This is a genomic window from Achromobacter sp. DH1f (genome assembly GCF_000633435.1).
Taxonomy (GTDB): Bacteria; Pseudomonadota; Gammaproteobacteria; order Burkholderiales; family Burkholderiaceae_B; genus Achromobacter; species Achromobacter deleyi.
On record NZ_AYMF01000018.1, the window covers coordinates 112,391 to 168,776 of the forward strand.

Here is a 56,386-nt window from a genome sequence, read left to right on the forward strand (position 1 = left end):
CCGTTGGTGAAGGCGTTGCCTTTGGCGTTCATGGAGATTGGAAATGCCTGCGCCACTCCGGAGGCCGCACTCGCACCGGCGCTGGCGCCCCCGCCAAACAGGCCGGATATCCACGAGCCTGCTGCACCGATCCAGCCGCCCAATCCGCCCCCGTTCTTACCTGACATGAAGTCACCGCCCAGCAGGGTTTCCATCAGCTTGGCCGAGGCAGCCGAGGTCGCCATCTTGGCCACGTTGTTCAGGAACGAGAGCCCCATCTTGTCGAACTTGTCGGCGACAAAGTCGTACATCTTCGTGCCCAGCACGTCCTGAATTTTTCCCGCTCCGTCGCGCGCGGATTCGACGAGCTTTCCGTTCAGCTTGGACATGAAGTCTTCGTCGGGCTTTTTCTCCTCCAGGCCCTTCAACGACTGTGTGTACTGACCTTCCGTAATTTCGCCTGTGTTGCGCGCCTCTTCCAGCCAGTCACGCTTTTGCATGATCTGTGCGTCTTTCGCCGGGTCCTTTCCGGTAATCCCGTTGATGTATGCCTGTCGATCCTTGCCTTGCTGCTGCTGATCCAGTTCCCTGGCACGCCAAAGCAGCTCTTCCCGAGTCTTCTCGTCCTCCCCCGCGAACTTGCCGGAGCGAGTTTCATACTGCATCTTTCCTTCTTCGGTCTTTATGCCAAACAACTGCCAGGTCCGATCAAGATCTGCCAGTGTCTGCTCGACCGCAGCGGATCGACGCGTCTGTGCGCGCGCCTCTTCGTTCAGTCCTTTCGATACTTTGTCGCGCTCGGCGACAGACTTCTGCTGCACCGTCGTGTCGGCTTTCGCCGTCGCGGTCGACTGCGCCACGCTCTTGGAATACGCGTTGCAGGCGGCCGTCATGTTCTTATAGGCGGCCGTCTGCAGGTTGGTCGCGTTGACCAGCCGTGCCAGGTCGCTGGCGGAAAGCCCGCCGGAATTGCTTGTTGCCATGGTTTGCCTCTTTCAATGCGTCGCCTCCGGCCCGCTTGCGCGGGCCGGACACGTCGTCAAGACCCCTTCTTGACCTTCGACAGCAGGAACGCCTTCAACGCGTCCGCGCCGGCCTCGGCCGGTGGTTCCGCGTCGTCGGCGCCCCAGCGCACCAGCATGTCGGTGGCGCGCACCTTGGCGCCGGCAGCCTGCGCCACCGTGGCGGCCAGGCTGGCGGCGAGCAGGTCGGCCCGTTCGTCGCCCAGGGGAGACGTGCGGTCCAGTTCGCGCCACAGCGACAGTTCATGGGTGTCGATGGTCTGCATCAACTCGCCCAGCGTGCGCCCCAGCCGAAGCGCCAGGACCATCAGGAAACGGAGGTCTGGCGTTTCCTGGAGGGCTTTTTTGCGCGCTCTTGCGCCCCCTCCCCGAGGTTGCCCAGTTCGATCGCCTTGGCCACCAGCGTGGCGTGCGCCAGCCCGTAGGCCGCCGCGACGATATCCACGTCTTCGTCGCGAAAGACACGCTGCGGACCATTGGCGGTCTGCTCGAACAGCGTGCGCACCAGCAGGCTGGCCGAGGCGCGGGTGTAATCCACGCCCGGCGCATCCAGCTTGGCGCGCACGGTGTCGTTGTCTTCGCCCGCCACCACGCCCGCAGCCGCCCAGATGGCGCGGATGTGGAACAGGTGGTCGCCGGCGCTGGGCGCACGCACGATGACGCGCGCGTCCTGCCATTGCGGCACCGTGACGGCTTCGTGATGAAAGCCGGCCAGGGGGTCAGCGGCCAGGCCGCGCAGGCCCGGGCCGCGGCCCAGGGCATTGATCGACGTGTCCGTCATGGCGCTCAGCCCCCGTTGGCGGGTGCGTCGGTCAGCTTGACGGCGCCGGTGACGCGCACGTTGAACGTGGCGGACACGACGTTGTCCAGCTGGCCTTGCCACTGGTACTGCGTGACCAGGCCCAGGAACTCGAACTTGGCGCCGTCGGCGAAGGTCACGCGGAACGCGCGGGTCTTCTTGTCGCTGCGCGCGGCCACCAGCGCCTTCTGGGCGGGGTCGCCGGCCTTCCAGTTGCCGGCCATGCTGAAGGTGCCGCTGTCGTCCAGGCCCAGGGCGTATTCCTTGGCGGTGGACTTGAGCACGGTGACGTCGATCTCGGTGGTCTGGCCGCCCTGGAAGTTCGGGTCCTTGATGGTGATCGCCAGATCGGCGTAGGTCAGGCCAGCGGTGCCCAGGTCTTCGGTGGCCGTGGTGGACACTTCCAGCTGCGTGCCTTGGGTTTGAACGAATTGCGAAACAGTAGTACCTGCCATTGCAGACTCCAGAAAAAAGCCCGCCATGGGCGGGCAGCTGTGGCTACCCCGGGGTTCCGGCGCAACCATGAAAAAGGCCCCGTGGCGAATGCCACGAGGCCTGGTCAGCGTGTTGAGGATGAAATGTCGAAGCCGCGGCGCCCGCACGCTGCGCGATGCCGGCGCTGCACGGATGCTGAAAAGAAAAAACCCGCGGGCAAGCACGGGTTTCGTGTAGGCCAGCGGGTTTGTTTTCTTCGGGCGCAACTTGCCCCGACGACTGAATTATGCGCGGGCCTTGCAGGGGCTGCAAGCGTTTGCGCGATCAGCGTGTCGCACTTGCGGGGCGGTCACCAGCGAACGGCGGCGCAGCGCGGGCAACAGCGCAATCTTGGCCTCTTGGTAGGCGGCGTGCTGCTGTTCGGGTGTCATGCGCGGGTTGCTGAATACGCGTGCCCCCGCCGCCTTGTTGCCGGCGTGCACGCCGATGGCCGAGCGCTGCTGCCAGGGCAGTTCGTCGATGCACAGTTCGGTCTGCTCGCCGCGCGCGGCGGTCAGGCGTGCATCGATGTCTTCATCGTCGATGTAGGCGTCGTCCGGCATCATGCCGCGTGCAAAGGCCGATACTCGGCCCACGCCCAACTTGGGGCGGTAGCCGCGGCTCCAGTGGTACCACTCCATGATCAACGCTTCGACCTGGTCCGATTCTTCTCGCGTCATGCCCTGCCCCTTCTGAATGCTTGCGCGGACCGTGCCGTCCGCATTGCCCGCCGGCCGCGCGGCGATCGAGCGCACAATCGCGGCCCCCGCCTGCGATGCCGCCACTGCCCAGCCTTGCGGTGCCCGCAATGCCATGTTTGCTGCCTGATCCATATGCCGCTCCTTGCCGTTGAGTTCGTTGCCGGGGTGATTCGCCTGGGGGCTGTCCCGGGAGTGCGCCGCGCGGGCGCCTGGTGCGCGGACCGGCGGGATCGCCGATCGGAAAGGTTGTCGGGAGAAGTCTTCTGGTAGCGAAACGCTACCTACGCTTCCGTCTGATAACAGCACGCGTTTTGGGTAATTCATGCCTAGAATTCTACAAGTGTATAATCGCCTTTTCAACACTTGTTGTTGCACAACATTCCACAACTGTTTAGCGTCCGCACCATGGCTCTCGGAAAACAAATCAGGCGCTACCGCGCCGCGCTCGGTCTCACCCTGGAACAGCTGGAAGCCCGTACAGGCGTGGGCGTGGGCACTATCGCCGCGCTTGAAGGGCGCGATAGCGAACGCTCGAAATACGCGGCTCGGCTGGCCGCCGGATTGGGCTTGTCGCTGGAACAGCTGCTGGATGAAACCGCGCAGTACCCGCCCGACACCGTGCTGTCAGCGCCCGACGCGCGAGTGCGTCTGGACGACGGCATGGCCGACGACTTGCGCATCCCGCGTTTCGATACCGGTGGCGCCATGGGCGCCGGGGTCGAACTGCGCGACCAGCCCGGCGTCATCCAAAGCCTGCGCGTCAGCCAGGAATGGCTGCACAAGAACCTGCGGCATTACACGTCGGTGGGCAATCTGTGCGTGGTCACCGGTTTTGGCGACAGCATGCGGCCCATGTACAACCCCGGCGATCCGCTGCTGGTGGACCTGGGCGTGGCCAAGGCCGACATCGACGGCATCTATTTCTTTCGGGTGGGCAACGAAGGTTTTATCAAGCGGCTGCAACGCATTCCCAGCGCGCAGGGGTTGTTGATTCGCGCCAAATCCGAGAACACCAAGTACGACGCCTGGGACATCACCGAAGACATGGACCTGCAGATCTTCGGGCGCGTGCTGAAGGTGTGGCGCAGCGACGATTTCTGAGGTGCGTGATCGTCTGAGGCGCGTGATCGCATACGTGCGATCCGACGCCCGCCGGCCTGCTTGGCGCGGCCGGCGCTTCGCCAGCCGATTCGCCCGCTTGATTCACGGCAGCGCCGCACTCCCCCTACTGCGCGACCCGTTGCAGCGACGGGGTTTGCCACGAGCCATCCAGCAGCGCGGGCTTGGGCCAGTAATAGCGCATCGCCACCCTGAACGGCCCCGGCGGCGTGGGTAGCCAATTGGCCTCCTGGCCCTTGCCCGGCGATGTCGGTTGCAGGGTGAGCGTGACCCCGCCGTCGCGGTCGCGCTTGAGCGACGACAGCGTCGCCGCGTTGATCGTGTAGCGCTTGGCCGCGTTGGCCACCAGCGCTTGCCCGGGCAGTTGATACAGCGTCACCGACCAATAGGCATTGACCGGCGGCAAGCTTTTCGGCGCAAAGCGCAGGGTGTAGGCGCGCGCGCCATCCAGCGGTTGCCCGGCGCTGTCTTGGTCGATCGCCGGGGCCAGCGCTTCTTCGCGGCTGCTGCCGCCCAGGTCGACCTGGGCGCCCGTGGCCCGGGCCAGGTAGTCATTCTTGAAGGTACGGCGGTCGGCGAACAGCGTGTCGGTCTTGCCGGCCAGCGCCACGCGGCGCTTGTCGATATCGTTCTGGCCATCGTGCATGCCTTCTTGCATCATCTGCCGCAAGCGGGGGTTCATGCGATCAGTCACGACGGGTTCGCCCGGCCGGATGCGCAGGCTGTCCAGGCGCCGGCGCAGCGTTTTTTCGCTGTGTTCGACGGGCGCGAACTGCAGCAGGAAGGCCAGCTGGTTGTAGAACTCGAGCGAGCTGCGCATCTGCGCCGGGGCTTCGGGTGCGATCCACGCGACAGGGGCCGGCGCGGGCGGCGCGGCTTTTTTCAGGAAGGCCGACAAGGGCTGAAGCTTGTAGCCCGCCTGGATACGCTTGACGTTGGCCAGGTCGGATGCCGAATACATCAAGGTGCGCCCCGACAGCGTGACCAGTTCGGTCTCGGCGACGATGACCTTGGCCACGTGCTTGGGCGCCGTACCTTTCCAGCGCGGGCCGGCAATCAGGAAATGACCGCCGCCATTGCCTGTGGCGCGGCTGCCGATATAGGCAAAGTTCTGGCCGTACAGGTCTGTCAGTTGCAGCGCGAAATAACGCCGGGAGTCCATGGGCGGCACGCTGACCACGACCGGCTCGGCACGCAGGTCCAGCACGGCGGATGACGTGGCGACATCAAGATTGGGCGCCGCGATGCCGGCATCTTCGGGCGTGTACACCCGCGCAACAGCGTCAAGGGTATTGAAGGGACCGCGATACTGCGGGCTGGCGGAATCGATATTCGTGGCGTACAGGGCCTGGTAGCTGGCAACCATGGGGTAGCCGTACACATAGGCCTCTTTGGCGATGCGGCGCGCCTCGGGTGCCGAGACGCCATCGATGCCGACGAACTGCGACCCCGTGGCCGCGTCGGGCGATGTGAAGCTGCATCCTGCCAACGCGGCTACCAACGCCACACCGGCCATGCCGCGCAGGGTGGAAAAAAGGGCAGTGCCAACCAAGCGGTCGCGCATTCGATGCTCCAACATGGGCAGATGTTGGCAACGCCCAGATGGCGGCAGCGTCGCGGCAAGACGGAATAGTGGCCGAAATTCTGGCACACTTTTTGTGACCATAGTGAAACAATGCCCCGTCAGCCGCACTACCTGCCGTCTGATTCCTTGGCGCCAGGCGGCCTCAGCCGGGCATGGGCAGCCCTTCAAGCTGGGCCGGGGGAATCGGCGTGATGGCGCTTTCGGTGGCGGCCGCGTCGGTGGTCAGGTGCTGGATCAGGTCCACGGTGGTGGAGCGGCGCGTCAACATCAGGCAGGTGACTTCGGCGTCGGTCACGCGGGTGGCGTGCCAGCACCCGGGCCGCATGCACACGCCCTGCCCTTGGGGCACATGAAAGGCGGCCAATGTGGACAGGTCGGGGCTGCCGTCCGCCGCGCTGCGCGCCACGACCTGGATGATGTTGCCCGTCAGCGGCACGATGGCCTGCTGCGTCAGCAAGTGCTTTTCCAGGCTGGCGATGTCGGCCGAGGCGCTGCGGTAATTGACCCACAGCACTTCAGCATCGCCGCCCGCGCCGGTGTTGAACACGTGTTCTTGCCAGAAATCGGTGGCGTCGTTGCTGAACAGCGGGATGCCGTTGCCCTGCGGAATGGGCTTGCCCAGCATCCAGCCATAGGGTTTGAAGGCATCGTCGGTCAGGTCGTGTACGGGCAATGCGGCAGCGCGGGTCATGCGTCGTCCTTGGTGGAAGGGGTGGGCGGGGCGGAAGGGTCCGAGGGCGTGCGCAGACTGGACGCGGCGCGCCTGGGAAACTCGGCGTCGTAGTCGAAGTCGCCGCGGGCGATGGCGGCCAGGATCGCGGCACGCCGCTCGGCCGCGCGTTTCAGGTTGGCGGCGGTGGGCTTGACGCGGATGCGTTCCACGCAATGCCGGCCCTGGTAGACAAAGCCGATCTCGATGGACGACTCGGAAGCCGGCCGTACGCCGTCGAATCCTTGGTTCATGCCGATAATTGCTCCGATATGCGGTGGGCCACATCTTGCAGCGGCCCCAGATAGCGTTCAACCGCCTGCGCAGGCGTCAAGGCGGACGAAAACCACGTGACCCCGATGGAGGCCGCTACGAATTCGCGGGCCATGACAGGTACCGCAAGCGTACCGGAAACCGGGCGCAAGGCCGGGTCTCGCAGCGCGTAGCCACAGGCCCGGATATCGTCCAGCATGGCCTTGACGGCCACAGGATCATGCGCAAGCTGGTCTTCGGGGTGGCCACGCTGGCGCACGACTTCAAGCAGCATCTCCTGCTCGTCGGGCGAACAGAACGCCAGGTAGACGCGCCCCAACGCCCGGGAGATCAGGCTCAGGCGCATGTTGATGGACGAATGCAGCAGCGACAGCGGCGAATAGGGAATGGTGCTGCAACGAATGACGACTTCGTCGACGTCGAGCATTGCCACGGCGATCGGCCACTTGATGTCTTCGGTCAGTTCGCGCACCAGCGGCGAGGCGATCTCGACGACGCGCGGCACATGGTGGTAGCCGGAATTGAGCGCATTGACGCCATTGAGCAGGCGGTATTCGCCAGGGCGGGAACCGCGTGCGACCAGTTCCTGGTCGGCAAAGGTGCGCAGCAGCCGGATAAGCGTAGGCTTGGGCAGCGCGGTCAGCTGATGCAGCCCGTCCAGCGTGGAAATGGGCATCTGGTTCAAGGCGCGCAACAATGTAATCGCCCGCTCGACTGCCCGGATCGAAGACTCGCGCTCGCCCATCGTATCGCCTTGCCCTGTTGTCCGGGCCCGCTTCAGCCACCACGGCGCGGACCCGTCGAAAACGCGAATTATCGCAGTTTCGTCAGAGCATCAGGGATAGCGCGCCTTTGCGCAATAGCGATTGGTCCGAACCCACCACGAACCAGCTGGCGCCCATGCTTTCGAACTCCGCGCGCTCGGCAGCGTCGCCCAGCGCAACGCCCGCAATCTTGCCGGCTTGGCGGGCAATGGCAAGAATGTCCACCGTGGCCTGCATGACCTCGGGTGCGCGCGCGTCGGTCAGGCCCAGGGACAGGGCAAGATCGGCGCGGCCGACGAACAGCCCGGACACGCCGTCGACAGCGGCGATGTCGCGCGCGGCGTCACAGCCCGCGCGGCTTTCGATCTGGCACATGATGGCCGTGCCGTCGCCCGCCTGGACGGCCTTTGTCATGCCCAATGCGCCATAGCCTGCGAATCGCGGCGAACTGGAAAACCCCCGCTCGCCACCGATGAACCGGCTGCGGGCCACCACGACACGCGCCGCCTCTGCGGAATCCACATGGGGCACCAGCAGGCCGTCCACGCCCAGGTCCAACGCGGACTGGATGGTAGCCGGCGCCACGTCGGGAATGCGCACGAACAGCGGCAGACTGACCGACCGCGCGGCGATGACCAGGATGTCGAGGGTGGCGCGATCGAACGGTGCATGTTCGGCGTCGACAACGGCGAAATCCAGCCCGGCACCGCCCAGGATCTCGATGATTTGAGGGGCCCCCGTCTTGACAAAGGTACCGGTCTGGCGGGAAGCCGGAATGCGGGAGTCGATAGGCATGGCGATGAGCGGAAACAGGGATCAGGAAGCCAGCGGCGCCGGCTGACGGGTGGTGGTGGCGCGGATGATGAACGCGATGACGCCCACCAGCAGCAGGCAGAACGCGGGCAGCAGCATGGCATAGCTGGGATGGCCCAGCGTCTTGCCCAACCACGGCATGGCGTTCTGCGCCAGGAATCCGCCCAGGTTGCCAACGCAGCTGATGGCGGCCAGGCTGGCGGCGGCGCGCCGGCCGCTGAAATACTTGGACGGCAGCGACCAGAAGCACGGCAGCAGCAAGGACGTGCAGGGCGTACCCAGCACGATGGCGATGTAGCGCACCACCGGGTCGGCGACCAGCAGGCTGGTCAGGAATGCCAGCCCGCCGACCGCGCCGATGACGGCGGCAGCCAGTTGCACATGGCGTTCGCTCTTGAGCAGGCGCGGCACCGTCAAGAGCAGTGCGCCGGTGAACGCCCAAGGCACCATGGTCAACAGGCCATTCAGGCTGTTGGACACGCCAAAGCCCTTGATGACGGTGGGCAGCCAATAGATGATGCCGTACAGCGACGTCAGTAGCAGCGCGTAGGCGGCGCCCAGCACCAGTACCTTGCGGTCGCTCAACACCGCCCACACACTGCCTTCGTGGCGAGCGGCCGGGGCTTCGACGGCGACCATCTGCGCCAGCCTGTCGCGTTGTTGCGGCGCCAGGAACGCGGCCTTTTCGATATTGCGCGGCAAAAGCCACAGCACCACCGGCGCCAGCGCCAACGCCATCACGCCGGTCACCAGGAACACCCATTGCCAGCCCGCGTGGCCCCACAGGCCATCGAGCGACAGCAGCAGTCCGCCGAATGCCGAGCCCAGCATGTTGCCCAGGGCGCTGCCCAGCGTCAGCAGTGCCAGCGCGCGGATCTGGTAGCGGCGAGGAAACCACACCGACAGGTAATAGACCACGCCCGGATACAGGCCGGCCTCGGCCGCGCCGACCAGGAACCGCAGCGCAGCAAAGGCCGACCCCGAGGCCACGTAGGCGATGAGTACCGTGGCGATGCCCCAGCTGAGGATGATGCGGAAGAACCATTTGGGCGCGCCGTAGCGGTGCACCGCCAGCGCGCTGGGAATCTCGAACAGCAGATAGCCGATGAAGAACAGCGACGACGCCAGGCCATAGGCGGTTTCGGACAGGCCGATCTGGCTCACCATCTGCAGTTTGGCGAAGCTGACGTTGGCCTTGTCGATGATGGAAACCAGGTAGGTCACCAGGATGAGCGGCATGATGCGCCACCACACCTGCCGGATCAGGGCTTCGTCTTGCGCGCTGTACGCACTGGCCGCGGCGGCCGCTTTTGTTTCCATGTCTTCTCCGTTGCTGCGGGCTGGCCGGGCGCAGTGCCGGCCTTTATGTGATGGGTGCGAGGCAGGTGCAAGCCCACCACGGCGAGCCATCCTATGCCGCCCACACGCCCCTTTCCAAGCGCGAATCTTGAACATTTCGCGTGGCGGAATCGAGGCCTAGGATTGGTCTTATGCATGCATCGTCCACGCGTGATTTCGCCACGCGGAAAGTCTCGGAAACGTGCTTGGATGGCGGCTGGCCGCGTGGGAGGATTGGCGCCGTTGCATGGAGACAAACAATGCCCGCCCACCTGGAAAAACTCGATTCTTCGCCGCGTTCCGCCCAGCGGATCTTCGATTCGCATGCCCATCTGGTCGCCGACGACCAGACCCGCTATCCGCGCAATCCCATGAAGCGTTCGCCGCTGGCGCCGCCGCGCCCGCCCGGCGTGATCGGGCTGCCCGGCGGCAAGCATGGCGACCACCCGATCAACGAAATCCCGGACGTATCCCGCATGCTGCCCTGGATGCGCCAAGCCGGCGTCGAAGGCGCGGTAGCGGTGCAAAAGCGCATGGTCTACCGCTACGACAACCGCTACATCCTGGATTCGTCCGACGCGCATCCCGACACGTTTTCCGCCGTCGTCATTCTTGACGCCGAAGACGCCGGCACGCCAGACCTGATCCGGTCTTACATTGCGCGCCACGACCTGGTCGGCGTGCGTCTGTTCGGCGGCCGCGAGGCCGATGGCAGCATGCCGTGGCTGGATTCCCCCCGCGCGCTGCAGGCGTGGGCGGTGGCCGACGAACACGGCATCGTGATGGACATCGAAGTGCTGGCCGCGGGCGGCGGCGGCCCATCGGTGCCGGCCATCATCGCGCTGGCGCGGCGCCATCCGCGATTGCGGGTGGTGCTGGACCACATGCTGGAACCCGAAGCCGAAGACGCCAACTTCGGCCTGGACGAACGCTTCGAACCGCTCGCCGCCGAACCCAACATCTATTTCAAGTTCACCTCGATCAACCTGGACCTGTATCGCGAAGCCGGCCTGCCCGCCGACCAGGCGCTGCGCAGCGCCGTAGACCTGTTCGGCGCCGACCGCATCATGTGGGGGTCGGACATCGGTACGTCATCCGGTACTTACCAGGACATGGTGCAGCGCATGCTGGCGGCCACGGCCTTGCTGACCGACGCCGAGCGCGATGCCGTGCTGTACCAGACCGGCAAACGCGTCTTCGCCAAGCCCACTGCGCGCGGTTGACCGGAGACGCCACGATGTTCCTGGACCTCGCCGCCACCCCTGGCTTCAAACGCACGCTGTTCAACGCCATCGTGGCGCCGCGCCCCATCGGCTGGATCAGCACGGTCGATGCCCTGGGCCGCGTCAACCTGGCGCCCTTTTCCCATTTCAACCTGGTGTCCACCGCGCCGCCGGTCGTGATGTTCTCGTGCAATGCGCCGGCCGACCGCCCTGAAAAGGACACCATCGCGAACGTGCGTGAAACCGGCGAATTCGTCACCAACCTGGTGACCTGGTCGTTACGCCAGCCCATGAACACCAGCTCGTTCAATGCGCCACGCGGGGTCGACGAGTTCGACCTGGCCGGCCTGGACAAGGCGCCCAGCGTGCTGGTGAAGCCCCCGCGCGTGGCAGCGTCGCCGGCCAGCATGGAATGCCGGCTGCTGCGCATCATCGATATCGACCCCATCGCCCCGGGCGACACCCGCAGCAACGTCGTCTTTGGCCTGGTGGTAGGCGTACACCTGGACGACCGCTACGTCGATGCCGACGGCTATTTCGACACAGCCCGCACCGAACCCCTGACCCGCCTGGACGGCAACCGCTACGCGACGGTCGGCCCCCTGGACGTGCTGGGCCGACCCAGCCCGCGGCGCGACTGATGCGCGCGAGCCCCGACCGCATCCCTTCCTTTTCTACACACCACGGATTTCCCCCATGACTACGCTTTCCGACAATGGCGTCCGCGAGACTGCCGTCTATGGCCTGGCGCCTGGCGCCGTCGCACGCGGCCAGAATTTCTTCGTGCAGTGGCTGGAAGGCCGCGAAACGCCCTATCCCGCCCGCAGCGGCCACGAAATGCTGCTGTTGCTGCCCGATGACGGCGCACAGGTACGCGTGGGCGACGGTGACTGGCAAGCCGTGCCCGGCCGCAGCGTCTGTGTCTTGCCTGCCGGCGACGCGGCAGTGCAGCTCAAGCCCAACGTGTGCGCCGCCCTGCTCGCATCGTCACGGCCGGACCTGGCGCAGGACAGCATCGCCAACGCGGTCGACTATGCAGTGCCTGACCCTCGCATCATCGCCGGCGATAGCGGCTACCGGCGTACGCACGGTCATGGTGAATTGCAGGTGATTGCCATCGATGCGATTCGCCCACCGGCCGACAAACCGCGCTTGAAGATGCTGCAGACCGAAACCCTGAGCATCAACTGGGTCGAATACCAGGGCGCGCGCGACCGCAGCAGCCTCAGCCCGCACAGCCATGCCGATTTCGAACAAGGGTCACTGGCCATCGATGGGCACTTCATTCACCACCTGCGAGTGCAGTGGGGCCCGGACGCCGACCAGTGGCGCGACGACCAGCACCTGCAAGCCGGGCCCGCATCGATGATGACGATTCCGGTGCAGATGATCCACACCACCGAGGGCGTGGGGCCGGGGCGGCACCTGTTGATCGACGTATTCTCGCCGCCCCGCCAGGACTTCATCGGCAAAGGCTGGGTGGCCAATGCCGCCGACTACGGCCGCGCCTGACGCTCAGCCCGGTACGCCATGGTCTCCATACAAGCCCGCTTGCGCGGCCCGCAACCCGGCCAGCGCAAACACCGTCTTCAGCCAGGGCGCATCGAATTCCAGCCGCGCCGCGCATTCCAGCGGCGCGGCCAGGATGGCGTCCAGCTCGACCCATCGGCCGGCTTCCAGGTCTTGCAGCATCGAGGTCTTGATGGCGCCCAGCTCGCGCGTCTGGGCGATGCGCTGCTGGACATCGACATCCAACGTGAGGCCCGCGCGGCGGCCCAGCGCCAGGCATTCAGCCAGCAGGTTCTTGAACACGGCGCGGGTGCCGGGGTGGTCGACGATGCGGTCCGTGGTGGCCTGGGTGATCAGGCTGAGCGGGTTGGAACACGCGTTGCCCAGCAGCTTCATCCACAGGTCGCGGCGGATGTCCGTGCTGGCCGTGGTGGGCAAGCCGGCCGCCGTCAGCACCTGCGCCCAATCGCTGGCACGGTCGCTGGCGCCGCCCGCGGGTTCGCCGATGACGACCTTGCCGCCGCTATGGTGCCGCACCACACCGGGGGCCGGGCAACTGCACGACGCCATCACGCTGCCGCCCAGCACCTGCCCCAGCGGCAAGGCGCGCTCGATGCGACCGTCGGGGTCGACGCTGGCCAGGCGCAACCCGTGCAGCGGGTTGCCGGGCGTCAGGAAATACCACCAAGGCAGGCCATTGCCGACGGGCAGCACGACCGTTTCGGGACCGATAAGCGGCGCAAGCGAATCGACCACGCCCGGCAAGGCATGCGACTTGAGCGCGATGACCACCAGGTCTTGGGGGCCCATGGCGGCGCAGTCTGCATAGGCGTTCACGGGCACGGGGCGTTCAGGTTCGTCGGGTGCGGCGTAGCGCAGCCCCGACACCGTCAATGCCTGCAAGGTGGCGCCGCGCGCCAGCATCGACACACGATGTCCGGCCAGAGCCAGGCGCGCGGCGAAATGGCCGCCGATGGCGCCGGCCCCGATGATGGCAATGCGACGGGCAGAAATGGAAGTCTGATTCATGGAAGCGTCAGCAGCGGAAACAAGGTCTGCCCATTGTCCTCAAGCCGCTCTGGCCGTCCAGCATTTTCTGGCGGGATTTCTCCTGCCGAAATCTGGCCAGGGGGGAAAAACCGCACCCCAAACGCGGATGCCCGCCCTCGGGACCTGCCCTGCCATCCCGGGCTGCCCATTTTCTTTTCCGGAACCCGATATGCCCATCAGCAGCGCAACCATCAAGCGCGTCACGGCCCAGCTCTACGAACGTTCGCTCAAGACGATCCCGCGCGACACCCGCGCCTTTCTGCAGCGGGCGACCCGCACGGAAACCAGCCCTACCGGCCGCGCCACGCTGGCGATCATGCTGGAAAGCGCCGATGGCGCGCAGCGCGACGATGCCCTGGTGTGCACCGACGTCGGCATACCCACCTACAGCCTGAAGATCGGCACCCGCGTGCAGTTCGACGGCCCGGTGCGCGCCGCCATCCGCGACGGCTTCGCCGATCTGGCGGCCCACATCTCGCCGCCGATCCTGAAGATGGTCACCCACCCGCTGACCCACGAACGCAGCTATGCCGGCAAGGACATGCCGATCGTCAGCGTCGATCTGCTCGATGACGCCGACTACATGGATATCGTCTGTGCCCCCAAGGCGATGGGCACCGGCCGCTGGGAAGCCATCGATGCATTCGTCTACCCGACGCTGGAGCAGATCGAGCGCTTCGTGCTGGACACCATGCTGCGCGCCGGCTCGCAGCCTTGCCTGCCGCTGGTGATCGGGGTGGGCATCGGCGGCACCTTCGACTACGCCGCCCGGCTGGCCAAGGAACAGGTGCTGCGGCCCTTTGGCCAGACCAATCCGGAACCTGCGCTGGCCCGCATGGAGCAACGCCTGCGCGATGCCGTCAACGCCATGGGGTTCGGCCCCATGGGCACGGGCGGCGATACCTCGGTCATGGCGGTGCATGTGGACTACGCCGCCAGCCACGGCTTCGTGCCGGTGGCCGTGTGCATCAATTGCTGGATCAACCGGCGTACTGTGGCCCGCATCCACGGCGACGGCCGCGTCGAATTCCTCGAGGACTGACCATGCCCGCCATGCGAACCCTGCAACTGCCATTGGCGCCCGCGCAGGTGCTGGACTTGAAACTGGGCGACATGGTGTGCCTGTCGGGCCAGATCACCGTCAGCATCGGCCTGCCGACCCACCGCCGCCTGGCCGAGCTGGTCGCCCGAGGCGAGGCGCCCCCGATCGATCTGCAAGGCGGCGCGTTCTTTCACTTGAGCACCTATGTCGACGAGACCGACGATGGCCCGGTGCCGTTGTATCTCAACCCCAGCACCAGCACACGCTACAACCCCTGGATGCCAACGCTGATCCGCGGCCTGGGCCTGCGGCTGGTGGGGGGCAAGGGCGGGCTGGATGCGGCCAGCGCACAGGCGATGCGCGAATCCGGCTGCGCGTACCTGTCGTTCCTGGGAGGCGGGGTCAATCTGCTGTCGCGGTCATTGCGCCGGGTGGTGGCCATGCACTGGACCGAATACATTTCGCAATTCCGGCTGCTGACCCTGGAGGTCGAGAACCTGGGGCCGGCCACCGTCGCGATCGATGCGCACGGCAACAGCCTGTATGCCCAGCTGCACGAGCAGGCCTCAGCCCGCCTGCCGACGATCGTCAGCGCATTGGGACACCGTTGAGCCTGGCCTGCGCCTCGGCCAACTGCGCCTGCATGGCCAGCCGGCGCCAGTTGCGGCTGGCATAGGCATGGGCCTGGCGCAGGCCTGCCCACAGGCCCAGCCGCTTGGCCCAGCGCAAATTGCCCGCGGCTTCGAACTGGGTGGTGCGGCGCACTTCGGTACCCCGCCCGGGCACCTCGCGCAGTTCGAAGGTATCGACCAGCAAGCCGACCCAGTCCGCACACCATACGGTGCTTTTCTGCATCTGGTAGCGCAGGCGCTCGTCCGGCTGCAATATCAGGATGCGCTGGTCGATGGTGCCGCGGTCGGTGGTGCACTGGCGCGTGTTGCCCACGGCCGCCACGCCCTCCAGCACCTTGCAGCTGATGGGCTTGGGCACGCCCAGGCGAAACAGCAGCGGCCGGGTGTCGTCCATGCGGGCATGCAAGAAATGCGGCCAGATATGATGCGGCTCGCACGGAAATAGCCAACGGGATTCGATCTGCATGCGGGGCTCCTTGGCAGAACGGCCGCCGCCAGCGCGGCGCATGCCACCGTTATAGCGCGGATTCCCTTTGCGCCCTTTGCGCCCTGGGCGCGACGGCGGATCCACCGTTCAGCTGGCCATGGCCGCCCGCACGCGCGGCAGCTCGCGATCGTCGATGGGCCAGTGCAGCACGGCCGACAACACCCCCAGCGCCATCGCCCCCAGCCAGATCAGGTCGTAGGAATGGGTGGCTTCGAACACCACGCCGCCCAGCCACACGCCCAGGAATGACCCCACCTGATGGCCAAAGAAGACAAAGCCGAACAGCGTGGTGATGTAGCGCACGCCGAACACCTGCGCGATCAGGCCGTTGGTGAGCGGCACGGTGCCCAGCCACACGAACCCCATGACCGCCGCGAAGGCATAGACCGACCAGGTCGACAGCGGCAACAGGAAGAACAGCGCCATGGCGGCGGTGCGCAGCAGATAGATGCCAGCCAGCAGGTACTTGCGGCGATGATGCGCGCCCAGAATGCCGCAGACATAGGTGCCGATGACATTGGTCAGCGCGATGATGGCCAGGGCCGCGACGGCGTCGGCGGCGCGCAGGCCCTTGTCCATCAGGTAGGCCGGCAGGTGCGTGCCGATGAACGCCAGCTGGAAGCCGCAAGCCAGGAAACCCAGGTTCAACAGCCAGAAGCCGGGTTGGGCAAAGGCTTCGCGGATGGCGGCGCCCATGGGCATATCGGCCGGCCTGGCGGCCAGGCCGGTGGCGCCTGCGGCGGCCGGCGCCGCACGCCGGGCGCTTTCCTTGAGCGGCCAGGCCAGGGGCAGCACCACCGCCAGCACCACCGAAAAGGTCAGCAGCGCGCTGACCCAGCCCCAGCCGCCGATCAGCCATTGCGCGGCCGGCACCATGGTGAACTGCCCCAACCCGCCGATCGCCCCCGCCACTCCCAACGCCCAGCCCCGTTTTTCGGGCGGAACCAGGCGGCTGAGCACCCCATAGATGACGGCAAAGGCAGTGCCCGACAGCGCAATGCCGATGCAGACGCCAGCCGTCCACATGAAGGCTGCCGGGCTGGCGGCGTGCGCCATGCCGACCAGGCCCAGGGCATAGAACGCCAGGCCGCCCAGGATGACCTTGGCCGAACCATAGCGGTCGGCGATCATGCCGGTGAACGGCTGCGCGACACCCCAGGTCAGGTTCTGCAATGCCAGCGCCATGGCGAAGGTTTCGCGCGACCAGCCGCGGTCCATCGTGATGGGCAAGAGGAACAGACCCTGCACGTGCCGCACACCCAGCGCCAGGCCCATGACGATGCCGCCGGCCAATACCATGACCCATAGATTGCGCGAGGCGGGATGAGCGGGCGTGGCAAATGGCGCGGCAGGCATGGCGGACCTCTGATGGGAAACGTCAACGCCCGCACGCGCGGGCAGCTTGCGCTATTACAGGGCCGGCGCGGCCGGCGTTCAACTGATTATTTATCGCCCGCTGCATGCGCTGCGGGAATGCCAGGCGGCAGCCACAACGAGAACACCGAGCCCTTGCCCGGCACGGACCGCAGCGACACCTGGCCGTGCAGCAAGTCGGTCAACCGGCGCACGATGGCCAGCCCCAGGCCCAGCCCCTGGCCGGTCGGGGCCACGGCGGACGGCGCGTCGCCGCGCGTGAATTCCGCAAACACCGATTCCTGCAGGTCGGGTGCAATGCCCACGCCGGTATCCCACACCTGGATCAGCACGCCGCCCCGTCGCCTTCGGGCTGCCAACAGCACGCCGCCGGCTGGCGTATACGCCAGCGCATTGCCCAGCAGATTGTCGAGGATGCGGCGCAGCAAGGCGGGATCGGTATCCACCACTGCGGTGGTCGGCGTCACCGACAGCCGCAGGCCGCGCGTGCGCGCCTGCGGCTCGAAGTCCTGGCGCACGTCGTCGAACACGGCGTCCAGCGCCACCGCCTGGCGTTCCACCCGCAGCGCATGCGCGTCCATGCGCGACAGGTCCAGCAAGCCGTCGAGCAGGCGGTTCAGGCCGTCCAGCACCGTCTGTTGGCGACGGGCCACGTGCAGCGCGTCCTGCGGGGTGACGCTGCCCTGTTCGGCGCGGCTGGCCAGCACATCGGTGAACATGCCCAGCGCATGCACCGGCTGGCGCAGGTCGTGCCCCGCGGCGGCCAGGAAGCGGGTCTTGGCACGGTCGGCTGCCGCCACCCGGTCGCGCTCGCGCTCCAGGCGGTGGATCAAGGCGGTGTTCTCAAAGCGCAGCGCCACCGTAGTCTGCAGGCTGCGATACGTGACGGCGCTGTAGTACAGGTTCACGCCCAGGAGGCAGACGCCAAAGATCGCGTACACCCCGTGCAGGCCGTCGGCCGCCGCCAGGCAGGCGATGATGAAGGGCGCCACCATGCCCAGCGCCGACCCCGCGTACGCGGGCGGATAGGCCGACAGCGACGGCACGGCGCCGCTGCACATGCCGGCCAGCATGACGCAGCCGAAGGCCAGCAACATGTCCTGGCCCGACAGCACCGCGGCCACGCTCGCCAGCCCCCACAAGAGGCCCGACGTCCAGGACAGCAGGCAGAACCCCCAGACCCAGGGCCGCAGCGGCCCGGAACCGCGCCGGGGAAAACGATGGCTGACAGCCACCCGCAGCAAGGTCAGCAAATACAGAATGGCCGCCCACGACGCCAGCAGCCAGGCGGGCACGCTGTCGCGCATGACATAGGCCACGGGCACCACGATGGCGAAGTTGGCGAACAGCACGCCATGGGACTGCTTGTAGAGCAGCGTCGCCAGTTCGGCCGCGATGGCGTCGTCAACCGCCGGGGCGTCGAAGTCGGGCTTGCCTGGCAAGCGGGGCGGGGGCAGTGTGGAAGGGGCGGTCATGCGCGTTGATCGGTCCCTATAATGGTGCATCATTCTGACACAACCTTGCGGCGCCGCCCCGCGTCCGCCTGCCATGACCCTGACCTCTACGCCCCCCCTGCTGCGCGTCCTGCTGGCCGACGACCACGGCATCGTGCGCGAGGGCTTGAAGATGGTCATGCAGCAGGCGGTCGGCCTGATCGGGTCGGTGGATGAAGCGGCAACCGGCGAACAGGTGCTGGCCCTGCTGGCCGCCCATGGCGCCGACGTGCTGGTGCTGGACCTGGGCATGCCGGGCGTGGCGGGATCGGGCTGGGTGCGCGCCCTGCGCGAACGCCATCCGTCGCTGTACATCATGGTGCTGACCGCCAATACCGACGCGCGCAGCCGCCAGGCCATTCTGGAAGCCGGCGCCGATGAATACCTGGCCAAGACCGGCAGCTCGCGCGAGCTGATGGCAGCCATCCAGCGCCTGCACGATGGGCAGGCTCGCTTGCCGGCCCGCGCCCACTCCAACCACGTGCCCGCCCCCGCCGAGACCCTGACCCGCCGCGAGCAACAGGTGCTGGCCCTGGCCGCGCAAGGCGCCACCGCGGCGCAGATCGGCCAGGCGCTGCACATCAGTCCGCTGACGGCGCGCAAGCACCGCGAAAACCTGATGCGCAAACTGGCGCTGCACAGCACGGCCGAACTGGTGGCGTACGCGGTGCGGCTGGGCCTGCCCAGCGCGTGACCGTGGTGATGGCGTCCGCGCAAAGCGGGCCAAAAATACGGCGCTCGTCGTATTTGCTACCGAATCTTCCAAACGTAGACTGATTCCGCAGCGTCCTGCGTTCTCTTTCCGCAAGGGGCCATGGGAGATCACGGGCCTGCACTGAATTCCCCCCACGCCCATCCGAACGTGCGCGGACCGCTCCGGTTCCGTGCCGGGACGTTGCGCGCCCGCGCCAGGCGCCGGCCCCTGCCCGGCGTGCCGAGCATCCCGTCCATGTACAGCTGCACCGTCACCATGCACCCTGCTCTCCGTTACGCCGCCTCCCCCCAACCCGATCCGGTCAGCCAGCTGGTGCGCGAGGAATCCGAACGCTTGCGGCGCTTCGTGCTGCGCCACGTGGGCAACGGCTCGGACGCCGACGACATCACGCAGCAGGCGTTCGTCGAGATGTCCTGTTGCTACGACCAGTTCCGCGGCGAGAGCAAACCGTCGACCTGGCTGTTCGGCATCGCGCGCAATCTGATCCGCAACCACCTGTCGCGTTCGCCCGAACGGCGCTTCACTTTCGTGAGCGACACCGCGCTGACCGACGAGGCCGATCTGCAATCCGATCCGGCCAGCCGCGTCGAGCTGCTGCAGCTGATCCGCATCCTGGACCGCTCGCTGGCGGCAATGCCCCCCGACCTGGGCGAACTGCTGGTGCTGATCTGCGTGGACGAGCTGTCGTATGAAGAGGCCGCCATCCAATTGGGCCTGCCGGTGGGCACGGTACGCAGCCGCCTGTCGCGCGCCCGTGCACTGATACGGTCACGCATGCGCGCCCAGGATGCCTGGCTGGACGATTGAGATCCGTCGGCGCTCGGGCGACTTGTGCGACCGGCGGCGTACTGACCATGCCAGGAAATCCCGCGTAGTCCCCCGCCCTTTCTCCAGGTGTTAACGGTTCGTTTTCTATCGTTACATTTCTCGGTTTTTTGACTGCTACTGCTGGTTACAGTGCTGCCTTCCCCCCTTTTTTGGCAGGCAAACCGACCATGCGGCACGTCCGGCTTCGCTCATTCCGCCTGTTGGCGCTCGCTACGGCCCTCGCCGGCCTGTATGCGGCCCCCGCCAGCGCCCAATACGACAGAGACTGGCAGCGCGCGTGCATCGGCAGCACCTATGCCATCAACCCGGACACGCCCTGCAACCGCCCCTATACCGACGGGCTGGCGGCCGTGCAGGTCGGCAAGACGAGCGACCCGGCCGGCACCTGGGGCTACATCGACAAGCAAGGGCGCATGGCGATCGCGCCCGCCTTCCGGGAAGCCGAATCCTTCCAGAACGGGCTGGCCGCCGTGCAGCAGGGCGAGCTGTGGGGTTACATCGATACCCGCGGCGAGTGGGCGATCAAGCCGCGCTTCACGCGCGCCACCGGTTTCAATGCCGAAGGCACCGCGCTGGTCGAACTGGACGAGCGCGACGTACTGGTCAATCGCCAGGGCCAGATCGTCAAGACCTTCGAGCTGGGCATGCGTTCGTGGGGCTTCGAGCCCGGCCAGAAACTGGCCTCGATGGAAGTGCCGCAAGCGCCACGGCTGTTCGACACGACGACGGGACGCGCCCTGACGCTGCCCGGCGACGTCATGGCCCTGTCCAAGCCCACCGATGGTTACCTGCCCGCGCAGCGCCGCAGCGCCCGCTACGGCGGCGCCTGGGGGCTGCTGGACGCCGAAGGCCGCTGGGCCATCGCCCCCGATGTGCTGCGTTCGCACGAACCGCCGCGACGCGATGGCGACACGATCGCCGTGCGCCGCGACGAGACCTGGGTCTTCGTACGCCCCGACGGCACGCCGCTGTCCGACACCCGCTACAGCGACGTGCAGCAGGTTGCGCCCGGCCTGTGGCTGGTCAGGTCCAAGAACGACGGCCCGTCCCTGCTGCTCGACGGCAAGCTGGCCACGCTGCACACCTTCTCGGTCAACTACGCAGCCGTTGAAGAACGAAACGGCTGGAAGGTCCTGAGCGACGCCGATGCGGTGATGCTGGTCTTCCCCGACGGCAAGATGCGCAAGATTCCCGGCCACATGCCTCAGGTGACGATCAAGAATGGCCTGGCCTGGGTGTATGCCTTCGCCCCGACGCCGCCCGCCAATGGCGCCAGCGATGCCGCACGCCCGCCGCAAGTGACGGACGTCACGGCCGCGGCCGAGGCCACCGCTGCCGCCGACACGGTTCCCGCAGAGGCCACCGCCGCCGCGGACACGGCCACCATTGCCGATGGCGCGGTGAATGCCGCCGCGGACACCGCCACCGTCGCCGATGCCGCGGTGGATGCCGCCTCGGACCAGGCCGTCCCCGCCGCCACTGCCGCCGCCGACACCGCAACCGCGATCGACATCACCGGCAGCAGCACGCAGACCGAGGCCAGCCTGGTGCAGATCTACCGGCCCGACGGCACGACGCTGCTGGACGCCGACACCGCGGCGCGCCTGGCCCGCTACCGGGTGTCGGAATTCACGCCCCGGGCCGCAGCCGACGCCGCACCGGACGAGGCCCAGGCCGGCACGCAAGACAACGCCCAACTGCCCCTGGCGCTGCTGCGCCCCGACGACTACACGCAGCCTTCCGGCATCCTGACGCCATCCGGCAAGATCGTCACCAACCCGGATTGGGACGACATGAATACCTACAACGCCAGCGCGCCGCTGGTGGTCAAGACCCGCAAGCGCGGCGCAGGCCTGATCGACGCGGAAGGCAACTGGCTGCTGCCGCCCGACTACGAAGGCATCCGCGGTTTCGATGGCCCGTATTCCTGGGCCCGCACGGCCGACATGGACCGCCGCGCAGCCTTGCTGATCGACGCCCGCGGCCAGGTCCAGAAGCTGCCCGCCCGAGTGGAGGTCAACGGCGAGAAGATCGACGGCGACCTGCTCTATTACTACACGCAGGACGACAACCGCCGCCAGCGCTGGGGCCTGTGGAACATCCGCAGCGCGAGCGTGGCGGTAAAGCCGACGCTGGAACGCATCGAGGAATTCAAGGATGACTGGGCCAACGCCCAGGACAACGACCGCTGGGGCGTCATCGACCGCCAGGGCAAGTGGGTGGTGCCGGCCACGTACTCCGGCAGCTACGAACTCGAATACCTGGGCAACGGCTACCTGCTGGCGCGCGAGCCGCGGGCCAAGGGGGCATCCGGCAGCTATCGCGAAGGCTATCGCCTGATCAACCTGCGTACCGGCCAGCACAGCCCCGTGCTGCGCGAAAAGCCGCAGAACCTGCGCCAGGGGCGCTTCCTGGGGCAAGGGCAGGACGGCGCCACGCTGCTGTTCGACCGCCAGGGCGGCACGACCCGCCTGTGGGAAGGCAGCCCTGACCGCAAGGAACAGTATGGCGACTGGATCTACGTGCAGTACCGCTCGCGCAACGGCGCGATCGATGCGCGCGGCAACATGAAGATCGCCGCGGTGAACGGTGAATTCAACCCGTTCTTCGTGCAGCCCGAAGGCCTGGCCCGCGTCTATGATGGCCAGAGCTACCGGCTGATGGACGAAAACGGCAAGACGCTGCTTGCGCAGCGCGGCGACGGCACGCCGCTGGCGTCGATGAAACGCCTGGTGTTTGACGACGAAGAGACGTCCGAAGGCATCATCACCGACCTGCAGGGCCGCGAGATCACCCGCATCAAGGGCAAGTATTCGCTGGAGGAACGCAAGGCCAGCGAAGGGGTCGTGCCGTATCGCGGCCAGAACGACCGCTATGGCTTCATCAACGCCGACGGCAAGCGCATCGTCGGCCCCTACTTCGACAAGCTGGGCCCGCTGCGCAATGGGCGGGCGCTGGCCCAGCGCACCCAGCGCACCGGCGAACAATACGGCTACATCGACCTGACCGGCCGCTATGCGATCGCGCCGGACTTCGGCTGGGCTTCCGACTTCCAGGATGAACGCGCGCTGGTGCGCCGCGGCCGCCTGCTGGAATTCATCGACCCCCAGGGCAAGACCACCGCGCTGTTCGGCAAGCTGTGCGATGAAATCGTGGTGCTGGACGCGCAAGAGAACCAGACCTGGCCGCGCGAAAAGCTGACCTGCCCCGAAGCCGCCGAGATCGAACAGCCGCCCGTCCCCGCATCCGCCAAAGCAGAATGACCATGACCTCACGCGCGTTTCAAGCCACCCGCATCGCCTGCGCCGTCGCCGCGCTGGGCGTTTCCCTGTCCGCCCACGCCCAGTACCGCCAGGCGCGCAGCGTCTGCGTCGATGCGTCGGCCGTCAACACCATGGCCATGGTCGAAGACCGCGACGGCACCCGCAACGCAGACCTGGGCTGCATCCGCGCGCTGTCCGACAACCGCGCCGCCGTGCTGCTGCCGTCGGCGCTGGAAGAGATCGACCGCGTGCCGACCGATGAATCGCTGCGCCGGCACGCCTGGGGCTTTCTGGACGGCAACGGCAAGCTGGCCGTCAATCCGCAATTCGAAGCGGTAGGCGACTTTCACCATGGCCTGGCCGCCGTGCGCTGGAAGGGCAAGTGGGGCTACATCGACGCCAAGGGCAAGATGGCCGTGCCGCCGCGCTACAGCAGCGCGTCCGACTTCGTCGAAGCGGGGCTGGCCGTGGTGACGCTGGACGGCCAATACCAGGTGATCGACCGCAGCGGCAAGGCCGTGGGCGACGCGCTCGACGCCAGCGTGCAAAGCGTGCATCTGGGCGAAGGCAAGCCGGCGCAGGCGGCCATCACGTACCGCGAGGAATACCGGTCCAACACCGGCGAACGCCGCTACGCCACCGACGACATCCGCATCCTGTCCAGCTACGGCTCCGACCTGTTCATCGCGGCCGACGCGCGCGGCCGGTATGGCCTGCTCGACAGCGACTGGAACTGGCGCGTGAAACCGCAGTACCTCGACATTTCCCGGCGGTCCAAGGACACCCTGGCGCTGGCCATGGGCGAAGACGAAGTGGCGCTGATCGACACCGCCGGCAACGTCATCGGCCAGGGCAAGGACTATCGCCGCATCATCAAGGTGGGCGAGGCGTTCTGGAGCGCACAGCTGCCGCGCGGCGGCTATGCGCTGCTCGACGCCGCCGGCCAGCCGCTGGGCACCTTGACCGACGCCGAGGCGCAGTCGACGGTGCTGCACGGCGACACGCTGGTCTACACCACGGGCGACACGCTCAAGGCCTATGTGCCGGGCCGCGCCGAACCCGTGACCCTGGGCACGGGCATGACGGCCGCCGAGAATGAAGGCAACTACGTGCTGTTCCGCGACCCCGCGGGCCGCGTCGCCGGGCTGCTCACGCCCAAGGGCACGTGGCTGCATGGCGACACCGCGCCGCCATGGCTGGCGCAAGTCAGCCGACTTGCGTTGCGCCAGGGCAAGCTGTGGCTGTCCGGCGACGACGGTGAGCTGTTCAATGCCCTGGATGCCGAAGGCCGCGCGATACTGCAGCCCGAGGCCCTGGCGGCCGCGCAGGGTTCGCAACTGCGCGACATGCCGCTGGATGTGCCCGGCGGCCCGCTGGGCCTGCTGGGCCAGGGCTACTGCCAGTGCGGCGACAGCAGCGCCGGCCTGCTACTGGCCGATGGCAGCGTCGCCACCGACAAGACCTGGACCGCCGTCCTGCCGCTGGATGGCGCAGAAGACGAATACGCCCCGAAAGACGAGGCCGGCGACACGCCCGCCGCCGACCAGCTGCGCTACGCCGCGCAGACCGAAGACGGCATGCAGTTGCTGGATGCGCGCGGCAAACCGATGGACCTGCCTTTGCAGCAGCACATCGGCGCCTTCCGCCACGGCTACGCGCTGATCTACGCCAAGGGCGAAGCGCGCCTGATCGACCGGGCCGGCAAGACCTATGCGCTGCCCGACTATTTCGAAGCCGAGGTCGTGGCGCCCGGCCTGGTGCGCTACCTGAAGACCGCGGCCGAAGGTGATCCCTGGGGCCTGTACGACTTCATCGCCGGCAAGGAAGTGTCGGCGCCGGCGTTCCAGTTCATAGGCGTCTTCCAAAAGGGCCAGGCCGTGGCCGCGCTGGGCGCGGACAAGGTCGGTGTGATCGACCAGCAAGGCAAGTGGGTCGTGCCGCCCAGCCATCACGGCGCCACGCGCGTCAACGACAAGCTCTGGCTGGTATCGCAGGCCGGCTGGAAAGGCGAGGACTACCAACGGCCGCAAGCCGTCATCAACACCAGCGGCCGCGCGCTGACGACGTTCCAGTCCGGCATAGACGTCTCGCGCACCGACGACGGCGCCTACCTGGCCTACAGCCAGAAGCAGCGCTGGATGATCGCGCCCGATGCGTCCGATGCGCTGGACGTGCAGGACGCCAGCTACACCCCGATGGGCAACTGGATGTCCATCCGCCGTGCCGATCGCTACGGCTATCTGGACGGCGCCGGCCGCTGGCAGATCGCCCCCGGCCCGGTCGCGGGCACGCCCTTCCAGGGCAAGCCCGCCCGCGCGCTGCTCAGCGACGACGAAGGCGCACGCATCATCGACGAACACGGCAAGACCGTGGCCACGCTGCCTGCGGGCGAATGGAGCTGGCCGACAGGCTCGCCCTGGCTGGTGCGGCGCGACCAGCAGCAGGGCCAGCACATCACCCACTACGCGGACCTGACGGGCAAGACGCGCATGACGCTGGCCGGTTTCGGCTCGGGCTTTTCGGAAGGCCGCGCGGTCATGACGCTGCCCAACGGCACCGAGCGCGCCGTCAACGACAAGGCCGTGGCCGATGGTCCGGTGTTTGAACACCTGGGTTTGCGGCGCGACGGCCTGGCGCTGGCCCGCGTGGGCGGCCTGCTGGGCTATGCCGACGGCCAGGGCAAGCTGGCGATCGCGCCGGTGTACCAATACGCCACGCCGTTCTCGGGCCAACGCGCCGTGGTGTCCACGCGCGACATGTCGATGATCCTGGATCAGCAAGGCGCGATGGTGGCGCGGGTCGGCATGGAATGCGGCATCCGTACGCTGTACGGTGCGTACAACCAGCGGCTGTGGCCGCTGTCGATGCCGCAACGCTGCCAGCGGTAGCGCACCGCCGCAGCGGCGCAGTGATCGGGTGCGCTGCGGCTGCCGGATGCATTGCCGTGACCGGGCGTTCCACGCCCGGTCCACAGCGCGCCGTTACTGCGTATCCAGCGCCAGGTAGCGGCGCGTCTGCACGATCTCTTCGCGTTCCTTGAAGCTGGTCAGCCGGTCGGCCAGCGCGCTGCTGTCGCCCGTCTCGCGGATGGCGGCCAGCGTGGCCTGCATCGCGTGAATGGCGGCGCGCTGCAGGTCAGACGGAATGATCGCCAGGCGATAGCCCATGGCCGCCAGGTCGGGCAGCGGCACCAGCGGCGTCTTGCCGCCGTAGAACATGTTGATGAGCTTCAGCCCGGGCAGCCGGTCGGCGATGGCGCGGATCTGCTCCAGCGTTTCCGGCGCTTCGACGAACACCATGTCGGCGCCCGCCTTCACGTATTGCTCGGCGCGCGCGATGGCCGCGTCAAAGCCCTCCACCGCGATGGCGTCGGTGCGCGCGATCACCAGAGTGTCGGCGTCGGCCAGCGTCTGCCGCGCAATGTGCACCTTGCGGCACATTTCCTCGGCATCCACCAGGCTCTTGTCGTCCAGGTGGCCGCAGCGCTTGGGAAACGACTGGTCTTCGATATGAAAGGCGGCCACGCCGGCGCGCTCCATGATGCGCACGGTGCGCTCGACGTTGGCCGAACCGCCGAAACCCGTGTCCGCGTCGGCCACCACCGGCAGGCCGCTGGCGTCGACGATCTTCTCCACCCGGTCCATCACCTCGGTGAAGCTGAGCAGCCCGATGTCCGGGTAGCCGGCCGCACGGGCAATGGCGCCGCCGCTGGCGTACACCGCGTTGAAGCCGGCCGCCGCCACCAGGCGGGCCGACATGCCGTCGTAGGCGCCGGGGGCAACGACGATGTCCTGGGCCAGATGCTGGCGCAGCCGCGCGCCGGGTGTCAGAGAGGTAGCCATGTGCATTCCTTGAAAACGAAAGATCGATGCCTGCATGATCGTTCCGCTGCAATAGAATGTCCAATATATGGAAAATTGATAATCAGTACTTTTTAGGTATCGATATGGAACTGCGCCACCTGCGCTACTTCGTGGCCACGGCCGAGGCCCAGCACTTCACCCGCGCCGCTGAACAGCTGGGCATGGCGCAGCCACCGCTATCGCAGCAGATCCGGCAACTGGAAGAAGAAGTCGGCACGCCGCTGTTTGACCGCCGCGGGCGCGGCGTCAGCCTGAACGACGCCGGCCGCGCCTTTCTGGTGTGCGCCGAAGACATCCTGCAACGCGCGCAAGCCGCCATGCAGACGGCCCGGCGCGCCGCGCGCGGCGAGGTCGGCGAGCTGGCGCTGGGCTTTACCGAGTCGGCCTCGTTTCATCCGGTCGTGACCGAGCTGATCCGCCTGTATCGGCAGCAGTATCCCGACGTGGAAATGACGCTGTCGCAGGACGACAGCGAAACGCTGGTCACGCAGTTGCGCGACGGCAAGATCGACGCGGCGTTCGTGCGGCCGCCCTTTGCGATGGACGGCGGGCTGCGCTTTCTGCAACTGACCGAAGAGCCGTTGATGGTGGCCTTGCCGCTGGGCCACGCGCTGGCGCGACGCAAGCGGCTGGCGCCGGCCGACCTGGCGCAGGAACGCTTCATCCAGTATTCGCGCAAATCCGGCTACGGGCTCAGCGCCGACATCATGGCCGCCTGCCGCCAGCACGGCCTGAATCCGCTGCCGGGGCAGCGCGCCCCGCAGCTGTCATCGGCGGTGAACCTGGTGGCCGCGGGCATGGGCGTCGCCATCGTGCCCGCGTCGCTGCGTCACCTGCGGCCGGACGGCGTGGTGTACCGCCCGTTCGCGCTGGATTGGCCGCGCGCCGTGCTGGGGCTGACGGTGCGTGAAGACACGCCAGGCGGGCGCGTGGCCAATCTGCTGGCGCTGGCGCAGGGATAGACGCCCACACGCGGCCGACATGCGCCGCAGTGGGACGACAGCCCGGGGCCGATGGGCGAGTTGCGTCAGTCTTCGTGCGACTCGTGCACGGCCACCGCGCCGCGCTTCCAATAACTGGCGGCGCGAATGCGGCTCTTGTCGATGCCGTGCTGGGCCACCATGATTTCGCGCACCGCCTTGGCCGCCGCGGATTCCGCCGCGATCCAGGTATAGCCCTCGCCCGGCGGCAACGTCAGTTCGCGCGCGGCCTCCAGCAACAACGTGCTGTAGCCGGCGGCCGTGCCGTTGCGATGCAGCCAGCGCACATTGGCCCGGGCGCGCGTGGCCAGCGGGATTTCGTTGTCGGCGCCGGGCACCTCGATCAACACCTGCGCCTGCGCAGTGGCGGGCAGTTCCTCCAGGCGGCGCGCGATGGCCGGCAGCGCGGTCTCGTCGCCGATCAGCACATGCCAATCAAAGCCCGTGGGCACGACGAACGAACCGCGCGGGCCGCCGATGCCCAGCCGCTGGCCCGCCTCGGCCTGTTCGGCCCAGGTGGATGCAGGGCCGTCGCCATGCAGCACGAAATCGATATCCAGTTCCTGGCGGGCCGTGTCGAAGCGACGCGGCGTGTAGTCGCGCGCGGCCGGACGCGGCACGCCTTCGGGGAACTTGATGCCGTCGGGGCCGACTTCGGGCAGGGCCGGCGGCTGGGACGGATCAGCGGGGAAAAACAGTTTCACGTGGTCGTCGAAAGACGCCGAGACGAAGTCGTGCAGGTCTTCGCCGGTAAAGGTGACGCGGGCCAGCAGGCCCGCGATGCGCTCGACGCGCGCCACGGTCAGGATGCGCATCTTCAGCGAGTGGCGCACGCGTTCGACAGTCAGGTCGCTACGGGTCATGGGTACTCCAATGGGGTGAACGGAATCAGGCACAGTCTTTCTTGCCGGTGATTTCCTCGGTGGCGCGGCGCAGGATCGCGGCAATGCGGCGTTGTTCGGCCGGCGAGGCCTCGGTGCGTTCCAACAGCGCATGGCGGATCGCCTGGCGGGCGTGGACGAATTCGTCGATCCAGCCGGTGGCGTTCTCGTCGTCCGCGGGCGCGGTGCGCGATTCGCCGCTCCAGGCCTGGCGCATCCAGTCCATCTTGCGCGCCACGTGCTTGAGCTTGTTGAACATCACCGACAAGCGCTCGCGGTTGGCTTCCAGGTGGGCGCGGCCCGGCTCGGCCAGGTGGTAGCGCTTTTTGGTGCCTTCCTGTTCGACGGTGGCGTAGCCCAGCTCTTCCAGGTAGGTCAGCGCGGGGTAGACCATGCCGGGGCTGGGCGTGTAGAAGCCGTTGGACAGCGCGCCCAGCGCCTTGATCAGCTCGTAGCCGTGGCTGGGGTTCTGTTCCAGAAGGCCGAGCAGCATCAGTTGCAGGTCATCGGCAGACACCTTGCGGCTACGGCCCCAGCCGCGGCCATCGCCGCCGAAGCTGTCGTCGGCATCGCCGCCACGGCCGCCCCAGGGGCCACCGAACCAGCCACCGCCGCCCCCGGCATGGCGACGATGACGGCCACGGCCGCCTTCGCAGAAATTGCCGTCAGGCATGTCCTGGACGTGACGGGCGCCAGGCTGTTCGTACGGGCTGCCGGGGTAATCGTGATGCCGGCCATAGCCAGCATACGGCCCCCCGGCGTATTCGTGATGGTGACTGCCGCGTTCGTGGTGGTGGCGGCCGCCGTGGCCTCCGCGGCCGTGGCCGTCGCGAGATTCATGGCGAAGACCGCGCGAAAACGCGGTCAGGAAGTGGAAATGGCGCATGGCATGGCCTCGCTGGGTGTCTGGGATATGACTTACGATGTATCTTAAGATATATATCTTACGATACACAGCCCGACTTCCCGGCGTCAAGCGCCTTTTTTGAAACGAGCTAGCCGCGCCCCTTGTCCAACACCCCGGCCGCGATACCCGCCACGATCAGCGCCATCCCCACGACCAACGGCGTACTCAGCGGCTCGTGCAGGATGGCCGCCGAACACAGCAGCCCCACCACCGGCACGCCCAGCAAGCCGATGGACGTGACGCCGGCGGGCAGCGAGCGGTTCACATTCACCGCCGCCCAGTACGCCACGGCAATGCCGAACACGCCGCCGTAGCCCAGCAGCCAGCCCAGGTCCGGGCTCCAGACCACGCGCGGCCTGCCCTCGGCCGCCCACGCCACCGCCGCCAGCACCACGGACGCCAGCAGCGCCTGCCAGAACGCCAGCTCGAATGGCGGCGTGACCCAGCGATGCGCCCGCACATAGACGATGTTGGCGGCCCAACACAGCGCGGCCAGCAGCACCAGGCCGTTGCCGAACACGGCGTCGGCGTTGTGCCAGTCAAATGCCAGGGGATTGAAGATGACCACCAGTCCGGCCAGGCCCAGCGCCAGGCCCGCCTGGCGGCCACGGCCGATGGGTTCGCCCAGGAACAGCCGCGCGGCGGGAATGACCCAGAGCGGCGTGGTGTACGCCAGCACCACCGAGCGGCCTGCGGGCACGTATTGCAGCCCCAGGCTGACCAGCGCGGCAAAAGCGCCCATGTGCAGCAGGCCCACACTGAGAATCACGGGAATGTCAGCCTTGACCGGCCACACCACCCGCCGCAACGCCAGGCCCAGTACCAGCAACGCGGCGGTGCCGACCACGCTGCGCGCGGCCACGGCCCAGATCGGCGTCATGTATTGCAGCAGCAGCTTGCTGACGACCCAGGTGAATCCCCAGGCCAGCACCACGATGGCGAGCAGGGTCAGGGCTTGGCGGCGAGACAGGTTTTCGGTAGGCATGGCGCCGACTATAGGAGTGCGCCGCGCCCCCGCCGTAGACCCACGCGGCGCTTATTCTCTGGAGCCACGCGCCGGCTTGCGCGACAGCCACTGCGCAAAGGCGCGGGCCTGCGGTTCGTCCGGCGCGGGCGCATACACCACCAGGCGCAGATGGCGGCTTTCGTCCACCGACAATGTCGAGTGTTCGAACGCCACGTCGCCCAGCGGATCGATGTGCAGGCTGCGCACACCCATGCAGTTGCCATGCACGTCGTGCTCGCACCACCATGTCTTGAAGTCCGGCGACACGCGTTCCAGTTCGTCGACCAGTTCGGCGATGTCGGGCACGCCCGCGGCCGATGCAAAGTCACGCCGAAACGTGGACAACATGGCGGGCGCCTGCGCCGGCCAGTCGACGAACAGCTGCCGCATCGCAGGGTCGGTAAACAGCATCCACAGCAGGTTGCGTCGCCCCGGCACTTGCGCACCGAAACCGAACACGCGCTCGGCCGCAGCGTTCCACACCACCACGTCCCAACGCAGGTTCAGGATGTAGGCGGGGCGCGTGGGCAGATCGTCCATCAGCCGGCGCACCTGCGACGGCACGGTGCACCAGGTGCGCCCGGGTTCGGCCGGCGGCCGTTGATGCGCCAGGAGGTACAGGTGGCGGCGCTCGGCCGCGTCCAGCTTCAGGACGCGCGCCAGGTTTTCCAGGAACGTCGCCGACACGCTGATGTTGCGGCCTTGCTCGAACCAGGTGTACCAGGCCAGGCCTACGCCGGCCAGGGCCGCCACTTCTTCGCGCCGCAAACCCGGCGTGCGGCGGCGACCGCCTGCGGGCAGGCCCAGCGCGGCCGGACTCAGCCGTTCGCGACGAAGGCGCAGGAATTCGGCCAGGTCGGTGCGTGTGCGATCCAGGCGTGCAACGGACGGGGCCGTCGATGCGCCAGCGCCAGCGGCATCGACAGCGCCTGCCGATGCCGCAACGGGCGTCACGTCAGACGTCTCTTCACTCAGGGCATCGGATTTGCGGGAACGGGGCATCGACTATTGCCTTCAGTAATAGCATAAGCAGCTAAATTGTATAAGGCTGCGGGACTCTCCAGAATAGCGCCAATCGTCTACCCCACGGCCTATCCATGTCTTCCAACGCGCTGCCCGCCGCCTGCCCAGCCCCCGCATCCACGCCTGCCACGCCAGGCCCGCTCGGCCTGGCCGTGCTGCTGTCTGGCGGCTTCATCACGATCTTCGACCTGTTCGTGGTCAACGTCGCCATTCCCAGCATGCAGGCCACGCTGGACGCCAGCTTCGCGCAGATCAATTTCATCATCGTGGCCTACGAGCTGGCCTATGGCGTGCTGCTGATCGCGGGCAGCCGGCTGGGCGACCGCCACGGCCGACGACGCCTGTTCATGCTGGGCATGGCGGGCTTTGCGCTGGCGTCCGCCCTGTGCGGCCTGGCCCCCGACGCCAACGCGCTGATCGCCGCGCGCGTGCTGCAAGGCGCGGCCGCGGCGATGCTGTTTCCGCAGGTCTATGCGCTGATCCGCGTCAGCTACGACGGCCATGCGCGCCGCCGCGCCTTCGGCCTGCTCGGCATGACGCTGGGGCTGGCCGCCATTGCAGGCCAGGTGCTGGGCGGCTGGATCGTGCACGCCGATTGGTTCGGGCTGGCCTGGCGCACCATCTTCCTGGTCAACGTCCCGCTGGGATTGATCGCATGGCGGCTCGCCCGCCACATCCCCGAATCGCGCGATGCCGCGGGCGCCAGCATGGACTGGCCGGGTTCCGCGCTGGTCGGCCTGGGCCTGGGCTTGCTGTTGCTGGCGCTGGTCGAAGGCCCCGCGCGCCATTGGCCCGTGTGGACCTGGGCCGCGGGCGGCGCGTCGATCGCATTGCTGGCGTGGTTCACGCAATTGCAGCGCCGCGCCGCTGCCGCAGGCCGCACGCCGCTGGTGGACATGGCCTTGCTGACGCAACCGCCCTTTGCCGCGGGCTGCCTGTTGGTGACGCTAGTGTTTTCCACCGCCAGCGCCATGTTCCTGTGCTATGCCCTGCTCTTGCAGACCGGCCTGGGCGTGGACGCGCTGACGGCGGGCACGGTGTTCGCGCCGGCCAGCGTGGGCTTCGTGGCCGGCTCGATGGCGGCGCCGCGGCTGGTGGCGCGCTTCGGCACGCGCGCGATTCTGGTGGCGGCGGTGCTGTATGGCGGCGCCACGGCAGCGTTGATGCTGCAGGTGGATGCGGCAGGCGGCGCACTGGCGCCCTGGTCGCTGGTGCCCGCGCTGGTGTGGCTCGGTGCGGCGCAAGGCGCGGTGAACACGCCGCTGGTGAACCTGGCGCTGGGCTTGGTCGAAGACCGCCACGCCGGCATGGCCGCCGGCGTGGTCGCGACCTTGCAGCAGGTGGGCGCGGCCTTGGGCGTATCCGCAGCGGGCATGCTGTTCAGCGGCGCGCTGGATGCGTATGCCGATGCTGCGGTCGGTGACCGCTATGCGCACGCGTTCGCCAGCGCCATGCAATTCAACGTAGCCGCCATCGCGGCGTCCGTCGCGCTGCTGGCGTGGCTGGACTGGCGGCGCGTTTAACCCGCCAACGGCACCCCCGGCTGGCTGGCCGAACGCGTGCCCGGCAACGGATGGCAAGACTGCGGGTGATAGGTATGCACCACCGACAGCTTCACGCAGTCGCTGCGGTTGCCTTGGGCGGCGTGCAGGGTGCGGCAATGGAAGAACACCACGTCGCCCGCTTGCAGTTCGGGGCAGACGGCGCGGGCGATCCAGTTCGCGTTTTCGGGCGCGTCGTCACGGAAGAATTTCTTGTCGTCGAATTGCTGCGGCTGGAATGCCGCCGCGTGCGAACCGGGGATGAACGACAGGCCGCCGTTCTCGCGCATCTCGGGGCCCAGGGCCAGCCAACAGGACACTAGGTCCGTGTCGGAAAACGACCAGTAGCGGATGTCCTGGTGCCAGCCCGTCAGGCTGCCGTAGGCCGGATGCTTGGTCATCACGCAGTTGTGGTGCACCGTCGACAGCACCGGCGCTTCGCCGAAATAGCGCGCCAGCGACTGGCCGATGCGGAGGTCCGTGGCCCATTGCGCGTAGAGCGGGTCGCGGGCATAGGCGTTGAGCAGCCGCCGCACCGTCAGGCCGCCTTCGGCCGCACGGGACTCGGGCGCGCCGGGGTAGCGCAGATCCGCTTCGTATTCGATGGGCGCCACGTGGTCGTGCAGATGGCGTTCGGACAGCGCGCGCAGCGCCTGGACCTGCGCCGCATCCACGAACTGGCGCGCCACGAAAAAGCCCTGCTCGCGCAGGACCGCTAACTCTTCATCTTGCAGTGACCCGGACATCTCGACCCTCACACCCCGCGGCGTAAGCTGCAAAGCGTCTGCGCACACGGCAGGCGCGTGCCGGGCAAGGCGCCGGCGAGCGCGGGGAGAGCTAGATTACCAAATGTGCGGGCCGAACCGTTATCAGAAATGCGGCCGCAATCCTGGGAAGAAGGCGGCCGTCGGCGCTACGAGGATCGGCATTCAATCAGACCCGTGCCTGCGCGTTCGGATAACCGGCGCAAGCTCAGGTTGCCGTCAGCCCGCCGGTGTCTTGTCGGGGGCTTGCGCGGCCCGCAAGCGCGCGGTGTCGCGTTCGACTTCTTCGTGGTGCACCCATTCGCGCCACACCGCCACCAGCAGCGCCATCAGCACCGGGCCCACGAACAGGCCCACGATGCCCATGGTCTTGACGCCGCCCACCAGGCCGAAGAACGTCGGCAGGAACGGCAGCTTGACCGGGCCGCCCACCAGGCGCGGACGCAGCGTCTTGTCGACGATGAAAAGCTCGACGCTGCCCCAGACCATCAGCGCGATGCCTGCCACCACGTGGCCCGAGCCCACCAGGTACAGCGACACAAGCGTGAACGACAGCGGCGCACCGCCCGGGATCAGCGCCATGAAGCCGGTCACCACGCCCAGCAGCACCGGCGACGGCACGCCCGCCACCCAGTAGGCGATGCCCAGCACCAGGCCTTCGCCCAGCGCGATCAGGCCCATGCCCGTGACGGTGGAATTGATGGTGGCCGGCACCACGCGCGAAAAGCGCTGCCAGCGCGCGGGCAGGATGCGTTCGCCCAGCACGTCCAGTTGGGCCACCATGCGCACGCCGTCCTTGTAGACGAAGAACAGCGTGATCAGCATGAACAGCACGGTCAGCAGCAGTTGGAATACGTTGCCCGTGGCGGCCAGCACCATACGGTAGATGTTGCCCAGGTGTTCGCCGCTGACGGCCTCGACCAGCGCGCCCAGCGCGTGGGGCTGGCCGATATAGGCTTCCCAGTATTCACCCAGGCGGTCGCCCACCACGGGCATCGAGGTGATCCAGGCGGGGACGGCCACGCCGTGCCGGTTGGCCGCGATGGCCCAGGCAAAGAAGGTGCTGGCTTCCTTGATGGCGTACGACAGCGCCAGCGACAGCGGCACGATCAGCACCACGATGACCACCACCAGCGCCAGCGAGGCGGCCAGCATCGTGCGGCCGCCGCAGCGGTCGACCAGGCGCCGATACAGGGGCCAGCTGGCCAGGCCGATGATCAGCGCGGCCAGCGCGGGCACCAGGAATCCGCTAAGGAAATACACCCCCGCCAGCAGGACGAGGAGCAAAAGCCAACGGGCGATCAGGTAAGCGGGAAGTACAGGCTGCATAGAAGATCGACAGTGAATGCGTTTAGGCTTTGACTGTCGGACTATACATACGTTTCACGAAATACGAGGGACGCAAGCCCTGTATTTACTACGGGGTTTCCCGCGTTTTCGACGCTTTTGCCGACTACAACGCGTACTCGGCAGCCTCTTCCCGGGCGGTGCGGCGGCGCGGGGGCATTTCGGGCGAATTGGCAGCGGCCACGCCAGCCACGGCCATCTGCTTGGCCTGGCTGATCTGGCGTTGCTGGAACACGCCGCAGCTGACGGCGGCCGGATCGGTTTCGTCGCGGCCGCTCAAGAGCGGGCAGCTGGCGAACAATTCGGCGACCCAGTCGGCAAATGCCCGCACCTTGGGCGACAACTGGCGGCTTTGCGGGTACAGCACCGAGATTGCCGTGGTGCTGGGTTTCCACTGAGGCAGCACTTCGATCAGCTCGCCCGATTGCAGGTACGGCAGCGCCATGTAGCGCGGCGTCTGGATCAGGCCGAAGCCCTTTAGGCCGCAGTCCAGGTAGGCGCCGGCTTCATTTACGGCAACCGTGCCGCGCATGTCGACTTCCTGGTGCTTGCCGTCGATCTTGAAGTCCCAAGGGCAATTGCGGCCGCTGCGGCTGGAGAAATAATGCACCGCGTGGTGGTCGCGCAGGTCTTCGATGGTCTGCGGCATGCCGTGGCGCGCCACGTAGGTGGGCGACGCGCAGGTCACCGTCTGCAAGGTGCCGATGCGGCGCGCGACCAGGCTGGAATCTTCGAGGTCGCCGGCGCGGATGACGCAGTCCACGGCCTCTTGCACCATATCCACGGGGCGGTCGCCCAGACCGAGCACCAGCTCGACGTCCGGGTATTTGTCGTGAAAATCACACAATGACGGGATTAGAATCAGCCGCCCGATACACGTGGGCACGTCGATGCGCAGGCGCCCCTTCAGGCGCAGGGCCGCTTCCTGGAAGCAGGCCTCGGTTTCTTCGACGTCGGCCAGAATGCGCACGCAGTGCTGGTAATAGCCCGCGCCGTCGGGCGTCAGGCCGATACGGCGCGTGGTGCGGTTGAGCAATCGCACGCCCAGCAGGCGTTCGAGATTCTGGATGATGGTCGTGACGGTGGTGCGCGGAAGCGAGAGGCTGTCGGCCGCCCGGGTGAAGCTATTGGCATCCACGACGCGCACAAACACCTGCATAGCCTGAAAACGGTCCATGGCGACGGTGTCCTATTAGGGCAGTTGGTCGGGGTGTACGGAGCATAACGCGTTTCCGGCCGGGATTAGACAAATCTGCCGAACAGTGTTGCCGAATAACACATGTTTATCCGCTCGGGCAAAACACTCAGAATTCAAACCATCTTGAAGTGCCCGTGCCGCCCGGCGCCATCAAAGGGCCTGTCAATCCTCAGATTCCGACCACGCGAGAGCCCGTCCCCCAAAGACACTCTCAGCCAAGGGAAACGTAACAGTGTTGCATGCTGCACCGCAGTATGACATCGGTGTTTCAGGACTGACAGACCCGCCGCGATGCCGCCCCCGCCGCCACCCGCCCCCCTCGCGGTCCCCGGCAAGTGCGCTTCACCCCGACACCACCCTCAAGGAACATCATGGTTTCGCGTAATCGTATTGCTGTGCTCGTCGTTTTCGCGGCCGTCATTGCGGCCGGCGGTAGCTACGCCCTGTTTCGCGCCCCTGCCGGCGCCAATGCTGCCCAGGCGCAAGGCGCCCCGGCGGCGCCTCCCGTCGAAGTGGCCGAAGTGGTCAGCAAGACCATCGTCGACTGGCAGCGGTATTCCGGCCGGCTGGAAGCCATCGACCGCGTGGACATCCGTCCGCTGGTCTCCGGCACCCTGACCGCCGTGCACTTCCAGGACGGCAGCATCGTCAAGAAGGGCGACGTCCTGTTCACCATCGACCCGCGCCCCTACGCGGCCGAAGTGGACCGCGCCGCCGCTGCCCTGACCGCCGCCAAGGCCCGCGCCTCGTACACGGCCACGGAACTGGCCCGCGGCCAGCGCCTGTTGACCGACAACGCCATCGCCCGACGCGACTTCGAGGAAAAGCAGAACGCCGCCCGCGAAGCCGCCGCCAACCTGCAAGGCGCTCAAGCCGCGCTGGACTATGCCAAGCTGAACCTGGGCTACACCCGCATCGAAGCCCCGGTCGCCGGCCGCGTGTCGCGCGCGGAAGTCACGGTGGGCAACGTGGTCGCCGCCGGCGCCACCTCGGTGCCGCTGACGACCCTGGTGTCGGTCTCGAAGATGTACGCCTCGTTCGATGTCGATGAGCAGACCTTCCTGAAGTACGTGAACCCCGCCCGCAACGGCAAGGCTGGCTCGGTGCCGGTCGAGCTGGGCCTGGCCAACGAGGAAGGCTATTCGCGCACCGGCTTCGTGCAATCGGTGGACAACCGCCTGGACGCCACGTCCGGCACCATCCGCGTGCGCGCCGAGTTCGACAACGCCGACGGTTCGCTCCTGCCCGGCCTGTACGCCCGCATCCGCCTGGGCGGCAGCGACCCGCGCAGCGCCGTGCTGATCGACGAAAAGGCCATCGGCACCGACCAGGACAAGCGCTTCGTGCTGGTGCTGGACGACAAGAACCACGCCAACTACCGCCAGATCAAGCTGGGCGCCAACCAGGAAGGCCTGCGGGTCGTGGATTCCGGCTTGGCCCCTGGCGACCGCATCGTGGTCAACGGCTTGCAGCGCGTACGCCCCGGCGACGCCGTCAGCCCGACCGTGGTGCCCATGGTCACGGCCCAGCGCAACCCGGTCAAGACCGCATCGGCCAACGCCAACTAAGCGGCCGGTGACAAGACAAGCAGAACGAGAACGTTCATGAATATCTCGAAATTCTTCATCGACCGGCCGATCTTCGCCGGGGTGTTGTCAATATTGGTGCTGCTGGGCGGCCTGCTGGCCATGTTCCAGCTGCCCATCTCGGAATACCCGGAAGTGGTGCCGCCGTCCGTGGTGGTGCGCGCGCAGTATCCGGGTGCCAACCCCAAGGTCATCGCCGAAACCGTCGCCTCGCCGCTGGAGGAATCCATCAACGGCGTGGAAAACATGCTGTACATGCAGTCGCAGGCCAACAGCGACGGCAACCTGACGCTGACGGTCAACTTCAAGCTGGGCGTGGACCCGGACAAGGCGCAGCAGCTGGTGCAGAACCGCGTGTCGCAGGCGCTGCCGCGCCTGCCGCCGGACGTGCAGCGCCTGGGCGTCACGACGACCAAGAGCTCGCCCACGCTGACGCTGGTGGTGCACCTGATCTCGCCCAACGACCGCTACGACATCACCTATCTGCGCAACTACGCGATCCTGAACGTCAAGGACCGCCTGGCGCGCATTACCGGGGTGGGCGAAGTGACGGTGTGGGGTTCGGGCAACTACTCCATGCGCGTCTGGCTCGACCCGCAAAAGGTCGCGCAGCGCGGCATGACGGCCAGCGAAGTGGTGGCCGCCATCCGCGAACAGAACGTGCAGGTCGCTGCCGGCGTGATCGGCGCGTCCCCCACCCAGGGCGACGTGCCGCTGCAGCTGAACGTGAATGCGCGCGGCCGCTTGCAGACCGAAGAGGAATTCCGCGACATCATCCTGAAGACCTCGCCCGACGGCGCCGTGACGCACCTGTCGGACGTGGCCCGCGTGGAACTGGACGCGCAGGAATATGGCCTGCGTTCGCTGCTGGACAACAAGCAGGCGGTCGGCATGGGCATCATGCAGTCGCCGGGCGCCAACGCGCTGGACGTGTCGTCGCAGGTGCGCGCCGCCATGGTCGAGCTGTCCAAGGACTTCCCGCCGGGCGTGGAATACCGCATCGAATACGACCCGACCCAGTTCGTGCGTTCCAGTATCGAAGCCGTGGTGCACACGCTGCTGGAAGCCATCGCGCTGGTGGTGCTGGTGGTGATCCTGTTCCTGCAGACCTGGCGTGCGTCGATCATCCCGCTGCTGGCGGTGCCGGTGTCCATCGTCGGTACCTTCGGGCTGCTGCTGATGTTCGGCTATTCGATCAACGCGTTGTCGTTGTTCGGGATGGTGCTTGCCATCGGGATCGTGGTCGACGATGCGATCGTGGTGGTGGAAAACGTCGAACGCAACATCGCGGCGGGCTTGAGTCCACGGGATGCGACCTATCGCGCCATGCGTGAAGTCAGCGGCCCCATCATCGCCATCGCGCTGACGCTGTGCGCCGTGTTCGTGCCGCTGGCCTTCATGACGGGCCTGACCGGCCAGTTCTACAAGCAGTTCGCCATGACCATCGCCATTTCGACGGTGATCTCGGCCTTCAACTCGCTGACGCTGTCGCCGGCCCTGTCGGCCCTGCTGCTCAAGAGCCACCACGACAAGCCGGACTGGCTGACCCGGGGCATGAACCGCGTGTTCGGCCGCTTCTTCAACTGGTTCAACAACATGTTCGGCCGCGCCTCCGAGAACTACGGCGTGGGCGTGGCAGGCGTGATCCGCCGCAAGGCCGGCGCCATGGGCGTCTACGTGGTGCTGGTGGCGGCCACGATCGGGGTGTCGTACCTGGTGCCCGGCGGTTTCGTGCCGGCGCAGGACAAGCAGTACCTGATCGGCTTTACCCAGCTGCCCAACGGCGCGTCGCTGGACCGCACGGAAGAAGTGATTCGCCAGATGAGCGACATCGCCCTGAAGGAACCGGGCGTGCAAAGCGCGATCGCGTTCCCCGGCCTGTCGATCAACGGCTTCACCAACAGCTCCAGCGCGGGCATCGTGTTCGTGGCCCTGAAGCCGTTCGACGAACGCAAGGGCGCGGCGCTGTCCGGCAACGCCATCGCGGCGTCGCTGAACCAGAAGTTCGGCGCCATCCAGCAGGCGTTCATCGCCGTGTTCCCGCCCCCGCCGGTGCTGGGCCTGGGTACGCTGGGCGGCTTCAAGCTGCAACTGGAAGACCGCGCGGCGCTGGGCTATGCCGAGCTGGACAAGGCCAAGCAGGCCTTCCTGGCCAAGGCTCGCCAGACGCCTGAACTGGGCCCCGCGTTCTCGAGCTACGAGATCAACGTGCCGCAGCTGGACGTCGACCTGGACCGCGTGAAGGCCAAGCAGCTGGGCGTGCCGGTGACCGAAGTGTTCGACACCATGCAGATCTATCTGGGCTCCATGTATGTCAACGACTTCAACCGCTTCGGCCGCGTGTTCCAGGTGCGGGCCCAGGCCGACGCGCCGTTCCGCGCCCACGCCGATGACATCCTGCAGCTGAAGACCCGCAATGCCGCGGGCGACATGGTGCCGCTGTCGTCGCTGGTGACGGTGAAGCAGACGTTCGGTCCGGAAATGGTGGTGCGCTACAACGGCTACACCGCCGCCGACATCAACGGCGGCCCGGCCCCCGGCTACTCGTCGGACCAGGCGCAAGCCGCGGCCGAGCGCGTGGCGGCGGAAACCCTGCCGCGCGGCGTGAAGTTCGAGTGGACGGACCTGACGTACCAGCAGATCCTGGCGGGCAACGCCGGCCTGTGGGTGTTCCCGATCAGCGTGTTGCTGGTGTTCCTGGTGCTGGCCGCGCTGTACGAAAGCCTGACGCTGCCGCTGGCCGTGATCCTGATCGTGCCGATGAGCATCCTGGCGGCGCTGACGGGTGTGTACCTGACGGGCAACGACAACAACATCTTCACGCAGATCGGCTTGATGGTGCTGGTGGGGCTATCGGCGAAAAACGCGATTCTTATCGTGGAATTCGCCCGCGAGCTGGAAATGAACGACGGCCGCTCCCCGCTGGAAGCCGCCATCGAGGCCAGCCGCCTGCGTCTGCGTCCGATCCTGATGACGTCGATCGCGTTCATCATGGGGGTCGTGCCGCTGGTGCTGTCGTCGGGCGCAGGCTCGGAAATGCGCCACGCAATGGGTGTCGCGGTGTTCTTCGGGATGCTGGGCGTGACGTTGTTCGGCCTGTTCCTGACGCCGGTGTTCTACGTGCTGCTGCGTTCGATGAGCGGCAAGACGCTGCACTCGGCCGCGCAGCATGAAGCGCCGGTGTGCGTGCCGCACATCGACCCGAACGCGCCGCCCGCCACGCAGCACAACGCCTGAGCCAGCCTGGAAAAATAGCCAGCGCGCCCCGTCTTGAACGGCGGGGCGCGCGCCCAAGAGAATCGTCATGAAGACCAAAAGACTGATCCGCGGTTCCGCCCTGCTTGCCGTCCTGCTCGTGCTGGCCGGCTGCGCGGTGGGCCCGACTTATGAAAGGCCCGCGGCCGCCGCACCGGCGGCCTACAAGGAAGCCGCCCTGCCCGCTTCGGAAGCGGGCACCTGGAAGGCCGCCGAGCCGTCGGAAGACGCGCTGCGCGGCGCCTGGTGGAAGGTGTTCGGCGACGAAGGCCTGAACCAATTGCAGGACGAGGCCCAAAAGGCCAACCAGAACCTGCAGGCCGCCGCGGCCCGCCTGAAGCAGGCCCGCGCGCTGCAACGCGAGGCGCGCGCCGGCTTCTTCCCGAGCCTGGACGCCGCCTTCGGCCCCAGCCGCCAACGCCCGTCGGCCGTGTCGCAAGGCCTGCCGGACGGCACGCCGACGAACCCGAGCACGACCTGGCGCGCACAAGGCACGGTGTCTTATGAAGCCGACCTGTTCGGCCGCGTGGCGTCGACGTCGGACGCAGCGACGGCAGACGCGCAGCAAAGCGAGGCGCTGTACCGCTCGGTGCTGCTGGCGTTGCAAGCCGATGTGGCGAGCACGTATTTCCTGGTGCGCGAGCAGGACGCAGAATCGGCGCTGTATAACCAGACGGTGAAGCTGCGCACGGACACGCTGCAGCTGATCCAGCGCCGCTACGACGCGGGCGATATCAGCGAGCTGGACCTGGCCCGCGCGAAGGCCGAGCTGGCTTCGGCGCAATCGGAAGCGCTGGGCATCGACCGCCGCCGCGCGGCGGGCGAGCACGCGCTGGCAGTACTGCTGGGCCGCGCGCCGTCGGAATTCACGATGCCGCCGCAACCGATCCAGAAGGTGGCCCTGTCGATCCCGGCAGGCCTGCCGTCGACGCTGCTGGAACGCCGTCCGGACATCGCGGCCGCTGAACGCGCGATGGCGGCAGCAAACTCGCGAGTGGGCGCAGCCAAGTCGGCATTCTTCCCGCGTCTGGACATCACGGGCGCATTCGGCTACGAATCATCGGAACTGGGCAACCTGTTCCAATGGTCGAGCCGCACGTTCCTCTTGGGCCCGCTGGTGGGCGCCGCGCTGTCGATGCCGATCTTCGACGGCGGCCGCCGCCAGGCCGGCCTGGACCGCGCCCGTGCAGTCTACGAGGAAGACGTGGCGGTGTACCGCCAAACGGTCCTGAACGCGTTCCGCGAGGTGGAAGACAATCTGGCAAATCTGCGAATTCTGGCGGACCAGACGCGGGCGCAAGATGCAGCAGTGGAAGCATCGGCACGGGCGGCAAAGCTGTCGCATACGCAATACCGTGAAGGCTCGATCAGCTATCTGGATGTGATCGAAGCTGACCGTAGTGTGCTGTTGCAGCAGCGGGTTGCGGTGCAGTTGAGTGGTGAGCAGGCGCGGTCGGCTGTGGATTTGATTCGGGCGATTGGGGGCGGGTGGGGGAATCCTGTGCCTGATGCTGTTGCTGCTAATCCTTGAGTGTTTCTTTGGATGGTGGGCCCTGCGGGAAGTAGTTCCTGTGGGGTCTTTTTTTTGGCGGTGATTTGATGTTTGGGCAGAGGGGTGGGCTTCGTAGGTCGCCCGTCGCGGGGGTGGCTTGCGGAGTGGGCGCCCACGATTGCGGTCCGGAGCCTTCGCTCCGGACTTCCCCCTCGTCATCTTCGTCCGCCTTCGGCTCCCTTCAGATTCCCTCGGGCGCATCGAGGTTGCCCACTCCGCAAGCCACCCCCGCGCCGGGCTACGCGTGTCTCGGTTAGTTGCGCTGCTAGACCTGTGTACAGGGAATGGAATCTGCAGGGTCGCCAAGCCGCGGCCGCGCGGGCGGCCACGTTTGGCATTGCGTTGGTGGATTGTGTTGCGACGGCGCTTCGCGCTGTTGGGGATTGGTTTTCTATTGGGTCGCACATCGTGGGGGTGGGGCGGTGATGGGCGGCGCGGCAGGCGCTTGATTGCGCATGCTGACTGTCTCGCGCGCCGCCCATCAGGCGCTGCACACTGACGTGACACTCCACGGCATCCGCGCCACTAGAAAACAGCACCGCTACCTATACGCGAGAGCGTCATCGGCGCCCGCAAGACGCCGTGTAAGCTTCGTAAGGCCGCCCGCGCGGCCGGCACGAAGCGGGCAACGCCCTACCCCGCCCACCCCCACTGACCGTGAGAAAAACGCCAAGCACACCACCCGCCCCAGAATCCGAGGCCAATCCGCAGTGTGAGCGCTTGGCGGTGTCGGTGTGGGGTGGGCGGGGCGTGTAGATGCGCCCGACGGAATCCGTAGGGAGCCGAAGGCGTACGAGGATGAGGACGGGGCAGTCCGGAGCGAAGGCTCCGGACCGCAATCGTAGCCCCGCCCACCCCACACCGACACCGCCAAGCGCGACTTAAGAACCCAAACCAAGGCACACCAAAAACTCCCCCACGGTCCTACAATCACCGCCATGTCTACGACTCGCCTTTTCTACGCGCTCTGGCCTGACGCTCCGTTGGCCACCACGCTTGCCTCTTGGGCCGATCAGGCTCGCGCGCACGCGCAGGGGCGGGTCATGCGGACCGAGACCTTACATATGACGTTGGCGTTTCTTGGGGCGGTTGATCAGGAGATTGCTGACGAATTGATTGATGCCACGCCCTACCATCGGTTGATTCCGGGGGCGGTGACCCTGGATCAGTACGGGGTTTTTGCGCGGCAGCGCATCTTGTGGGCGGGGCCCAGTCAGGTGCCGGATCTGTTGCAGGCGACCCATGATGGGTTGTGGCTGTGGTTGTCGGCGTTTGGGTTGGTGCCGCCGACGCAGCCGTTTCGGCCGCATGTGACCTTGCTGCGCAATATCGAGCAGGTCGAGCCACCGGCCGAGGTGCCTGCGCCGCAGGTGTGGCGTTATGACCGGATGGTGCTGGTGGCGTCGGAGTCGTCTACCGGGGGCAGCCGCTATCGCGTGGTGGCCCAGTCGCGGCCGCAGCCGGTTTAGGCGTTGCCTGGGTCTGGATAGGCGCGGCTGACTGGCCTTGACGCACTCTGGCACAATCGAGCGCGTCGCAACGACTTAGGATTTTCATGATCATCCTGCTCGACCAAGACGGCGTGCTGGCCGACTTCGAACATGCGTTTATCGATGCCTGGAATGAGCGTCATCCCGATATTGCGCCGGTGGCGTTTGAAGACCGCAAGTCTTTCTACATTCGTGAAGACTATGCGCCGGAACTGCGCGGCATGGCCGAGGCCATCTATACCGCGCCGGGGTTCATTCGCAATCTGCCTCCCGTTGCGGGGGCGCTGGATGCGGTGAAGGAATTGCTGGCGTTGGGCATGGATGTGCGCATCTGCACGTCGCCGTTGTCGCAATTCGAGAACTGCGTGACCGAGAAGTATCTGTGGGTGGAAAAGCACCTGGGGCGCGAAGCGACCAACCGGCTGATCCTGACCAAGGACAAGACGCTGGTGCAGGGCGATCTGCTGATCGATGACAAGCCGCTGATCCAGGGGGCGGTCAAGCCGCGCTGGAAGCATATTCTGTTCGATGCGCCCTATAACCGGGGGGTTACCGACCGGCCGCGCATCAACTGGAGCAACTGGCGCAACGTGCTGGCCGGGGAGCTTTATACCGCGGACGAATGACATCGGATGGGTGGCCAATCCGGGCCTGTTCAGTCGTCATGTTTTAGGACTATCCTGTGGTGCTGTATCCCCATTTCCTGGAGGAGCCTGCACCATGAATCTGCACCGTCTGCTCAAGCAGCGAGAAGCCGACCACAAGCCCTTGCGCGTAGCGCTGCTGGGCGCCGGAAAGTTTGGCGCGATGTTCATGAGCCAGGCTCCGCGCACGCCGGGCATGCGCCTGGTGGCGGTGGCTGACCTGGCGCCCGACCGGGCCCGCGCGGCGCTGACCCGGGTGGGGTGGCCGGCGACGGCGCTCAATGCGGCCAGCGTCAATGACGCGTTCAAGAACGGCAAGGTGTATTTCAGCGACGACCCGTACGCGGTCATCGCCAGCCCCGATGTCGATATCGTCATCGATGCCACCGGCCAGGCGGCCGCGGGCATCGGGCACGTGCTGGCCTGCTGCGAATACGGCAAGCACATCATCATGGTCAATGTCGAAGCCGACGCGCTGGCGGGGCCGTTGCTGGCCAGGCGGGCCCGCGAGGCGGGCATTGTGTATTCGCTGGCCTATGGCGACCAGCCGGCGTTGATCTGCGAAATGGTGGACTGGGCGCGCGCCAGCGGCTTCGAGGTCATGGCGGCGGGCAAGGGCACCAAGTACCTGCCTGAATTCCATACGTCGACGCCGGATACCGTGTGGCCGTACTACGGCTTCACGGCCGAAATGGTGGCGGCCGGCGACTTCAATGCGCAGATGTTCAACAGTTTCCTGGATGGCACCAAGAGCGCCATCGAAATGGCGGCGGTGTCCAATGCCACGGGGCTGTTGCCGTCGCCGTCGGGGCTGCACTTTCCGCCTTGCGGGGTGGATGACCTGGCGCGGGTGCTGCGGCCGCGCGAAGACGGCGGCATCCTGCATCATCGCGGGCAGGTCGAGGTGATTTCCTCACTTGAGCGCGATGGGCGGCCAGTGTTTCGCGACCTGCGCTGGGGCGTGTACGTGACGCTCGCGGCCGATAGCGATTATGTGCGCCGCTGCTTCAAGGAATACGGACTGGTCACCGACCCCGGCGGCAACTACACGGCCATGTACAAGCCCTATCACCTGATCGGCCTGGAACTGGGCATCAGCGTGGCCAGCGTGGGGTTGCGCCGCGAACCCACGGGTGCGCCGGCCGGCTGGCACGGCGACGTGGTGGCCACGGCCAAGCGCGATCTGCAGGCCGGGCAGCTGCTGGACGGCGAAGGCGGCTACACGGTGTACGGCCGCTTGATGCCGGCGCGCGATTCGGTCGAAGAAGGCTACCTGCCGCTGGGGCTGTCGCACCAGGTCAAGCTCAAGCACGCGGTGCGCCAGTCGCAGGCGATTCGCTGGAGCGACGTCGAATACGACGACCGCTCGCAGGCGGTGCAGTTTCGCCGCGAGATGGAACAGACCTTCGCTTGAGGGCTGGCCTGCGGCGGTCGCTACCACGACTCGCCCGCCGCAGCGCGCTCATTCGTCCACGCCTACCGGGTTCACACCGGCGCCGGCCGTTCCGCCTGGAACAGCCGCAGCCGGTCGGCCGCGTTGCGCAAGTGCTGTTCGGCTGCGCGGCCCGCGGCGTCGGGGTCGCCGTTTTCGATGGCGGCGAAGATCGCCTGGTGTTCGCTCTGCACCGCCGCCATGCGTTCGGCATACCGGCGCGCGGTGTTGTTGCGCGCGCTGCGGATGACACGCCGCACATTGGCTTCCAGGTAGTCGTTCAGCGCCACCAGGTGCGGGTTGTGGGTGGCCTGCACGATGGACTGGTGGAACTGGTAGTCCTCCTCGTCGCCCAGCTTGTCGTTGATCAGCGCGTATTCCATGCCGACCAGCGCCTGGCGCATCTTTTTCAGGTCGGCGTCGGTGCGGCGTTGCGCGGCGTAGCGGGCCGCGGTGACTTCGATGGACAGCATCAGTTCCAGGATGTGTTCCAGGTCCTGGCTGTCGCCCGGGGACGGCGCGGCAATGCGGAAGGCGTTGCGCTGGAAGTTCGGGTCGACGAAGACGCCGCTGCCTTGCTGCGACGTGATCAGGCCTTCGGACTTCAGGCGCGCCAGCGCCTCGCGCACCACGGCGCGGCTGACGGAGTAGATCTCGGTCAGTTGCTTTTCGGTGGGCAGGCGGTCGCCAGGCGCGAGCGCGCCCTGGCGGATCTGCTCGGCCAGCGCGTCGGCCACGCCCGCGGATAGCGAATGCTTGGGCGCGGCGCGTTGCGGGTCGGGGTCCCGCCGGTCCTGTTCGGATATGGGCTGCATGAGGTTCATTAAAACGTAAGGCGGCTCGCTGGGCGGCTACCTTGGGTTATAGGAGTTTTCGACGTTTCACTGCGGCCGCGCCCTTGAAAATTATAGGATTTTGCCGGGTTGCAAGGGCACGGCGGTTTGAGACTTTACGCGATATAGATGCCGCCGTTGACCTGCATGACTTCGCCCGTGACGAAGCCCGCCAAGGGCGAGCACAGGAAGGCGATGGCGCCGGCGATTTCGTCGGCGGTGCCAAAGCGCTTGAGCGGGGTGCTTTCCAGCAACTGGGCGCCCTTCTGGCCGATCAGGTCGTGGGTCATGGACGTGGCGATGATGCCGGGCGCCACCGCGTTCACGCGGATCTGGGGCGCCAGTTCCAGCGCCAGGCTGCGGGTGAAGCTCTGCACCGCGCCCTTGGACGCCGAATAGGCGGCGTGGGCGTAGCTGCCGCGCTGCGCGGCCAGCGAGGTCAGCAGCACGACCGAACCATTCTGGCGCAGGTGGCGCTGGGCGGCGCGGCAGACGTAGAAGGTGCCGTCCAGGTTCACGCCCATCAGCTTTTTCCAGGCCTCGTCGCTGGTGTCCTTGACCAGCTGTTCGGGGTAGATGCCGGCGCAGTGCACCAGGTGGTCCAGCCCGCCGAAGTGCTGCGCGGCGCGTTCCAGCACGCGGTCACAGTCGGCCGAGGCCGCCACGTCCAGCGCATGGGTGTAGACCCGCTGGCCGCTGGCGTCCAGTTCGGCGGCCACCTCTTCCAGGCGCGCCTTGTCGATATCGGTCAGCACCAGCCGGGCGCCGTGTGCGGCCATCAGCCGCGCGGTCGCCAACCCGATGCCATTGCCCGCGCCAGTGATGGCCACTACCTGTCCTTCGAACGAAATCATGCTGTCTCCAAAGCTTTGTTCGAGCGGCCCGCGCCGGATCCCGGCGGCCGCCCACGAATTCGATTGAACCGCCGAATCCGTTGCTTGACACGGGAAAAACGCTTGCCCTATGATTTATCGGACAACTTAATAAAGTTGCCTGACAACTTGTGATGAAAGCGTAAATCAAGCCGCGCTTCCAGGCAAGGGCGTCAGCAAAAAGCACGGCCTAGGGCCGCAGGACAGGCAGGGGACAACCAGGTGGACATCACCGGCAGCACTACCGTATTCGCGATCGCGGCAGACCCGATCGCGCACGTCAGGACGCCCCAGCGGCTCAATGCCCTGCTGCGCGAGCGCGGCGTGGACGGCGTGATGGTCCCCTTCCACGTCAAGGCCGCCGCGCTGCCCGCCCTGTTCGCGGGCCTGCGCGGCCTGGCCAACCTGGGCGGCATCGTCGTGACCGTACCGCACAAGGAAAGCGCCGCCGCCCTGTGCGATGCGCTGACCCCGGCCGCGCAATTGATCGGCGCGGTCAACGCCGTGCGCCTGCAGGATGGCTGCCTGACCGGCGGCAACTTCGACGGCCTGGGTTTCGTGGCCGGCCTGCGCAGCCAGGGCCACGACCCGACCGGACGCCACGTCTACCTGGCGGGCCTGGGCGGCGCCGGCAAGGCCATCGCCTGCGCCATCGCCGAGGCCGGCCCGGCCAGCCTCTGCCTCTACAACCGTTCGCCGGACAAGGCCGAGGCCCTGGCCGAACGCCTGGCGCATCATTACCCCGCGCTGGCCATCCACATGGGCGGCCCCCGCCCCGAGGCCTGTGACATCGCGATCAACGCGACCTCGCTGGGCCTGGCCGACACCGATCCCCTGCCCTTCCCGCTGGACGCCCTGGCGCCCGGCACCGTCGTGGCCGACGCCGTGATGAGCCGCGTCGACACGCCGCTGCTGCTCGCCGCCGCCGCGCGCGGCTGCCGCACGCATCCCGGCCTGTACATGCTGGAAGGCCAGCTCACCGAAATTGCCCGCTTCCTGGGCATACAAGAGCCGCATCAAGCAGCTTGATTGATTCACGGACCCCACACTCCCGTCCCACGGAGGAGACACGCATGAAATTGGCTTTCACTACCGGCCTGCTGTGCCTGGCCGGCATTGCCGCATCCGCGCAGGCCGCGCCCGTCAAGATCGGCCTGATCGAAACGCTGTCGGGCCCGCAGGCCTCGACCGGCCTGATGTTCCGCGCCGCGGTCAAATATGAACTGGACCGCATCAATGCGGCCGGCGGCTGGAACGGCCAGCCGCTGGAACTGGTCGAATTCGACAACCAGGGCGGCCCGGTGGGCGCATCCGATCGCTTCCGCGCAGCGGCCGCCGAAGGCGTGCAGATCCTGGTGCAAGGCTCGTCGTCGGCCATCTCGGGCCAGCTGACCGAAGACGTGCGCAAGCACAACCTGCGTAACCCGGGCAAGGAAGTCGTCTTCCTGAACGTGGGCGGCGAAGCCCTGGAACTGACGGGCCAGAAGTGCCACTTCTATCATTTCCGCTTCACCACCAATGCCGACCTGCGCGTGAAGGCGCTGGCCTCTGTCATGTCGGCCGACGGCACGCTGGGCAAGCGCGTGTACGCCATCAACCAGAACTATTCCTGGGGCCAGGACATGGAAGGCGCCACCGAGCGCTTCGCCAAGCAGTACGGCTATGAAGTGGTGGGCAAGACGCTGCACGAAGTCAACAAGATTCAGGACTTCGCGCCCTACGTGGCCCGCATCCGCGCGACCAACCCCGACACCGTCATCACCGGCAACTGGTCCAACGACCTGCTGCTGCTCATGAAGGCCACGCAGTCGGCCGGCCTGAAGGTGCGCTTTGCCACGGTGTTCCTGGACCAGGTGGGCAACCTGGCCAATGCTGGCGACGTGGCGCTGGGCCACTACATCGCGCACCCGTACAACATCGAGGCCGCGGGCGAAGAGGGCGCCAAGTTCGCCGAAGACTACAAGGCCAAGACCGGCCACTACCCCAGCTACACCGAACCGCAGACCGTCATCGGCATCACCTTCCTGGGCGAAGCGCTCAAGCAGGTCCAACCCAAGGACGGCAAGCTGTCGGTACCGGACCTGGCCCGTGCGCTGGAAAAGGTCACCTACACGTCGCCACTGGGCACCTACACCATGCGCGCCGAAGACCACCAGGTGCAACTGCCGATGGTGGTGTCCAAGGTCAGCAAGAACGCCAAGTACAAGGCCGATGGCACCGACATGGGCTTCGAGCCGGTCAAGGTGCTGGCCGCGGCGGACGTGTCCGCGCCGGTGCAGGCCACCTGCAAGATGGTTCGACCGGACTGATGGCTATGGAATACTTTACGGTCTCGCTGTTGAACGGCGTGATCTACGGCCTGCTACTTTTCATGGTGTCGGCAGGCCTGACGCTGATCTTCGGCATGATGGGCGTGCTCAACTTCGCGCACGCCTCGTTCTACATGATAGGCGCGTACGCCGCCTACACCCTGGCGCCCGTTACCGGGTTCTGGATGGCTCTGGTGCTGGCCACCGTCATCGCGGGCGTGCTGGGCATGGGGGTGGAACGCTTCTTCCTGCGCCGCGTGCACAAGTTCGGCCACGCCCAGGAACTGCTGGTGACCTTCGGCCTGGCGTTCATCGTCGCCGAGCTCATCAAGCTGTTCTACGGCGACTTTCCGGTCGACTACCGCGTGCCGGCCTTCCTGAATTTCGCGGCGTTCCGCGTGTTCGATGCCGACTACCCCTTCTATCGCCTGCTGATGGGCGGCGTGTCGCTGGCGATGTTCGGCGTGATCTACCTGCTGCTGTCGCGCACCCGCGTCGGCATCGTGGTGCGCTCGGCCATCTACCGGCCGCGCATGGCAGAAGCCCTGGGCCACAACGTGCCGCTGGTGTTCATGAGCGTGTTCGGCGTGGGCGCGGCCATGGCCGGGTTGGCCGGCGCGGTGGCCGGCGCCTTCTACACCACCAATCCGAACATGGCGCTGGAACTGGGCGTGCTGGTGTTCGTGGTGGTCGTGGTGGGCGGATTGGGGTCGCTGGGCGGCGCCATGATCGCATCGCTGCTGATCGGCCTGATCAGCTCGTTCTCGGTCGGCATCGACGCCAGCCTCGCAACCCTGTTCGGCCTGTTCGGCGCCGGCGAGTGGGCCGAAAGCGTGGGCGGCCTGATGACCGTGAAGATATCCAGCCTGGCCGCCACGCTGCCCTTCCTGCTGATGCTGGTGGTGCTGCTGGTCAAGCCGTCGGGCCTGAAAGGAGAGCAAGCATGAGCCAGGCCATGAGTTCCACTGGCCGCATCTCGGCCGCCTTGCTGCTTGTCGTCTGTGTCGCCGCGCTGTGCGCCCTGCCCTGGCTGCTGCCGGCAGGCCAGCTGGTTGCGGCGGTGCAGATGCTGATCGCGGCGCTGTTTGCCTGCGCCTTCAACCTGCTGGCGGGCCAGGGCGGCATGCTGTCGTTCGGCCACGCGGCGTATTTCGGCGTGGGCACCTTCGCCACCATCCACGCCATGAATGCACTGGGCGGCGCGGGCCTGTTGCCCACGCCCTTGATGCCGCTGGCAGGCGGCGTGGCCGGCCTGCTGTTCGGCCTGGTCGCCGGCTGGTTCGCCACCATGCGGTCCGGCGTGTATTTTTCGATGATCACGCTGGCGCTGGCCGAGCTGCTGCACGCGCTGGCCCCGCACCTGAAAGGCGTGTTCGGCGGCGAAGCGGGCCTGTCGGCCATGCGCATGCCGGCCTGGGGTTTTTCCTTCGGGTCCGACATCGAGGTGTATTTCCTGGTGCTGGCCTGGGTGCTGGTGTCGCTGGCCGCGCTGTACGGGCTGACCCGCACGCCGCTGGGCCGCCTGACGCTGGGCCTGCGCGAAAACGCCAACCGCCTGCGCTACCTGGGCTACCGCCCGCATACGCTCAAGACCCTGGTGTTCGCCTTGTCGGCCATGTTTGCCGGCATTGCCGGCGGCTTGCAGGCGCTGAACATCGAAGCCGGCAACTACGTGCTGTTCGAGGTCAAGCTGTCCACCGACGCGGTGCTGTTCGCCTATATCGGCGGCGTCAACGCGTTCTTGGGCCCCGTGCTTGGCGCATCGATCCTGACCTTCCTGTCGCAGACGCTGGCCGACATCACCCGTTCGTGGCTGCTGTACCAGGGCGTGCTGTTCGTGCTGGTGATGCTGTTCGTGCCGGACGGCCTGGTGGGCCTGGTGCAGCGCGCCGCCAAGTCGCTGCGCGAGCGCGGCCTGGCCGACTGGCTGCCGCGCGCCGCCGTGTCGGTCGCCAGCGGCCTGCTGCTGACGGCCGCCACGGTCTTCAGCGTGGAACTGCTGCAACGCATGTTCGCCCGCGACTACCGTGCGCTGCTGGCGATGAACCCCGATGCCGGCTGGCCCGCCATCGCGCTGTTCGGCCGCGACTGGGCGCCGCTGGCGCTGTCCACCTGGCTGGTGCCGCTGGCGTTGTTCGCCGCGGGCCTGGCCGCCTGCCGCTGGGCCATGGCCCTGTGGCGTAGCGGCGGCGATGCCGCGCCCGTGCTGGAGGCCGCGCGATGAGCCACGAAATCCTGACACTGACGGATGTGCGCAAGTCGTTCGGCGACGCACAGATCATTCGCGGCGTGAACCTGCAGGTGGAAGCCGGAGAACGCCATGCCGTCATCGGCCCCAACGGGGCCGGCAAATCGACGCTGTTTCACCTGATGTCCGGCTCGTTCGCGCCGACCTCGGGCGACATCACCCTGCGTTCGCGTTCCATCGGCGGCCTGCCGCCCGAGCAGATCAACCGCCTGGGGCTGGCACGCTCGTTCCAGATCACCAACGTGTTCCCGCGCCTGTCGGTGCGCGAGAACCTGCGCCTGGCGGTGCTGCGCATGCACGGGCTGGTCTACAACTTCTGGCGCCCCATCGCCCGCCACCGCGCGGTGAACGAAAACGTCGACCAACTGCTGGAAAAGGTGCGCCTGGCGCCCAAGCAGCACACCGCGGCAGGCGACCTGAACTATTCCGAGCAGCGTTCGCTGGAAATCGGCATGACGCTGGCTTCGCGTCCCAAGGTGATCCTGCTGGACGAGCCGATGGCGGGCATGTCGCAGCACGAGGTCGACTACACCGTCGAACTCATCAAGGACGTGACGCGCGACTGCACGCTGCTGATCGTCGAACACGACATGCAGGTGGTGTTCTCGCTGGCCGACCGCATCAGCGTGCTGGTCTACGGCGAAATCCTGGCCACCGGCACGCCGGCCGAGATCCGCGGCGACGCCCGCGTGCGCGAAGCCTACCTGGGAGAGGAAACGGTATGAGCATGCAATCCCCCCTGCTGGCGCTGCAAGGCGTGCACGCCCACTATGGCAAGAGCCACATCCTGCACGGCATCGATCTGACGGTGAATCGCGGCGAAGTGGTCAGCCTGCTGGGCCGCAACGGCGCCGGCCGTTCCACCACCATGAAAAGCATCATGGGGCTGGTGGACGTGACCGCCGGCCAAATCACCGTCGAAGGCCGCGACATCACTGGCAAGCGCCCCTTCGAGATCGCGCGCGCCGGGCTGGGCTTCGTGCCGGAAGAACGCGAGGTCTTCGCCAACCTGACGGTGGACGAGAACCTGCGCATGGGCGAACAGCCACCGCGCCCCGACGCGCCCGCATGGACGATCGAGCAGATGTTCGGCTACTTCCCCCGCCTGAAAGAGCGGCGCAACACGCGTGCCGGCAACCTGTCCGGCGGCGAACAGCAGATGCTGACCATGTGCCGCTCATTGCTGGGCAACCCCAAGGTCATGCTGATCGACGAACCCACCGAAGGCCTCGCGCCCAAGATCGTGGAAGTGATCGCCGATGTGATCCGCGACATCCACCAGCGCGGCGTATCGGTGGTGCTGGTCGAACAGAAGTTGACCATCGCGCTGAAGGTCTCGACCCGCGTCAGCGTGATGGGCCACGGCCGCATTGTTTTCGAAGGGCCGCCCGCGCAACTGCACGAGCGCCAGGACGTCGTGCAGGAATGGCTGGCGGTCTGACGCCGCCCGCGAACCTGCTCACGACATACCCCCATCACGCACCGTTAAAGGCAAGCACTTGGACACGACCCCTGAAGTACCGCAGTCCGACGTCATCCACCCCGATCTGCGCGGCAAGACCGTGGTGATCACCGGCGGCGCCAAAGGCATCGGCTACGCCACCGCCCAGGCCTTCGTCCGCCAGGGCGCGCGCGTCGCGCTGCTGGATATGGACCCGGCCGCGCTGGCCGAGGCCGTGGCCGGCCTGCAAGCCGCCGGCGGCGAAGCCCTGGCCGCGCAGGCCTCGGTCACCGACGCCGATGCCGTGGAGCGCGCCTTCGCCCAGGTCGAACAGGCCTGGGGCGGCATCGACGTGCTGGTCAACAACGCCGGCATCTCGGCCAACAAGCCCACGCTGGACGTCACCGTGGACGAATGGCGCCGCGCCGTCGACATCAACCTGACCGGCGTGTTCCTGTGCGCCCAGGCCGCCGGGCACCGCATGGTGCCCAAGGGCGAGGGCTGCATCATCAACCTGGCGTCGATGTACGGCGTGGTGGCGGCGCCCGACCGCGCGGCCTACTGTGCCACCAAGGGCGCGGTGGTGCTGCTGACCGAGACACTGGCCGTGGAATGGGGCCCGCAAGGCGTGCGCGTCAATGCGCTGGCGCCGGGCTACGTGGAAACGGACCTGGTGCGCGACCTAGCCGCGCGCGGCCGCCTGGACCCCGAACGCCTCAAGCAGCGCACGCCGCTGCGCCGCATGGCGCAGCCGGCCGAAATGGCCGACCTGGCGGTCTTCCTGGCCTCGCGCCAGGCCGCCTACATCACCGGACACACCCTGGTGGCCGATGGCGGCTGGAGCCGCTACAGCTACCTCTGACCGCATCGACGCTTACCTATCTTCTGGAGATTCACTCATGGCCACCTACCAACCGCTCGGCTCGCAAGCGCCCTGGCGGCAATTGACGGTCGACGCCAGCGACTGGCAGCAGGCGGACCCCGCGCTGCTGGCCACCATGCTGACGCAGCTGCACTGGATTCGCGCCTTTGAAGAGGCGGTGCTGGACCTGGCCGCCGCAGGCCTGGTGCACGGCCCGGCGCATTCGTCCGTGGGGCAGGAAGGCGGCGCCGTCGGTTCGGTGCTGGCGCTGGGCGCCGGCGACCAGATCAACGGCTCGCACCGCGGCCACCACCAGTTCCTGGCCAAGGCCTTGCAGCATGTCGCGCCGCTGGGCCTGGACCCGCGCCACCCGCTCACGCCCGCCATCGACGAAGTGCTGCACAAGACGCTGGCCGAGATCATGGGCCTGGCGCAAGGGTATTGCCGCGGCCGCGGCGGCAGCATGCACCTGCGCTGGCTGGAAGCCGGCGCGCTGGGCACCAACGCCATCGTCGGCGGCGGCGTGCCGCTGGCGGCCGGCGCGGCCTGGGCGCATCGCCATGCCGGCACCGACCGCGTGGCCGTCACCTACTTCGGCGACGGCGCGGTGAACATCGGCTCGGTGCTGGAAACGATGAACCTGACGGCCGCGTGGAAAACGCCGCTGTGCTTCTTCATCGAAAACAACCGCTATGCCGTGTCGACCACGGTGGAAGAATCCACCGCCGAGCCGCGCCTGTCGGCCCGCGGCCAGGCCTTCAACATCCCGGCCTGGCAGGTCGACGGCATGGACCCCCTGGCCGTGCACCTGGCCATGTCCGAAGCCGTGGCCCACATGCGCGCCGGCAACGGCCCGACCATCATCGAAGTGGATGTGTACCGCTTCTTCCACCAGAACGGCCCCTTCCCCGGCAGTGCCTTCGGCTACCGCAGCAAGGAAGAAGAAGCGGCGTGGCGCCGCCGCGATCCGCTGGACAGGATCGCTGCCGAGATGATCGGCCGCAAGCTCATCACGCAGGCCGAAGTCGATGCGCTGCGCCAGCAATGCAAGGACGTGATGAAGGACGTGTCGGGCCGCCTGACCGAAGCGGCCGACGGCGGCAAGCGGCGCGTGCGCGCCGACCTGTGGCCGCGCCCCGACTTCCGTGACGTGGGCCTGC

The 56,386-nt window shown here is 67.1% G+C and carries 51 protein-coding genes (2 of these 51 cut by a window edge); 26 read left to right on the forward strand and 25 right to left on the reverse strand.

Annotated elements, in window-relative coordinates:
• The 5 genes from U858_RS0116325 to U858_RS0116345 all read right to left on the reverse strand — a co-directional run.
• Nucleotides 1–962, reverse strand: partial view of a phage tail tape measure protein gene (locus U858_RS0116325; protein ID WP_025138218.1) — the 5' portion only. The gene continues 346 nt to the left of window position 1, outside the view; only the first 962 of its 1,308 coding nucleotides appear in the window; it begins with the start codon at nt 960–962; its stop codon lies beyond the left edge, outside the window.
• 56 nt (nt 963–1,018) lie between these two features.
• Nucleotides 1,019–1,309 (reverse strand): DUF4035 domain-containing protein, encoded by a 291-nt coding sequence (locus U858_RS0116330; protein ID WP_025138219.1) that lies wholly within the window; start codon nt 1,307–1,309, stop codon nt 1,019–1,021.
• Complete coding sequence (locus tag U858_RS0116335) at nt 1,309–1,782, reverse strand: phage tail assembly chaperone (protein WP_025138220.1); 474 nt, start codon at nt 1,780–1,782, stop codon at nt 1,309–1,311. Before U858_RS0116335 ends, U858_RS0116330 begins: the two co-directional genes overlap by 1 nt.
• 5 nt (nt 1,783–1,787) lie before the next feature.
• Nucleotides 1,788–2,255, reverse strand: a complete 468-nt coding sequence (locus tag U858_RS0116340; protein WP_025138221.1) for a phage tail tube protein — start codon at nt 2,253–2,255, stop codon at nt 1,788–1,790.
• Nucleotides 2,256–2,519: 264 nt separating this feature from the next.
• Complete coding sequence (locus tag U858_RS0116345; RefSeq protein WP_025138222.1) at nt 2,520–3,107, reverse strand: hypothetical protein; 588 nt, start codon at nt 3,105–3,107, stop codon at nt 2,520–2,522.
• A 273-nt stretch (nt 3,108–3,380) separates the two neighbouring features.
• Here U858_RS0116345 and U858_RS0116350 point away from each other — a divergent pair, with 273 nt between their 5' ends.
• Nucleotides 3,381–4,076, forward strand: coding sequence for a S24 family peptidase (locus U858_RS0116350; protein ID WP_025138223.1), 696 nt, complete (start codon nt 3,381–3,383; stop codon nt 4,074–4,076).
• Between the two features lie 124 nt (nt 4,077–4,200).
• Here the strand turns inward: U858_RS0116350 and U858_RS0116355 are convergent, their stop codons facing one another.
• From U858_RS0116355 to U858_RS0116380, 6 genes are all read right to left on the reverse strand, one after another.
• Entirely contained in the window at nt 4,201–5,658 is a 1,458-nt protein-coding gene (locus U858_RS0116355; RefSeq protein ID WP_025138224.1) for a DUF1254 domain-containing protein, read from the reverse strand.
• A gap of 163 nt (nt 5,659–5,821) precedes the next feature.
• On the reverse strand, nt 5,822–6,370 hold the full coding sequence (locus tag U858_RS0116360; protein ID WP_025138225.1) for an ureidoglycolate lyase: 549 nt from the start codon (nt 6,368–6,370) through the stop codon (nt 5,822–5,824).
• Nucleotides 6,367–6,642, reverse strand: coding sequence for an Arm DNA-binding domain-containing protein (locus U858_RS0116365; RefSeq protein WP_025138226.1), 276 nt, complete (start codon nt 6,640–6,642; stop codon nt 6,367–6,369). Before U858_RS0116365 ends, U858_RS0116360 begins: the two co-directional genes overlap by 4 nt.
• Nucleotides 6,639–7,406: a DNA-binding transcriptional regulator gene (locus U858_RS0116370; RefSeq protein WP_025138227.1), complete on the reverse strand. Its 768-nt coding sequence runs from the start codon at nt 7,404–7,406 to the stop codon at nt 6,639–6,641. Before U858_RS0116370 ends, U858_RS0116365 begins: the two co-directional genes overlap by 4 nt.
• Nucleotides 7,407–7,488: 82 nt before the next feature.
• Nucleotides 7,489–8,220, reverse strand: coding sequence for an HpcH/HpaI aldolase/citrate lyase family protein (locus U858_RS0116375; RefSeq protein WP_042885081.1), 732 nt, complete (start codon nt 8,218–8,220; stop codon nt 7,489–7,491).
• 21 nt (nt 8,221–8,241) lie between these two features.
• Nucleotides 8,242–9,558, reverse strand: a complete 1,317-nt coding sequence (locus tag U858_RS0116380; RefSeq protein ID WP_025138229.1) for an MFS transporter — start codon at nt 9,556–9,558, stop codon at nt 8,242–8,244.
• 278 nt (nt 9,559–9,836) lie between these two features.
• On the opposite strand from U858_RS0116380, the gene U858_RS0116385 reads away from it, so the two are divergent.
• From U858_RS0116385 to U858_RS0116395, 3 genes are read left to right on the forward strand one after another with little or no spacing between them, the layout of a single operon-like run.
• A complete protein-coding gene (locus U858_RS0116385) occupies nt 9,837–10,799 on the forward strand; it encodes an amidohydrolase (RefSeq protein WP_025138230.1) in 963 nt (320 codons plus the stop codon).
• Nucleotides 10,800–10,813: 14 nt separating this feature from the next.
• Nucleotides 10,814–11,440, forward strand: a complete 627-nt coding sequence (locus tag U858_RS0116390) for a flavin reductase family protein (protein ID WP_025138231.1) — start codon at nt 10,814–10,816, stop codon at nt 11,438–11,440.
• Nucleotides 11,441–11,495: 55 nt separating this feature from the next.
• Nucleotides 11,496–12,311 (forward strand): hypothetical protein, encoded by an 816-nt coding sequence (locus U858_RS0116395; RefSeq protein WP_025138232.1) that lies wholly within the window; start codon nt 11,496–11,498, stop codon nt 12,309–12,311.
• A 3-nt stretch (nt 12,312–12,314) separates the two neighbouring features.
• Here the strand turns inward: U858_RS0116395 and U858_RS0116400 are convergent, their stop codons facing one another.
• The gene (locus U858_RS0116400; RefSeq protein WP_025138233.1) at nt 12,315–13,337 is read right to left on the reverse strand and encodes a ketopantoate reductase family protein; all 1,023 of its coding nucleotides are present in this window, start codon (nt 13,335–13,337) and stop codon (nt 12,315–12,317) included.
• Between the two features lie 190 nt (nt 13,338–13,527).
• On the opposite strand from U858_RS0116400, the gene U858_RS0116405 reads away from it, so the two are divergent.
• Together U858_RS0116405 and U858_RS0116410 are read left to right on the forward strand one after the other, a co-directional pair.
• Nucleotides 13,528–14,400 (forward strand): fumarate hydratase, encoded by an 873-nt coding sequence (locus tag U858_RS0116405; RefSeq protein ID WP_025138234.1) that lies wholly within the window; start codon nt 13,528–13,530, stop codon nt 14,398–14,400.
• Nucleotides 14,401–14,402: 2 nt separating this feature from the next.
• Nucleotides 14,403–15,011 carry a fumarate hydratase C-terminal domain-containing protein gene (locus U858_RS0116410; protein WP_025138235.1) on the forward strand — a complete coding sequence of 203 codons (609 nt, stop codon included), beginning with the start codon at nt 14,403–14,405 and terminating at the stop codon, nt 15,009–15,011.
• On the opposite strand, the gene U858_RS0116415 is transcribed toward U858_RS0116410, so the two are convergent.
• From U858_RS0116415 to U858_RS0116430, 3 genes are all read right to left on the reverse strand, one after another.
• Nucleotides 14,989–15,498 (reverse strand): hypothetical protein, encoded by a 510-nt coding sequence (locus tag U858_RS0116415; RefSeq protein WP_025138236.1) that lies wholly within the window; start codon nt 15,496–15,498, stop codon nt 14,989–14,991. The genes U858_RS0116410 and U858_RS0116415 overlap by 23 nt on opposite strands.
• Nucleotides 15,499–15,606: 108 nt before the next feature.
• The gene (locus tag U858_RS0116425) at nt 15,607–16,818 is read right to left on the reverse strand and encodes an MFS transporter (protein ID WP_029953969.1); all 1,212 of its coding nucleotides are present in this window, start codon (nt 16,816–16,818) and stop codon (nt 15,607–15,609) included.
• A 143-nt stretch (nt 16,819–16,961) separates the two neighbouring features.
• The gene (locus U858_RS0116430; RefSeq protein ID WP_025138238.1) at nt 16,962–18,368 is read right to left on the reverse strand and encodes a sensor histidine kinase KdpD; all 1,407 of its coding nucleotides are present in this window, start codon (nt 18,366–18,368) and stop codon (nt 16,962–16,964) included.
• Nucleotides 18,369–18,441: 73 nt separating this feature from the next.
• Here U858_RS0116430 and U858_RS0116435 point away from each other — a divergent pair, with 73 nt between their 5' ends.
• From U858_RS0116435 to U858_RS0116450, 4 genes are all read left to right on the forward strand, one after another.
• On the forward strand, nt 18,442–19,080 hold the full coding sequence (locus U858_RS0116435; protein WP_025138239.1) for a response regulator transcription factor: 639 nt from the start codon (nt 18,442–18,444) through the stop codon (nt 19,078–19,080).
• A 255-nt stretch (nt 19,081–19,335) separates the two neighbouring features.
• Nucleotides 19,336–19,908 (forward strand): RNA polymerase sigma factor, encoded by a 573-nt coding sequence (locus U858_RS0116440; RefSeq protein ID WP_025138240.1) that lies wholly within the window; start codon nt 19,336–19,338, stop codon nt 19,906–19,908.
• 188 nt (nt 19,909–20,096) lie between these two features.
• Complete coding sequence (locus tag U858_RS0116445) at nt 20,097–23,192, forward strand: WG repeat-containing protein (RefSeq protein WP_025138241.1); 3,096 nt, start codon at nt 20,097–20,099, stop codon at nt 23,190–23,192.
• Nucleotides 23,193–23,194: 2 nt separating this feature from the next.
• Nucleotides 23,195–26,080, forward strand: coding sequence for a WG repeat-containing protein (locus tag U858_RS0116450; protein ID WP_025138242.1), 2,886 nt, complete (start codon nt 23,195–23,197; stop codon nt 26,078–26,080).
• A gap of 93 nt (nt 26,081–26,173) precedes the next feature.
• Here the strand turns inward: U858_RS0116450 and U858_RS0116455 are convergent, their stop codons facing one another.
• Nucleotides 26,174–27,034, reverse strand: a complete 861-nt coding sequence (locus tag U858_RS0116455) for an oxaloacetate decarboxylase (RefSeq protein ID WP_025138243.1) — start codon at nt 27,032–27,034, stop codon at nt 26,174–26,176.
• Nucleotides 27,035–27,138: 104 nt separating this feature from the next.
• Between U858_RS0116455 and U858_RS0116460 the strand changes: the two genes are divergently transcribed.
• Nucleotides 27,139–28,017 (forward strand): LysR family transcriptional regulator, encoded by an 879-nt coding sequence (locus U858_RS0116460; protein ID WP_025138244.1) that lies wholly within the window; start codon nt 27,139–27,141, stop codon nt 28,015–28,017.
• 65 nt (nt 28,018–28,082) lie between these two features.
• Here the strand turns inward: U858_RS0116460 and U858_RS0116465 are convergent, their stop codons facing one another.
• From U858_RS0116465 to U858_RS0116485, 4 genes are all read right to left on the reverse strand, one after another.
• On the reverse strand, nt 28,083–28,898 hold the full coding sequence (locus U858_RS0116465; protein ID WP_025138245.1) for a siderophore-interacting protein: 816 nt from the start codon (nt 28,896–28,898) through the stop codon (nt 28,083–28,085).
• Nucleotides 28,899–28,923: 25 nt separating this feature from the next.
• A complete protein-coding gene (locus U858_RS0116470; protein WP_029953972.1) occupies nt 28,924–29,589 on the reverse strand; it encodes a PadR family transcriptional regulator in 666 nt (221 codons plus the stop codon).
• A gap of 322 nt (nt 29,590–29,911) precedes the next feature.
• The gene (locus U858_RS0116480) at nt 29,912–30,808 is read right to left on the reverse strand and encodes a DMT family transporter (protein ID WP_025138247.1); all 897 of its coding nucleotides are present in this window, start codon (nt 30,806–30,808) and stop codon (nt 29,912–29,914) included.
• A 51-nt stretch (nt 30,809–30,859) separates the two neighbouring features.
• Nucleotides 30,860–31,831, reverse strand: coding sequence for a helix-turn-helix transcriptional regulator (locus tag U858_RS0116485; protein WP_025138248.1), 972 nt, complete (start codon nt 31,829–31,831; stop codon nt 30,860–30,862).
• Nucleotides 31,832–31,926: 95 nt separating this feature from the next.
• Here U858_RS0116485 and U858_RS0116490 point away from each other — a divergent pair, with 95 nt between their 5' ends.
• Complete coding sequence (locus U858_RS0116490) at nt 31,927–33,375, forward strand: MFS transporter (RefSeq protein ID WP_025138249.1); 1,449 nt, start codon at nt 31,927–31,929, stop codon at nt 33,373–33,375.
• Here the strand turns inward: U858_RS0116490 and U858_RS0116495 are convergent.
• The 3 genes from U858_RS0116495 to U858_RS0116505 all read right to left on the reverse strand — a co-directional run bounded on the left by U858_RS0116495 (nt 33,372) and on the right by U858_RS0116505 (nt 36,681).
• Nucleotides 33,372–34,139: a phytanoyl-CoA dioxygenase family protein gene (locus U858_RS0116495; protein ID WP_025138250.1), complete on the reverse strand. Its 768-nt coding sequence runs from the start codon at nt 34,137–34,139 to the stop codon at nt 33,372–33,374. The genes U858_RS0116490 and U858_RS0116495 overlap by 4 nt on opposite strands.
• A gap of 237 nt (nt 34,140–34,376) precedes the next feature.
• Nucleotides 34,377–35,486, reverse strand: a complete 1,110-nt coding sequence (locus tag U858_RS0116500; RefSeq protein ID WP_025138251.1) for an AI-2E family transporter — start codon at nt 35,484–35,486, stop codon at nt 34,377–34,379.
• Nucleotides 35,487–35,610: 124 nt separating this feature from the next.
• Complete coding sequence (locus U858_RS0116505; RefSeq protein ID WP_025138252.1) at nt 35,611–36,681, reverse strand: LysR family transcriptional regulator; 1,071 nt, start codon at nt 36,679–36,681, stop codon at nt 35,611–35,613.
• 392 nt (nt 36,682–37,073) lie between these two features.
• Between U858_RS0116505 and U858_RS0116510 the strand changes: the two genes are divergently transcribed.
• The 6 genes from U858_RS0116510 to U858_RS0116535 all read left to right on the forward strand — a co-directional run bounded on the left by U858_RS0116510 (nt 37,074) and on the right by U858_RS0116535 (nt 46,643).
• Nucleotides 37,074–38,270 carry an efflux RND transporter periplasmic adaptor subunit gene (locus tag U858_RS0116510; protein ID WP_081821632.1) on the forward strand — a complete coding sequence of 399 codons (1,197 nt, stop codon included), beginning with the start codon at nt 37,074–37,076 and terminating at the stop codon, nt 38,268–38,270.
• A gap of 36 nt (nt 38,271–38,306) precedes the next feature.
• Nucleotides 38,307–41,525 (forward strand): efflux RND transporter permease subunit, encoded by a 3,219-nt coding sequence (locus tag U858_RS0116515; RefSeq protein WP_025138254.1) that lies wholly within the window; start codon nt 38,307–38,309, stop codon nt 41,523–41,525.
• Between the two features lie 67 nt (nt 41,526–41,592).
• On the forward strand, nt 41,593–43,074 hold the full coding sequence (locus U858_RS0116520) for an efflux transporter outer membrane subunit (protein ID WP_025138255.1): 1,482 nt from the start codon (nt 41,593–41,595) through the stop codon (nt 43,072–43,074).
• Nucleotides 43,075–44,033: 959 nt separating this feature from the next.
• Nucleotides 44,034–44,564 carry an RNA 2',3'-cyclic phosphodiesterase gene (gene thpR / locus U858_RS0116525; RefSeq protein ID WP_025138256.1) on the forward strand — a complete coding sequence of 177 codons (531 nt, stop codon included), beginning with the start codon at nt 44,034–44,036 and terminating at the stop codon, nt 44,562–44,564.
• Between the two features lie 86 nt (nt 44,565–44,650).
• Nucleotides 44,651–45,211: a 5'-3'-deoxyribonucleotidase gene (locus tag U858_RS0116530; RefSeq protein WP_025138257.1), complete on the forward strand. Its 561-nt coding sequence runs from the start codon at nt 44,651–44,653 to the stop codon at nt 45,209–45,211.
• 94 nt (nt 45,212–45,305) lie between these two features.
• Entirely contained in the window at nt 45,306–46,643 is a 1,338-nt protein-coding gene (locus U858_RS0116535) for an NAD(P)H-dependent oxidoreductase (protein ID WP_025138258.1), read from the forward strand.
• 71 nt (nt 46,644–46,714) lie between these two features.
• Here U858_RS0116535 and U858_RS0116540 read toward each other — a convergent pair whose 3' ends face one another.
• Entirely contained in the window at nt 46,715–47,476 is a 762-nt protein-coding gene (locus tag U858_RS0116540) for a FadR/GntR family transcriptional regulator (RefSeq protein WP_025138259.1), read from the reverse strand.
• A gap of 134 nt (nt 47,477–47,610) precedes the next feature.
• Nucleotides 47,611–48,348, reverse strand: coding sequence for an SDR family NAD(P)-dependent oxidoreductase (locus U858_RS0116545; protein ID WP_025138260.1), 738 nt, complete (start codon nt 48,346–48,348; stop codon nt 47,611–47,613).
• A 240-nt stretch (nt 48,349–48,588) separates the two neighbouring features.
• Here U858_RS0116545 and U858_RS0116550 point away from each other — a divergent pair, with 240 nt between their 5' ends.
• The 8 genes in view from U858_RS0116550 to U858_RS0116585 are tightly spaced (at most 58 nt apart) and all read left to right on the forward strand, a layout consistent with a single transcriptional unit that may run on beyond the window.
• Nucleotides 48,589–49,395 (forward strand): shikimate dehydrogenase, encoded by an 807-nt coding sequence (locus tag U858_RS0116550; RefSeq protein ID WP_025138261.1) that lies wholly within the window; start codon nt 48,589–48,591, stop codon nt 49,393–49,395.
• Between the two features lie 44 nt (nt 49,396–49,439).
• The gene (locus U858_RS0116555; RefSeq protein ID WP_025138262.1) at nt 49,440–50,675 is read left to right on the forward strand and encodes a branched-chain amino acid ABC transporter substrate-binding protein; all 1,236 of its coding nucleotides are present in this window, start codon (nt 49,440–49,442) and stop codon (nt 50,673–50,675) included.
• 5 nt (nt 50,676–50,680) lie between these two features.
• Nucleotides 50,681–51,622, forward strand: a complete 942-nt coding sequence (locus tag U858_RS0116560) for a branched-chain amino acid ABC transporter permease (protein WP_025138263.1) — start codon at nt 50,681–50,683, stop codon at nt 51,620–51,622.
• Nucleotides 51,619–52,899: a branched-chain amino acid ABC transporter permease gene (locus tag U858_RS0116565; protein WP_029953977.1), complete on the forward strand. Its 1,281-nt coding sequence runs from the start codon at nt 51,619–51,621 to the stop codon at nt 52,897–52,899. Before U858_RS0116560 ends, U858_RS0116565 begins: the two co-directional genes overlap by 4 nt.
• A complete protein-coding gene (locus tag U858_RS0116570; RefSeq protein WP_025138265.1) occupies nt 52,896–53,648 on the forward strand; it encodes an ABC transporter ATP-binding protein in 753 nt (250 codons plus the stop codon). Before U858_RS0116565 ends, U858_RS0116570 begins: the two co-directional genes overlap by 4 nt.
• Nucleotides 53,645–54,364: an ABC transporter ATP-binding protein gene (locus U858_RS0116575; protein ID WP_025138266.1), complete on the forward strand. Its 720-nt coding sequence runs from the start codon at nt 53,645–53,647 to the stop codon at nt 54,362–54,364. Before U858_RS0116570 ends, U858_RS0116575 begins: the two co-directional genes overlap by 4 nt.
• A 58-nt stretch (nt 54,365–54,422) precedes the next feature.
• The gene (locus tag U858_RS0116580; protein ID WP_025138267.1) at nt 54,423–55,226 is read left to right on the forward strand and encodes an SDR family NAD(P)-dependent oxidoreductase; all 804 of its coding nucleotides are present in this window, start codon (nt 54,423–54,425) and stop codon (nt 55,224–55,226) included.
• A gap of 37 nt (nt 55,227–55,263) precedes the next feature.
• A protein-coding gene (locus U858_RS0116585) for a thiamine pyrophosphate-dependent enzyme (RefSeq protein WP_025138268.1) crosses the window boundary here: on the forward strand, nt 55,264–56,386 show its 5' portion. It continues 1,061 nt past the right edge of the window; the window shows 1,123 of its 2,184 coding nt (coding positions 1–1,123); its start codon is at nt 55,264–55,266; the stop codon falls past the right edge of the window.

What these genes read in the sequence shown, in the direction of transcription:
- U858_RS0116535 (WP_025138258.1), top strand. Translation starts at nt 45,306, where the DNA reads ATGAATCTGCACCGTCTGCTCAAGCAGCGAGAAGCCGACCACAAGCCC.
- U858_RS0116415 (WP_025138236.1), bottom strand. Translation starts at nt 15,498, where the DNA reads ATGCAGATCGAATCCCGTTGGCTATTTCCGTGCGAGCCGCATCATATC.
- U858_RS0116575 (WP_025138266.1), top strand. Translation starts at nt 53,645, where the DNA reads ATGAGCATGCAATCCCCCCTGCTGGCGCTGCAAGGCGTGCACGCCCAC.
- U858_RS0116370 (WP_025138227.1), bottom strand. Translation starts at nt 7,406, where the DNA reads ATGGGCGAGCGCGAGTCTTCGATCCGGGCAGTCGAGCGGGCGATTACA.
- U858_RS0116350 (WP_025138223.1), top strand. Translation starts at nt 3,381, where the DNA reads ATGGCTCTCGGAAAACAAATCAGGCGCTACCGCGCCGCGCTCGGTCTC.
- U858_RS0116340 (WP_025138221.1), bottom strand. Translation starts at nt 2,255, where the DNA reads ATGGCAGGTACTACTGTTTCGCAATTCGTTCAAACCCAAGGCACGCAG.
- U858_RS0116540 (WP_025138259.1), bottom strand. Translation starts at nt 47,476, where the DNA reads ATGCAGCCCATATCCGAACAGGACCGGCGGGACCCCGACCCGCAACGC.
- U858_RS0116385 (WP_025138230.1), top strand. Translation starts at nt 9,837, where the DNA reads ATGCCCGCCCACCTGGAAAAACTCGATTCTTCGCCGCGTTCCGCCCAG.
- U858_RS0116500 (WP_025138251.1), bottom strand. Translation starts at nt 35,486, where the DNA reads ATGCAGCCTGTACTTCCCGCTTACCTGATCGCCCGTTGGCTTTTGCTC.
- U858_RS0116465 (WP_025138245.1), bottom strand. Translation starts at nt 28,898, where the DNA reads ATGACCCGTAGCGACCTGACTGTCGAACGCGTGCGCCACTCGCTGAAG.
- U858_RS0116355 (WP_025138224.1), bottom strand. Translation starts at nt 5,658, where the DNA reads ATGCGCGACCGCTTGGTTGGCACTGCCCTTTTTTCCACCCTGCGCGGC.
- U858_RS0116570 (WP_025138265.1), top strand. Translation starts at nt 52,896, where the DNA reads ATGAGCCACGAAATCCTGACACTGACGGATGTGCGCAAGTCGTTCGGC.
- U858_RS0116435 (WP_025138239.1), top strand. Translation starts at nt 18,442, where the DNA reads ATGACCCTGACCTCTACGCCCCCCCTGCTGCGCGTCCTGCTGGCCGAC.
- U858_RS0116560 (WP_025138263.1), top strand. Translation starts at nt 50,681, where the DNA reads ATGGAATACTTTACGGTCTCGCTGTTGAACGGCGTGATCTACGGCCTG.
- U858_RS0116405 (WP_025138234.1), top strand. Translation starts at nt 13,528, where the DNA reads ATGCCCATCAGCAGCGCAACCATCAAGCGCGTCACGGCCCAGCTCTAC.
- U858_RS0116445 (WP_025138241.1), top strand. Translation starts at nt 20,097, where the DNA reads ATGCGGCACGTCCGGCTTCGCTCATTCCGCCTGTTGGCGCTCGCTACG.
- U858_RS0116440 (WP_025138240.1), top strand. Translation starts at nt 19,336, where the DNA reads ATGTACAGCTGCACCGTCACCATGCACCCTGCTCTCCGTTACGCCGCC.
- U858_RS0116450 (WP_025138242.1), top strand. Translation starts at nt 23,195, where the DNA reads ATGACCTCACGCGCGTTTCAAGCCACCCGCATCGCCTGCGCCGTCGCC.
- U858_RS0116335 (WP_025138220.1), bottom strand. Translation starts at nt 1,782, where the DNA reads ATGACGGACACGTCGATCAATGCCCTGGGCCGCGGCCCGGGCCTGCGC.
- U858_RS0116545 (WP_025138260.1), bottom strand. Translation starts at nt 48,348, where the DNA reads ATGATTTCGTTCGAAGGACAGGTAGTGGCCATCACTGGCGCGGGCAAT.
- U858_RS0116460 (WP_025138244.1), top strand. Translation starts at nt 27,139, where the DNA reads ATGGAACTGCGCCACCTGCGCTACTTCGTGGCCACGGCCGAGGCCCAG.
- U858_RS0116555 (WP_025138262.1), top strand. Translation starts at nt 49,440, where the DNA reads ATGAAATTGGCTTTCACTACCGGCCTGCTGTGCCTGGCCGGCATTGCC.
- U858_RS0116470 (WP_029953972.1), bottom strand. Translation starts at nt 29,589, where the DNA reads ATGCCTGACGGCAATTTCTGCGAAGGCGGCCGTGGCCGTCATCGTCGC.
- U858_RS0116360 (WP_025138225.1), bottom strand. Translation starts at nt 6,370, where the DNA reads ATGACCCGCGCTGCCGCATTGCCCGTACACGACCTGACCGACGATGCC.
- U858_RS0116530 (WP_025138257.1), top strand. Translation starts at nt 44,651, where the DNA reads ATGATCATCCTGCTCGACCAAGACGGCGTGCTGGCCGACTTCGAACAT.
- U858_RS0116515 (WP_025138254.1), top strand. Translation starts at nt 38,307, where the DNA reads ATGAATATCTCGAAATTCTTCATCGACCGGCCGATCTTCGCCGGGGTG.
- U858_RS0116375 (WP_042885081.1), bottom strand. Translation starts at nt 8,220, where the DNA reads ATGCCTATCGACTCCCGCATTCCGGCTTCCCGCCAGACCGGTACCTTT.
- U858_RS0116565 (WP_029953977.1), top strand. Translation starts at nt 51,619, where the DNA reads ATGAGCCAGGCCATGAGTTCCACTGGCCGCATCTCGGCCGCCTTGCTG.
- U858_RS0116485 (WP_025138248.1), bottom strand. Translation starts at nt 31,831, where the DNA reads ATGCCCCGTTCCCGCAAATCCGATGCCCTGAGTGAAGAGACGTCTGAC.
- U858_RS0116505 (WP_025138252.1), bottom strand. Translation starts at nt 36,681, where the DNA reads ATGGACCGTTTTCAGGCTATGCAGGTGTTTGTGCGCGTCGTGGATGCC.
- U858_RS0116395 (WP_025138232.1), top strand. Translation starts at nt 11,496, where the DNA reads ATGACTACGCTTTCCGACAATGGCGTCCGCGAGACTGCCGTCTATGGC.
- U858_RS0116330 (WP_025138219.1), bottom strand. Translation starts at nt 1,309, where the DNA reads ATGGTCCTGGCGCTTCGGCTGGGGCGCACGCTGGGCGAGTTGATGCAG.
- U858_RS0116410 (WP_025138235.1), top strand. Translation starts at nt 14,403, where the DNA reads ATGCCCGCCATGCGAACCCTGCAACTGCCATTGGCGCCCGCGCAGGTG.
- U858_RS0116510 (WP_081821632.1), top strand. Translation starts at nt 37,074, where the DNA reads ATGGTTTCGCGTAATCGTATTGCTGTGCTCGTCGTTTTCGCGGCCGTC.
- U858_RS0116390 (WP_025138231.1), top strand. Translation starts at nt 10,814, where the DNA reads ATGTTCCTGGACCTCGCCGCCACCCCTGGCTTCAAACGCACGCTGTTC.
- U858_RS0116345 (WP_025138222.1), bottom strand. Translation starts at nt 3,107, where the DNA reads ATGGATCAGGCAGCAAACATGGCATTGCGGGCACCGCAAGGCTGGGCA.
- U858_RS0116400 (WP_025138233.1), bottom strand. Translation starts at nt 13,337, where the DNA reads ATGAATCAGACTTCCATTTCTGCCCGTCGCATTGCCATCATCGGGGCC.
- U858_RS0116425 (WP_029953969.1), bottom strand. Translation starts at nt 16,818, where the DNA reads ATGGTATTGGCCGGCGGCATCGTCATGGGCCTGGCGCTGGGTGTGCGG.
- U858_RS0116430 (WP_025138238.1), bottom strand. Translation starts at nt 18,368, where the DNA reads ATGACCGCCCCTTCCACACTGCCCCCGCCCCGCTTGCCAGGCAAGCCC.
- U858_RS0116365 (WP_025138226.1), bottom strand. Translation starts at nt 6,642, where the DNA reads ATGAACCAAGGATTCGACGGCGTACGGCCGGCTTCCGAGTCGTCCATC.
- U858_RS0116495 (WP_025138250.1), bottom strand. Translation starts at nt 34,139, where the DNA reads ATGTCCGGGTCACTGCAAGATGAAGAGTTAGCGGTCCTGCGCGAGCAG.
- U858_RS0116490 (WP_025138249.1), top strand. Translation starts at nt 31,927, where the DNA reads ATGTCTTCCAACGCGCTGCCCGCCGCCTGCCCAGCCCCCGCATCCACG.
- thpR (WP_025138256.1), top strand. Translation starts at nt 44,034, where the DNA reads ATGTCTACGACTCGCCTTTTCTACGCGCTCTGGCCTGACGCTCCGTTG.
- U858_RS0116480 (WP_025138247.1), bottom strand. Translation starts at nt 30,808, where the DNA reads ATGCCTACCGAAAACCTGTCTCGCCGCCAAGCCCTGACCCTGCTCGCC.
- U858_RS0116380 (WP_025138229.1), bottom strand. Translation starts at nt 9,558, where the DNA reads ATGGAAACAAAAGCGGCCGCCGCGGCCAGTGCGTACAGCGCGCAAGAC.
- U858_RS0116520 (WP_025138255.1), top strand. Translation starts at nt 41,593, where the DNA reads ATGAAGACCAAAAGACTGATCCGCGGTTCCGCCCTGCTTGCCGTCCTG.
- U858_RS0116455 (WP_025138243.1), bottom strand. Translation starts at nt 27,034, where the DNA reads ATGGCTACCTCTCTGACACCCGGCGCGCGGCTGCGCCAGCATCTGGCC.